The sequence below is a fragment of the Pseudomonas sp. AIG genome, from assembly GCF_977020205.1.
In genome coordinates this window covers 1-55,068 of record NZ_CDROCK010000049.1, presented here as the reverse complement: position 1 = coordinate 55,068, position 55,068 = coordinate 1, and the positions used below count along the sequence as shown (strand labels likewise).

63 protein-coding genes and 4 tRNA genes (1 of these 67 only partly in view) are annotated in these 55,068 nt (G+C 56.3%); 55 read left to right on the top strand and 12 right to left on the bottom strand.

Annotation, left to right across the window (positions count from 1 at the left end; genetic code table 11):
* From ACWR1S_RS24120 to bfr, 49 genes are all read left to right on the top strand, one after another.
* A protein-coding gene (locus tag ACWR1S_RS24120; RefSeq protein ID WP_454565244.1) for a pantothenate kinase crosses the window boundary here: on the top strand, window positions 1–719 show its 3' portion. Its footprint begins 34 nt before the window's first position; only the last 719 of its 753 coding nucleotides appear in the window; the start codon falls outside the window, past its left edge; the stop codon is at window positions 717–719.
* Window positions 720–726: 7 nt separating this feature from the next.
* Entirely contained in the window at window positions 727–1,158 is a 432-nt protein-coding gene (locus ACWR1S_RS24115) for a hypothetical protein (RefSeq protein ID WP_454565243.1), read from the top strand.
* A gap of 143 nt (window positions 1,159–1,301) precedes the next feature.
* Window positions 1,302–1,386: transfer RNA gene (locus ACWR1S_RS24110), tRNA-Tyr, on the top strand.
* Between the two features lie 25 nt (window positions 1,387–1,411).
* A tRNA-Gly gene (locus tag ACWR1S_RS24105) sits at window positions 1,412–1,485 on the top strand.
* A 26-nt stretch (window positions 1,486–1,511) separates the two neighbouring features.
* Window positions 1,512–1,587: transfer RNA gene (locus ACWR1S_RS24100), tRNA-Thr, on the top strand.
* Window positions 1,588–1,672: 85 nt separating this feature from the next.
* On the top strand, window positions 1,673–2,866 hold the full coding sequence (gene tuf, locus ACWR1S_RS24095) for an elongation factor Tu (protein WP_064361246.1): 1,194 nt from the start codon (window positions 1,673–1,675) through the stop codon (window positions 2,864–2,866).
* Window positions 2,867–2,919: 53 nt separating this feature from the next.
* Window positions 2,920–2,995: transfer RNA gene (locus tag ACWR1S_RS24090), tRNA-Trp, on the top strand.
* Between the two features lie 45 nt (window positions 2,996–3,040).
* Window positions 3,041–3,409, top strand: a complete 369-nt coding sequence (gene secE, locus ACWR1S_RS24085) for a preprotein translocase subunit SecE (protein WP_119426916.1) — start codon at window positions 3,041–3,043, stop codon at window positions 3,407–3,409.
* A 9-nt stretch (window positions 3,410–3,418) separates the two neighbouring features.
* A complete protein-coding gene (gene nusG, locus ACWR1S_RS24080) occupies window positions 3,419–3,952 on the top strand; it encodes a transcription termination/antitermination protein NusG (RefSeq protein WP_007916492.1) in 534 nt (177 codons plus the stop codon).
* 117 nt (window positions 3,953–4,069) lie between these two features.
* Window positions 4,070–4,501, top strand: coding sequence for a 50S ribosomal protein L11 (gene rplK, locus ACWR1S_RS24075; protein ID WP_003228756.1), 432 nt, complete (start codon window positions 4,070–4,072; stop codon window positions 4,499–4,501).
* Window positions 4,501–5,196, top strand: a complete 696-nt coding sequence (rplA, locus tag ACWR1S_RS24070; protein WP_003228754.1) for a 50S ribosomal protein L1 — start codon at window positions 4,501–4,503, stop codon at window positions 5,194–5,196. Before rplK ends, rplA begins: the two co-directional genes overlap by 1 nt.
* Window positions 5,197–5,395: 199 nt before the next feature.
* Window positions 5,396–5,896, top strand: a complete 501-nt coding sequence (rplJ, locus tag ACWR1S_RS24065; protein ID WP_008081912.1) for a 50S ribosomal protein L10 — start codon at window positions 5,396–5,398, stop codon at window positions 5,894–5,896.
* 74 nt (window positions 5,897–5,970) lie between these two features.
* Entirely contained in the window at window positions 5,971–6,336 is a 366-nt protein-coding gene (rplL, locus tag ACWR1S_RS24060) for a 50S ribosomal protein L7/L12 (protein WP_122592624.1), read from the top strand.
* Window positions 6,337–6,557: 221 nt separating this feature from the next.
* Window positions 6,558–10,631 carry a DNA-directed RNA polymerase subunit beta gene (gene rpoB / locus ACWR1S_RS24055; RefSeq protein WP_454565242.1) on the top strand — a complete coding sequence of 1,358 codons (4,074 nt, stop codon included), beginning with the start codon at window positions 6,558–6,560 and terminating at the stop codon, window positions 10,629–10,631.
* Window positions 10,632–10,695: 64 nt separating this feature from the next.
* Window positions 10,696–14,895 carry a DNA-directed RNA polymerase subunit beta' gene (rpoC, locus tag ACWR1S_RS24050; RefSeq protein WP_454565241.1) on the top strand — a complete coding sequence of 1,400 codons (4,200 nt, stop codon included), beginning with the start codon at window positions 10,696–10,698 and terminating at the stop codon, window positions 14,893–14,895.
* A gap of 216 nt (window positions 14,896–15,111) precedes the next feature.
* Entirely contained in the window at window positions 15,112–15,483 is a 372-nt protein-coding gene (gene rpsL, locus ACWR1S_RS24045; protein WP_003186084.1) for a 30S ribosomal protein S12, read from the top strand.
* 107 nt (window positions 15,484–15,590) lie between these two features.
* The gene (gene rpsG, locus ACWR1S_RS24040) at window positions 15,591–16,064 is read left to right on the top strand and encodes a 30S ribosomal protein S7 (protein ID WP_007916467.1); all 474 of its coding nucleotides are present in this window, start codon (window positions 15,591–15,593) and stop codon (window positions 16,062–16,064) included.
* Between the two features lie 30 nt (window positions 16,065–16,094).
* Window positions 16,095–18,200 carry an elongation factor G gene (gene fusA / locus ACWR1S_RS24035; protein WP_242206869.1) on the top strand — a complete coding sequence of 702 codons (2,106 nt, stop codon included), beginning with the start codon at window positions 16,095–16,097 and terminating at the stop codon, window positions 18,198–18,200.
* Window positions 18,201–18,231: 31 nt separating this feature from the next.
* Complete coding sequence (tuf, locus tag ACWR1S_RS24030; protein ID WP_064361246.1) at window positions 18,232–19,425, top strand: elongation factor Tu; 1,194 nt, start codon at window positions 18,232–18,234, stop codon at window positions 19,423–19,425.
* Between the two features lie 156 nt (window positions 19,426–19,581).
* Complete coding sequence (gene rpsJ, locus ACWR1S_RS24025; protein ID WP_003186070.1) at window positions 19,582–19,893, top strand: 30S ribosomal protein S10; 312 nt, start codon at window positions 19,582–19,584, stop codon at window positions 19,891–19,893.
* An 80-nt stretch (window positions 19,894–19,973) separates the two neighbouring features.
* Window positions 19,974–20,609, top strand: a complete 636-nt coding sequence (rplC, locus tag ACWR1S_RS24020) for a 50S ribosomal protein L3 (RefSeq protein ID WP_003228738.1) — start codon at window positions 19,974–19,976, stop codon at window positions 20,607–20,609.
* A 12-nt stretch (window positions 20,610–20,621) separates the two neighbouring features.
* Window positions 20,622–21,224: a 50S ribosomal protein L4 gene (gene rplD / locus ACWR1S_RS24015; RefSeq protein ID WP_007918468.1), complete on the top strand. Its 603-nt coding sequence runs from the start codon at window positions 20,622–20,624 to the stop codon at window positions 21,222–21,224.
* The gene (gene rplW / locus ACWR1S_RS24010; RefSeq protein ID WP_002555488.1) at window positions 21,221–21,520 is read left to right on the top strand and encodes a 50S ribosomal protein L23; all 300 of its coding nucleotides are present in this window, start codon (window positions 21,221–21,223) and stop codon (window positions 21,518–21,520) included. Before rplD ends, rplW begins: the two co-directional genes overlap by 4 nt.
* Window positions 21,521–21,534: 14 nt before the next feature.
* A complete protein-coding gene (gene rplB, locus ACWR1S_RS24005; protein ID WP_003228734.1) occupies window positions 21,535–22,359 on the top strand; it encodes a 50S ribosomal protein L2 in 825 nt (274 codons plus the stop codon).
* A gap of 16 nt (window positions 22,360–22,375) precedes the next feature.
* The gene (rpsS, locus tag ACWR1S_RS24000; protein WP_011336172.1) at window positions 22,376–22,651 is read left to right on the top strand and encodes a 30S ribosomal protein S19; all 276 of its coding nucleotides are present in this window, start codon (window positions 22,376–22,378) and stop codon (window positions 22,649–22,651) included.
* Between the two features lie 11 nt (window positions 22,652–22,662).
* Window positions 22,663–22,995 (top strand): 50S ribosomal protein L22, encoded by a 333-nt coding sequence (gene rplV / locus ACWR1S_RS23995; protein WP_003103908.1) that lies wholly within the window; start codon window positions 22,663–22,665, stop codon window positions 22,993–22,995.
* A gap of 13 nt (window positions 22,996–23,008) precedes the next feature.
* Entirely contained in the window at window positions 23,009–23,695 is a 687-nt protein-coding gene (gene rpsC, locus ACWR1S_RS23990) for a 30S ribosomal protein S3 (RefSeq protein WP_003176422.1), read from the top strand.
* A 12-nt stretch (window positions 23,696–23,707) separates the two neighbouring features.
* Window positions 23,708–24,121, top strand: a complete 414-nt coding sequence (rplP, locus tag ACWR1S_RS23985; protein WP_007896757.1) for a 50S ribosomal protein L16 — start codon at window positions 23,708–23,710, stop codon at window positions 24,119–24,121.
* Window positions 24,121–24,312, top strand: a complete 192-nt coding sequence (rpmC, locus tag ACWR1S_RS23980; protein WP_002555481.1) for a 50S ribosomal protein L29 — start codon at window positions 24,121–24,123, stop codon at window positions 24,310–24,312. Before rplP ends, rpmC begins: the two co-directional genes overlap by 1 nt.
* Before the next feature lie 2 nt (window positions 24,313–24,314).
* The gene (rpsQ, locus tag ACWR1S_RS23975) at window positions 24,315–24,581 is read left to right on the top strand and encodes a 30S ribosomal protein S17 (protein ID WP_003194644.1); all 267 of its coding nucleotides are present in this window, start codon (window positions 24,315–24,317) and stop codon (window positions 24,579–24,581) included.
* 23 nt (window positions 24,582–24,604) lie between these two features.
* Window positions 24,605–24,973: a 50S ribosomal protein L14 gene (rplN, locus tag ACWR1S_RS23970; protein WP_002555479.1), complete on the top strand. Its 369-nt coding sequence runs from the start codon at window positions 24,605–24,607 to the stop codon at window positions 24,971–24,973.
* A gap of 11 nt (window positions 24,974–24,984) precedes the next feature.
* Complete coding sequence (gene rplX / locus ACWR1S_RS23965) at window positions 24,985–25,299, top strand: 50S ribosomal protein L24 (RefSeq protein WP_008081905.1); 315 nt, start codon at window positions 24,985–24,987, stop codon at window positions 25,297–25,299.
* 20 nt (window positions 25,300–25,319) lie between these two features.
* Window positions 25,320–25,859 carry a 50S ribosomal protein L5 gene (gene rplE / locus ACWR1S_RS23960; RefSeq protein WP_003176415.1) on the top strand — a complete coding sequence of 180 codons (540 nt, stop codon included), beginning with the start codon at window positions 25,320–25,322 and terminating at the stop codon, window positions 25,857–25,859.
* Window positions 25,860–25,872: 13 nt separating this feature from the next.
* Window positions 25,873–26,178 carry a 30S ribosomal protein S14 gene (rpsN, locus tag ACWR1S_RS23955; protein ID WP_003228726.1) on the top strand — a complete coding sequence of 102 codons (306 nt, stop codon included), beginning with the start codon at window positions 25,873–25,875 and terminating at the stop codon, window positions 26,176–26,178.
* 209 nt (window positions 26,179–26,387) lie between these two features.
* Window positions 26,388–26,780 (top strand): 30S ribosomal protein S8, encoded by a 393-nt coding sequence (gene rpsH / locus ACWR1S_RS23950; RefSeq protein ID WP_007918458.1) that lies wholly within the window; start codon window positions 26,388–26,390, stop codon window positions 26,778–26,780.
* A 12-nt stretch (window positions 26,781–26,792) separates the two neighbouring features.
* The gene (gene rplF, locus ACWR1S_RS23945) at window positions 26,793–27,326 is read left to right on the top strand and encodes a 50S ribosomal protein L6 (protein ID WP_003176412.1); all 534 of its coding nucleotides are present in this window, start codon (window positions 26,793–26,795) and stop codon (window positions 27,324–27,326) included.
* A gap of 10 nt (window positions 27,327–27,336) precedes the next feature.
* Entirely contained in the window at window positions 27,337–27,687 is a 351-nt protein-coding gene (gene rplR / locus ACWR1S_RS23940) for a 50S ribosomal protein L18 (protein WP_003186037.1), read from the top strand.
* A gap of 3 nt (window positions 27,688–27,690) precedes the next feature.
* The gene (rpsE, locus tag ACWR1S_RS23935; protein ID WP_003186035.1) at window positions 27,691–28,191 is read left to right on the top strand and encodes a 30S ribosomal protein S5; all 501 of its coding nucleotides are present in this window, start codon (window positions 27,691–27,693) and stop codon (window positions 28,189–28,191) included.
* 2 nt (window positions 28,192–28,193) lie between these two features.
* A complete protein-coding gene (rpmD, locus tag ACWR1S_RS23930; RefSeq protein ID WP_003176408.1) occupies window positions 28,194–28,370 on the top strand; it encodes a 50S ribosomal protein L30 in 177 nt (58 codons plus the stop codon).
* Window positions 28,371–28,373: 3 nt separating this feature from the next.
* Complete coding sequence (gene rplO / locus ACWR1S_RS23925) at window positions 28,374–28,811, top strand: 50S ribosomal protein L15 (RefSeq protein WP_003228720.1); 438 nt, start codon at window positions 28,374–28,376, stop codon at window positions 28,809–28,811.
* A complete protein-coding gene (secY, locus tag ACWR1S_RS23920; protein ID WP_003228718.1) occupies window positions 28,812–30,140 on the top strand; it encodes a preprotein translocase subunit SecY in 1,329 nt (442 codons plus the stop codon).
* Window positions 30,141–30,167: 27 nt separating this feature from the next.
* Window positions 30,168–30,284: a 50S ribosomal protein L36 gene (gene rpmJ / locus ACWR1S_RS23915; protein WP_002555468.1), complete on the top strand. Its 117-nt coding sequence runs from the start codon at window positions 30,168–30,170 to the stop codon at window positions 30,282–30,284.
* A 129-nt stretch (window positions 30,285–30,413) separates the two neighbouring features.
* Window positions 30,414–30,770, top strand: coding sequence for a 30S ribosomal protein S13 (gene rpsM / locus ACWR1S_RS23910; RefSeq protein ID WP_009045849.1), 357 nt, complete (start codon window positions 30,414–30,416; stop codon window positions 30,768–30,770).
* A gap of 30 nt (window positions 30,771–30,800) precedes the next feature.
* Complete coding sequence (gene rpsK / locus ACWR1S_RS23905; RefSeq protein WP_002555466.1) at window positions 30,801–31,190, top strand: 30S ribosomal protein S11; 390 nt, start codon at window positions 30,801–30,803, stop codon at window positions 31,188–31,190.
* A gap of 18 nt (window positions 31,191–31,208) precedes the next feature.
* A complete protein-coding gene (rpsD, locus tag ACWR1S_RS23900; protein WP_003176404.1) occupies window positions 31,209–31,829 on the top strand; it encodes a 30S ribosomal protein S4 in 621 nt (206 codons plus the stop codon).
* A 22-nt stretch (window positions 31,830–31,851) separates the two neighbouring features.
* Window positions 31,852–32,853 (top strand): DNA-directed RNA polymerase subunit alpha, encoded by a 1,002-nt coding sequence (locus ACWR1S_RS23895; RefSeq protein WP_003186012.1) that lies wholly within the window; start codon window positions 31,852–31,854, stop codon window positions 32,851–32,853.
* A 42-nt stretch (window positions 32,854–32,895) separates the two neighbouring features.
* Window positions 32,896–33,282, top strand: coding sequence for a 50S ribosomal protein L17 (gene rplQ, locus ACWR1S_RS23890; RefSeq protein ID WP_003176402.1), 387 nt, complete (start codon window positions 32,896–32,898; stop codon window positions 33,280–33,282).
* Between the two features lie 240 nt (window positions 33,283–33,522).
* Window positions 33,523–34,977, top strand: a complete 1,455-nt coding sequence (locus ACWR1S_RS23885) for a catalase (protein WP_454565240.1) — start codon at window positions 33,523–33,525, stop codon at window positions 34,975–34,977.
* Between the two features lie 149 nt (window positions 34,978–35,126).
* Complete coding sequence (gene bfr / locus ACWR1S_RS23880; protein WP_053124309.1) at window positions 35,127–35,594, top strand: bacterioferritin; 468 nt, start codon at window positions 35,127–35,129, stop codon at window positions 35,592–35,594.
* Window positions 35,595–35,660: 66 nt separating this feature from the next.
* Here bfr and uvrA read toward each other — a convergent pair whose 3' ends face one another.
* The gene (gene uvrA, locus ACWR1S_RS23875; protein WP_454565239.1) at window positions 35,661–38,495 is read right to left on the bottom strand and encodes an excinuclease ABC subunit UvrA; all 2,835 of its coding nucleotides are present in this window, start codon (window positions 38,493–38,495) and stop codon (window positions 35,661–35,663) included.
* Window positions 38,496–38,686: 191 nt separating this feature from the next.
* Here uvrA and ACWR1S_RS23870 point away from each other — a divergent pair, with 191 nt between their 5' ends.
* From ACWR1S_RS23870 to ACWR1S_RS23860, 3 genes are all read left to right on the top strand, one after another.
* Complete coding sequence (locus ACWR1S_RS23870) at window positions 38,687–40,084, top strand: MFS transporter (protein WP_397484301.1); 1,398 nt, start codon at window positions 38,687–38,689, stop codon at window positions 40,082–40,084.
* 9 nt (window positions 40,085–40,093) lie between these two features.
* Entirely contained in the window at window positions 40,094–40,618 is a 525-nt protein-coding gene (locus tag ACWR1S_RS23865; RefSeq protein ID WP_008081898.1) for a single-stranded DNA-binding protein, read from the top strand.
* 246 nt (window positions 40,619–40,864) lie between these two features.
* On the top strand, window positions 40,865–42,070 hold the full coding sequence (locus tag ACWR1S_RS23860; protein WP_454565238.1) for an acyltransferase family protein: 1,206 nt from the start codon (window positions 40,865–40,867) through the stop codon (window positions 42,068–42,070).
* Between the two features lie 77 nt (window positions 42,071–42,147).
* Here the strand turns inward: ACWR1S_RS23860 and ACWR1S_RS23855 are convergent, their stop codons facing one another.
* The 7 genes from ACWR1S_RS23855 to ACWR1S_RS23825 form a co-directional block, all read right to left on the bottom strand.
* Entirely contained in the window at window positions 42,148–43,305 is a 1,158-nt protein-coding gene (locus ACWR1S_RS23855) for a glutathionylspermidine synthase family protein (protein WP_454565237.1), read from the bottom strand.
* Between the two features lie 2 nt (window positions 43,306–43,307).
* Entirely contained in the window at window positions 43,308–44,009 is a 702-nt protein-coding gene (locus ACWR1S_RS23850) for a DUF1190 domain-containing protein (RefSeq protein ID WP_454565236.1), read from the bottom strand.
* A 17-nt stretch (window positions 44,010–44,026) separates the two neighbouring features.
* Window positions 44,027–44,452, bottom strand: coding sequence for a DUF350 domain-containing protein (locus ACWR1S_RS23845; RefSeq protein WP_016983572.1), 426 nt, complete (start codon window positions 44,450–44,452; stop codon window positions 44,027–44,029).
* Window positions 44,453–44,467: 15 nt separating this feature from the next.
* Window positions 44,468–45,118, bottom strand: coding sequence for a DUF2491 family protein (locus ACWR1S_RS23840; protein ID WP_242206875.1), 651 nt, complete (start codon window positions 45,116–45,118; stop codon window positions 44,468–44,470).
* Between the two features lie 212 nt (window positions 45,119–45,330).
* Window positions 45,331–46,029: a PspA/IM30 family protein gene (locus ACWR1S_RS23835; protein ID WP_016983574.1), complete on the bottom strand. Its 699-nt coding sequence runs from the start codon at window positions 46,027–46,029 to the stop codon at window positions 45,331–45,333.
* A gap of 17 nt (window positions 46,030–46,046) precedes the next feature.
* Window positions 46,047–46,628, bottom strand: coding sequence for a YjfI family protein (locus tag ACWR1S_RS23830; RefSeq protein ID WP_253756885.1), 582 nt, complete (start codon window positions 46,626–46,628; stop codon window positions 46,047–46,049).
* Between the two features lie 232 nt (window positions 46,629–46,860).
* Entirely contained in the window at window positions 46,861–47,415 is a 555-nt protein-coding gene (locus tag ACWR1S_RS23825) for a cysteine hydrolase family protein (RefSeq protein ID WP_454565235.1), read from the bottom strand.
* Window positions 47,416–47,516: 101 nt separating this feature from the next.
* Here ACWR1S_RS23825 and ACWR1S_RS23820 point away from each other — a divergent pair, with 101 nt between their 5' ends.
* The 3 genes from ACWR1S_RS23820 to ACWR1S_RS23810 all read left to right on the top strand — a co-directional run bounded on the left by ACWR1S_RS23820 (window position 47,517) and on the right by ACWR1S_RS23810 (window position 50,656).
* The gene (locus tag ACWR1S_RS23820; protein ID WP_454565234.1) at window positions 47,517–48,518 is read left to right on the top strand and encodes a GlxA family transcriptional regulator; all 1,002 of its coding nucleotides are present in this window, start codon (window positions 47,517–47,519) and stop codon (window positions 48,516–48,518) included.
* Window positions 48,519–48,798: 280 nt separating this feature from the next.
* A complete protein-coding gene (locus tag ACWR1S_RS23815; protein ID WP_454565233.1) occupies window positions 48,799–49,908 on the top strand; it encodes a DUF3182 family protein in 1,110 nt (369 codons plus the stop codon).
* Window positions 49,898–50,656 carry an alpha/beta hydrolase family protein gene (locus ACWR1S_RS23810; protein WP_454565232.1) on the top strand — a complete coding sequence of 253 codons (759 nt, stop codon included), beginning with the start codon at window positions 49,898–49,900 and terminating at the stop codon, window positions 50,654–50,656. Before ACWR1S_RS23815 ends, ACWR1S_RS23810 begins: the two co-directional genes overlap by 11 nt.
* A gap of 114 nt (window positions 50,657–50,770) precedes the next feature.
* Here ACWR1S_RS23810 and ACWR1S_RS23805 read toward each other — a convergent pair whose 3' ends face one another.
* Genes ACWR1S_RS23805 through ACWR1S_RS23790 form a run of 4 tightly spaced genes read right to left on the bottom strand, consistent with a single transcriptional unit; the run spans window position 50,771 to window position 54,745 of the window.
* Window positions 50,771–51,757 carry a lysylphosphatidylglycerol synthase domain-containing protein gene (locus ACWR1S_RS23805; protein WP_454565231.1) on the bottom strand — a complete coding sequence of 329 codons (987 nt, stop codon included), beginning with the start codon at window positions 51,755–51,757 and terminating at the stop codon, window positions 50,771–50,773.
* Entirely contained in the window at window positions 51,754–53,028 is a 1,275-nt protein-coding gene (gene clsB, locus ACWR1S_RS23800) for a cardiolipin synthase ClsB (protein ID WP_454565230.1), read from the bottom strand. The genes ACWR1S_RS23805 and clsB overlap by 4 nt, the downstream gene beginning before the upstream one ends.
* Window positions 53,025–53,822 (bottom strand): endonuclease/exonuclease/phosphatase family protein, encoded by a 798-nt coding sequence (locus tag ACWR1S_RS23795; protein WP_454565229.1) that lies wholly within the window; start codon window positions 53,820–53,822, stop codon window positions 53,025–53,027. The genes clsB and ACWR1S_RS23795 overlap by 4 nt, the downstream gene beginning before the upstream one ends.
* A complete protein-coding gene (locus ACWR1S_RS23790) occupies window positions 53,819–54,745 on the bottom strand; it encodes a DUF72 domain-containing protein (RefSeq protein WP_454565228.1) in 927 nt (308 codons plus the stop codon). Before ACWR1S_RS23790 ends, ACWR1S_RS23795 begins: the two co-directional genes overlap by 4 nt.
* Window positions 54,746–55,068: the final 323 nt, after the last annotated feature.

Sequence of the window (55,068 nt, the reverse complement as noted above, 5' to 3'; positions counted from 1 at the left end):
TTAAGTGGCGAGTACTGGCGGCTGCGCCCGGGACTCTCTTTTCTGAAGGGGTTGTCGACTCTGATCTGGCGTTGCTTGAAAGTTTGAGATCCCTTGGTGGGCTTGTGCTGCGCAAGTGTCGCATGGTCAGTGTCAGGACTGCGGAGGAGACTGATGCATTAATCGATGCGATCAAGCGAGAGTTTGGTATATCGGTGGTGTGTGCGGAGTCCGCTCGTGAAATGTCTGGTGTCAAAAATGGTTATGAAGACTACGAGCGTCTAGGGCTCGATAGATGGTTGGCCATGCTTGGCGGTTTTCATCTTGCATCGGGCAGCGCTTGCCTGGTACTTGATTTCGGTACGGCGGTAACGGCTGATTTTATTGCTGCTGATGGTGAGCATCTGGGTGGTTTTATTTGTCCTGGAATACCATTGATGCGCAATCAGTTGCGTACACATACCCGTAAGATTCGTTATGGGGATCTGGCGGCTGAGCGCGCACTTTCCAGCAATGCGCCTGGGCGTACCACCGTTGAGGCGGTGGAGCGGGGGTGTTCGTTAATGTTGCGGGGTTTTGTGCTGACGCAGCTGGAAATGGCGAGTTCCTACTGGGGGGGAGATTTCGCAGTCTTTTTAACTGGCGGTGATGCTGTATTGGTCGCAGATGTCGCGCCCGAGGCCAGAGTTGTTCCTGACCTGGTATTTGTGGGGTTGGCTATGGCATGTCCTTTTTCCTGAGGTTTGTATGCGTTGGTTGTTCCTCCTGCTTCTTGTTCTGAATGTTTTCTATTATGTCTGGCATCAGCAAGAGGCGCCCTTGCGGGCCAAGGATGTAACGCCTCTCAGTTTGTATCGAGGTTCGCAGCAAGACATCCGCTTGCTTAGCGAAACGTCAGGTGATGTTCGGGAAGGGCGAGGGACTCGACGGCAAGAGTGCCTGTTCCTTGGTGGTTTTTCCCGGCAGGAGTCGCTTTCAGCTCTTCAGCAACGGTTGACCGAAATGGGGGTCGCTGTGCAATCTTCGTCGAAGGATGCTTCCGGAGCCGGTTATTGGTTGTCTGTCGCGCCTCAGGCTCAGCGTTTGCTGGGGGATACTCAGCTGCAAAACCTTTCCAACGAATTCAATGAGTTAAAACATAAAATAATGCTGTGTGAGGGGGTTGCACCTGCTGAATAGTTTGCATAGAATGGCGCCCGCTCCACAGCGAAGACCTAAACAGGGATTCAAAATGAAGCGATGTCAACGCAGCTAACCTCAGGTTTTTAAATGAGAAAATGCTTGACAGGGGTTTGGCATAGTATAAAATGCCGGCCTGATTAGGAGGGGTTCCCGAGCGGCCAAAGGGATCAGACTGTAAATCTGACGTCTACGACTTCGAAGGTTCGAATCCTTCTCCCTCCACCAGATTTAAGCGTGAGCTGCAGGCTCCGCGGGTATAGTTTAGTGGTAGAACCTCAGCCTTCCAAGCTGATGATGCGGGTTCGATTCCCGCTACCCGCTCCAAGTTTGCAGGTTGTGCAAAGTGTTTTGCTCTTGTAGCTCAGTTGGTAGAGCACACCCTTGGTAAGGGTGAGGTCAGCGGTTCAAATCCGCTCAAGAGCTCCATATAACAAGGCAGATATGAAAATATCTGCCTTTGTTTTAATGGTTGATATTGTTTGTCTAATTTCTTCTGTTGAGGGTGATATCGATGGCTAAGGAAAAATTTGATCGTTCCCTGCCCCACGTCAACGTTGGGACCATTGGTCACGTTGACCACGGTAAAACCACTCTGACTGCTGCTCTGACTCGCGTTTGCTCGGAAGTTTTCGGTTCCGCAATCGTTGACTTCGACAAGATCGACAGCGCACCAGAAGAAAAAGCTCGCGGTATCACCATCAACACCGCACACGTTGAGTACAACTCGAAGATCCGTCACTACGCTCACGTTGACTGCCCAGGTCACGCTGACTATGTGAAGAACATGATCACCGGTGCTGCTCAAATGGACGGCGCTATTCTGGTTTGCTCGGCCGCTGATGGTCCGATGCCACAAACCCGTGAGCACATCCTGCTGTCCCGTCAGGTAGGCGTTCCGTACATCGTGGTTTTCCTGAACAAGGCTGACCTGGTAGACGACGCTGAGCTGCTGGAACTGGTCGAGATGGAAGTTCGCGACCTGCTGTCCACCTACGACTTCCCGGGCGATGACACTCCAATCATCATCGGTTCGGCTCGTATGGCGCTGGAAGGCAAAGACGACAACGAGATGGGTACCACTGCCGTCAAGAAGCTGGTTGAAACTCTGGATGCCTACATCCCAGAACCAGTTCGTATGATCGACAAGCCGTTCCTGATGCCAATCGAAGACGTATTCTCGATCTCTGGTCGCGGTACTGTTGTGACTGGTCGTATCGAGCGCGGTATCGTTCGCGTTCAAGATCCGCTGGAAATCGTTGGTCTGCGTGACACCACCGTCACCACCTGCACCGGTGTTGAAATGTTCCGCAAGCTGCTCGACGAAGGTCGTGCTGGCGAGAACTGCGGCGTTCTGCTGCGTGGTACCAAGCGTGACGACGTTGAGCGTGGCCAGGTTCTGGTTAAGCCGGGTTCGGTTAAGCCGCACACCAAGTTCACCGCAGAAGTTTACGTTCTGAGCAAGGAAGAAGGCGGCCGTCACACTCCGTTCTTCAAAGGCTACCGTCCACAGTTCTACTTCCGTACTACTGACGTGACTGGTAACTGCGAGCTGCCAGAAGGCGTTGAAATGGTAATGCCAGGTGACAACATTCAGATGACTGTTACCCTGATCAAAACCATCGCGATGGAAGACGGTCTGCGTTTCGCTATCCGTGAAGGCGGTCGTACCGTCGGCGCTGGTGTCGTAGCTAAAATCATCGAGTAAGTGGTTGTAATGTATTTTTCGGGCCGGCATAATGGTCGGCCTGATTTTGTTTTAGGTCAGTAGCTCAATTGGCAGAGCGACGGTCTCCAAAACCGTAGGTTGGGGGTTCGATTCCCTCCTGACCTGCCAGATTCACTCGGTGTATCTGGCTTTCTTTTCACAGGATCTTCATAGATGACTCCTAAAGCTGAAGCTCAAGGCTCTCGCTTCGATCTGCTCAAGTGGCTTGTAGTTGTCGCTTTGGTGGTTGTTGGCGTTGTTGGCAATCAGTATTACTCTGCTTCGCCGATCCTGTACCGTGTACTCGCTTTGCTTGTCGTTGCTGCTGTAGCTGCCTTTGTAGGCCTGCAGACAGCCAAGGGCAAGTCTTTCTTTGTACTGGTTAAGGAAGCTCGCACCGAGATTCGTAAAGTCGTGTGGCCAACTCGCCAAGAAACCACGCAGACCACCCTGATTGTGGTGGCTGTTGTTCTGGTTATGGCGTTGCTGTTGTGGGGTCTTGATTCCCTGCTCGGCTGGCTTGTTTCCTTGATTGTCGGCTAAGGGTGTCCCGTGGCTAAGCGTTGGTATGTTGTGCATGCTTACTCGGGTTACGAGAAGCATGTGATGCGCTCGCTGGTCGAGCGCGTAAAGCTGGCTGGCATGGAAGATGGCTTCGGCGAGATTCTGGTTCCCACTGAAGAAGTGGTTGAAATGCGTAATGGCCAGAAGCGCAAAAGCGAGCGTAAGTTTTTTCCAGGCTATGTGCTGGTTCAAATGGATATGAACGAGGGTACTTGGCACTTGGTCAAGGATACTCCTCGGGTGATGGGTTTCATTGGCGGTACTGCCGATAAGCCTGCGCCAATCACCGATAAAGAGGCGGAAGCAATTCTGCGTCGTGTTGCTGATGGTAGCGACAAGCCGAAACCGAAGACTCTCTTCGAGCCAGGTGAAACGGTGCGAGTCAATGACGGTCCATTTGCTGATTTTAATGGCGTTGTTGAAGAAGTTAACTACGAAAAGAGCCGGATCCAAGTGGCTGTGCTTATTTTCGGTCGCTCTACCCCGGTAGAGTTGGAGTTCAGTCAGGTCGAAAAGGTCTAACTGAACAAGCATCCCAACCCCGCAGCCCTAGGCTGTGGGGTTTTGTCGTCACTGGGATAAACGCGCAAGTATCCGGGGAGCCTTTCGAGGCGTTCGAACCCGTAATTGGAGTGCCTCATGGCCAAGAAGATTACCGCTTACATCAAGCTGCAAGTGAAGGCCGCTCAGGCTAACCCAAGTCCACCAGTTGGTCCTGCTCTGGGTCAGCACGGCGTGAACATCATGGAATTCTGCAAGGCCTTCAACGCCCGTACTCAGGGTCTTGAAGCAGGTCTGCCGACTCCAGTGATCATCACTGTCTACAGCGACCGTAGCTTCACTTTCGAAACCAAATCCACCCCTGCTTCGGTTCTGCTGAAGAAGGCGGCCGGTCTGACCAGCGGTTCCGCTCGTCCGAACACCGTTAAGGTTGGCACTGTTACCCGTGCTCAGCTGGAAGAAATCGCGAAAACCAAAAACGCGGATCTGACTGCAGCTGATATGGATGCAGCCGTGCGTACTATCGCCGGTTCTGCTCGTAGCATGGGCCTTAACGTGGAGGGTGTGTAATGGCTAAGCTGACCAAGCGTCAAAAGGCTATCGCCGGCAAAATCGAAGCAGGCAAGGCCTACAACATTGTAGACGCTGCTGCTCTGCTGGCTGAGCTGTCGACTGTCAAGTTCAGCGAGTCGTTCGACGTTGCTGTAAATCTGGGCGTAGACCCGCGTAAATCCGACCAGGTTGTTCGTAGCGCTACTGTGCTGCCACACGGCACTGGCAAGACTGTTCGCGTTGCTGTGTTCACCCAGGGTCCAGCTGCTGAGGCCGCTCTGGCTGCCGGCGCTGACCGTGTAGGTATGGACGACCTGGCTGCCGAAATGAAAGGCGGCGACCTGAACTATGACGTAGTGATCGCATCCCCGGATGCCATGCGCGTTGTAGGTCAATTGGGTCAGATCCTCGGTCCACGTGGTCTGATGCCTAACCCTAAGGTTGGTACTGTAACTCCAGACGTAGCTACCGCGGTTAAAAACGCCAAAGCTGGTCAGGTTCGTTATCGCACCGACAAAAACGGCATCATTCACACTTCCGTTGGCAAGATCGGCTTCGACGCCGTCAAGCTGAAGGAAAACGTTGAAGCCCTGATCGCTGATCTGAAGCGTATCAAGCCAGCTTCTTCGAAAGGTATCTACGTCAAGCGCGTTACCCTGAGCACCACTATGGGCCCAGGTCTGGTTATCGACCAGAGCTCGCTGGACGCGTAAGACAAAAGTTGGCGCGATGGTTCGCGCCAATTGAAAGATTGGGGTCCCTGCCTGGCGGGGGCTATCCAAGACCGTAGGCGACGCAAGTCTTAAACCATAAGCCTACGCAGATGGTGCTCCCGGTTCCTTACCGAATCAGACACCAAAAACGACATTCGGTTTCGATCGAATGAAACGGTAACAAGCAGGAGTTAAACCCGTGGCAATTAATCTCGAAGACAAGAAGGCCATCGTCGCTGAAGTCAACGAGGCTGCCAAAGTCGCTCTGTCCGCTGTCGTGGTTGATGCACGTGGCGTAACAGTAGGCGCAATGACCGGACTCCGTAAAGAGGCTCGTGAAGCTGGCGTTTACGTACGTGTTGTACGTAACACCCTGCTCAAGCGCGCTGTTGCTGACACTCAATACAGTGTCCTCAACGACGTGTTCACCGGCCCGACCCTGATTGCATTCTCGAACGAACATCCGGGCGCTGCTGCTCGTATTTTCAAAGAGTTTGCCAAGGGTCAGGACAAGTTCGAGATCAAGGCAGCTGCGTTCGAGGGCAAGTTCCTCGCAGCTAATCAGATCGACGTACTGGCAACTCTGCCGACCCGTGACGAAGCAATTTCTCAGCTGATGAGCGTGATTCAAGGCGCTACCAGCAAATTGGCTCGTACTCTGGCGGCAATTCGCGACCAGAAAGAAGCTGCTGCAGCCTAAGGCTCGTCAACTTCTCGCGTTTTTTGTTTATTTCGATGGTCGCGTAGGCCGTCCCCCAATTCAGGAATTGAGTCATGTCTCTGACTAACGAACAAATCATCGAAGCAATCGGCCAGAAATCCGTAGTGGAAATCGTTGAGCTGATCAAAGCGATGGAAGAAACCTTTGGCGTTACCGCTGCTGCCGCTTCGGCTGGCCCAGCTGTAGCTGCTGCTGCTGTTGAAGAGCAAACCGAGTTCAACGTTATCTTGAAAGGCGCTGGCGAGAAGAAAGTCAACGTGATCAAGGCTGTACGTGAACTGACCGGTCTGGGTCTGAAAGAAGCGAAAGAGAAGGTTGATACCGCTCCTCAGGTTATCGCTGAAGGCGTTTCGAAAGAAGCTGCTGAAGATGCCAAGAAGAAGCTGGAAGAAGCAGGCGCAGAAGTCGAAGTTAAGTAACTTTCGACTTTGCTCCTCCAGCCCGAGCGTCAAGCGACAGGCTGATGGCTGGTGGCTCTTGCCACCGGCCTTTTTCCGTTATTGGCAGCCGACTGGGTCGGTGCTGATAAAGGCGCTGTAACCACCCGATGCGGTGGCGCAAACCATGGGGTTTGCACGATTTTCTGGCTGCTCCCGTCGGGAGGGGCCAAACAAGCAGGTGACCAAGCTGGGGAACGCTGATGGCTTACTCATATACTGAGAAAAAACGTATCCGCAAGGACTTTAGCAAGTTGCCGGACGTCATGGATGTGCCGTACCTCCTGGCCATCCAGCTGGATTCGTATCGTGAATTCTTGCAAGCGGGAGCGACTAAAGATCAGTTCCGCGACGTGGGCCTGCATGCGGCCTTCAAATCCGTTTTCCCGATCATCAGCTACTCCGGCAATGCTGCGCTGGAGTACGTCGGTTATCGCCTGGGCGAACCGGCATTTGATGTCAAAGAATGCGTATTGCGCGGTGTAACTTTCGCCGTACCTTTGCGGGTAAAAGTGCGCCTGATCATTTTCGACAAAGAATCGTCGAACAAAGCGATCAAGGACATCAAAGAGCAAGAAGTCTACATGGGTGAAATCCCCCTGATGACTGAGAACGGTACCTTCGTAATCAACGGTACCGAGCGTGTAATCGTTTCCCAGCTGCACCGTTCCCCGGGCGTGTTCTTCGACCACGACCGCGGCAAGACGCATAGCTCCGGCAAACTGCTTTACTCCGCGCGCATCATTCTTTACCGCGGTTCGTGGCTGGACTTTGAGTTCGACCCGAAAGACTGCGTGTTTGTGCGTATCGACCGTCGTCGCAAGCTGCCGGCATCGGTACTGCTGCGCGCGCTCGGTTACACCACTGAAGAAGTGCTGGACGCGTTCTACACCACCAACGTTTTCAAACTGAGCGGCGAAACCCTCAGCCTGGAACTGATTGCTTCGCGTCTGCGTGGTGAGATTGCGGTTCTGGACATTCAGGACGAGAAGGGCAAGGTCATCGTTGAAGCGGGCCGCCGTATTACTGCGCGCCACATCAATCAGATCGAAAAAGCCGGTATCAAGACGCTGGAAGTGCCTCTGGACTACGTCCTGGGTCGCACCACCGCCAAGGTCATCGTGCACCCGGCTACCGGCGAAATCCTGGCAGAGTGCAACACCGAGCTGAACACTGAAGTTCTGGCAAAAATTGCCAAGGCCGGCGTTGTTCGCATCGAGACTCTGTACACCAACGATATCGACTGCGGTCCGTTCGTCTCCGACACACTGAAGATCGACTCCACCAGCAACCAATTGGAAGCGCTGGTCGAGATCTATCGCATGATGCGTCCAGGCGAGCCGCCAACCAAAGACGCTGCCGAAACCCTGTTCAACAACCTGTTCTTCAGCCCTGAGCGCTATGACCTGTCTGCGGTCGGCCGGATGAAGTTCAACCGTCGTATCGGTCGTACCGAGATCGAAGGTTCGGGCGTGCTGTGCAAGGAAGACATCGTCGCGGTACTGAAGACTCTGGTCGACATCCGTAACGGTAAAGGCATCGTCGATGACATCGACCACTTGGGTAACCGTCGTGTTCGCTGCGTAGGCGAAATGGCCGAGAACCAGTTCCGCGTTGGCCTGGTACGTGTTGAGCGTGCGGTCAAAGAGCGTCTGTCGATGGCTGAAAGCGAAGGCCTGATGCCGCAAGACCTGATCAACGCCAAGCCAGTGGCTGCGGCGGTGAAAGAGTTCTTCGGCTCCAGCCAGCTCTCGCAGTTCATGGACCAGAACAACCCGCTGTCCGAGATCACTCACAAGCGTCGTGTTTCTGCACTCGGCCCTGGCGGTCTGACTCGTGAGCGCGCAGGTTTTGAAGTTCGTGACGTACACCCGACTCACTACGGTCGTGTATGCCCGATTGAAACGCCGGAAGGTCCGAACATCGGTCTGATCAACTCCCTGGCTGCGTACGCTCGCACCAACCAGTACGGCTTCCTGGAAAGCCCGTACCGCGTGGTGAAAGAGGGTGTGGTTACCGACGAGATCGTGTTCCTGTCCGCTATTGAAGAAGCCGATCACGTGATCGCGCAGGCTTCGGCGACCATGAACGACCAGAAAGTCCTGATCGACGAACTGGTAGCCGTACGTCACCTGAACGAATTCACCGTCAAGGCGCCTGAAGAAGTCACCTTGATGGACGTTTCGCCGAAGCAGGTAGTTTCGGTCGCAGCGTCGCTGATTCCGTTCCTCGAGCACGACGACGCCAACCGTGCGTTGATGGGTTCGAACATGCAGCGTCAAGCTGTACCAACCCTGCGCGCTGACAAGCCGCTGGTAGGTACCGGCATGGAGCGTAACGTAGCCCGTGACTCCGGCGTTTGCGTCGTGGCTCGTCGTGGCGGCGTGATCGACTCTGTTGACGCCAGCCGTATCGTGGTTCGTGTTGCTGATGACGAAGTTGAAACCGGCGAAGCTGGTGTCGACATCTACAACCTGACCAAATACACCCGCTCGAACCAGAACACCTGCATCAACCAGCGTCCGCTGGTGAGCAAGGGTGATCGCGTTCAGCGTAGCGACATCATGGCCGACGGCCCGTCCACCGACATGGGTGAACTGGCGCTGGGTCAGAACATGCGCATCGCGTTCATGGCATGGAACGGCTTCAACTTCGAAGACTCCATCTGCCTGTCCGAGCGTGTGGTTCAGGAAGACCGTTTCACCACGATCCACATCCAGGAACTGACCTGTGTGGCCCGTGACACCAAGCTTGGGCCTGAAGAGATCACTGCAGACATCCCGAACGTGGGTGAAGCTGCACTGAACAAACTGGATGAAGCCGGTATCGTTTACGTAGGTGCTGAAGTTGGCGCAGGCGACATCCTGGTCGGTAAGGTCACTCCGAAAGGCGAGACTCAACTGACTCCGGAAGAAAAACTGCTGCGTGCAATCTTCGGCGAAAAAGCCAGCGACGTTAAAGACACTTCCCTGCGTGTACCTACCGGTACCAAAGGTACTGTCATCGACGTACAGGTCTTCACCCGTGACGGCGTTGAGCGTGATGCTCGTGCACTGTCGATCGAGAAGACTCAGCTCGACGAGATCCGCAAGGATCTGAACGAAGAGTTCCGTATCGTTGAAGGCGCAACTTTCGAACGTCTGCGTTCCGCTCTGGTAGGCCACAAGGCTGAAGGCGGCGCGGGTCTGAAGAAAGGTCAGGACATCACCGACGAAGTTCTCGACGGTCTTGAGCATGGTCAGTGGTTCAAACTGCGCATGGCTGAAGATGCGCTTAACGAGCAGCTCGAGAAGGCTCAGGCCTACATCGTTGATCGTCGCCGTCTGCTGGACGACAAGTTCGAAGACAAGAAGCGCAAACTGCAGCAGGGCGATGACCTGGCTCCAGGCGTGCTGAAAATCGTCAAGGTTTACCTGGCAATCCGTCGTCGCATCCAGCCGGGCGACAAGATGGCCGGTCGTCACGGTAACAAAGGTGTGGTCTCCGTGATCATGCCGGTTGAAGACATGCCGCACGATGCCAATGGCACCCCGGTCGACGTCGTCCTCAACCCACTGGGCGTACCTTCGCGTATGAACGTTGGTCAGATCCTTGAAACCCACCTGGGCCTCGCGGCCAAAGGTCTGGGCGAGAAGATCAACCGGATGATCGAAGAGCAGCGTAAAGTCGCTGAACTGCGTACCTTCCTGGACGAGATCTACAACCAGATCGGCGGTCGTAACGAAGATCTGGACAGCTTCTCCGATCAGGAAATCCTGGATCTGGCGAAGAACCTGCGTGGCGGTGTTCCAATGGCCACTCCAGTGTTCGACGGCGCCAAGGAAAGCGAAATCAAGGCCATGCTGAAACTGGCAGACCTGCCGGAAAGCGGCCAGATGCAGCTGACTGACGGCCGTACCGGCAACAAGTTCGAGCGTCCAGTTACCGTTGGCTACATGTACATGCTGAAGCTGAACCACTTGGTAGACGACAAGATGCACGCGCGTTCTACCGGTTCGTACAGCCTGGTTACCCAGCAGCCGCTGGGTGGTAAGGCGCAGTTCGGTGGTCAGCGTTTCGGGGAGATGGAGGTCTGGGCACTGGAAGCATACGGTGCTGCTTACACTCTGCAAGAAATGCTCACAGTGAAGTCGGACGATGTGAACGGCCGTACCAAGATGTACAAAAACATCGTGGATGGCGATCACCGTATGGAGCCGGGCATGCCCGAGTCCTTCAACGTGTTGATCAAGGAAATTCGTTCCCTCGGCATCGATATCGATCTGGAAACCGAATAACACGTGACGCGAATCGAGAGCGGGGCAGGATTGCCCGCTCTCTGCTCCGCCAGGAGGAAAGGCCTTGAAAGACCTACTGAATTTGCTGAAAAACCAGGGTCAAGTCGAAGAGTTCGACGCCATCCGTATCGGATTGGCCTCGCCTGAGATGATCCGCTCATGGTCGTTCGGTGAAGTTAAAAAGCCGGAAACCATCAACTACCGTACGTTCAAACCTGAGCGTGACGGCCTGTTCTGCGCCAAGATCTTTGGCCCGGTAAAGGATTACGAGTGCCTGTGCGGTAAGTACAAGCGCTTGAAGCACCGTGGTGTGATCTGCGAGAAGTGCGGCGTTGAAGTTGCACTGGCCAAGGTTCGTCGTGAGCGCATGGCGCACATCGAACTGGCTTCGCCGGTTGCCCACATCTGGTTCCTGAAATCGCTGCCGTCCCGTATCGGCTTGCTGATGGACATGACCCTGCGTGATATCGAACGTGTTCTCTACTTCGAGAGCTATGTCGTTATCGATCCAGGCATGACCACCCTTGAAAAAGGTCAGCTGCTGAACGACGAGCAGTACTTCGAAGCGCTGGAAGAGTTCGGTGATGACTTCGACGCCCGTATGGGTGCTGAAGCTGTCCGTGAACTGCTGCACGCTATCGACCTGGAACACGAGATTGGCCGTCTGCGTGAAGAAATTCCGCAAACCAACTCCGAAACCAAGATCAAGAAGCTGTCCAAGCGTCTGAAGTTGATGGAAGCCTTCCAGGGTTCCGGCAACCTGCCAGAGTGGATGGTGCTGACCGTTCTGCCGGTTCTGCCGCCAGATCTGCGTCCACTGGTTCCACTGGATGGTGGTCGTTTCGCGACTTCCGACCTCAACGATCTGTATCGTCGAGTGATCAACCGTAACAACCGTTTGAAGCGCCTGCTGGATCTGTCCGCTCCGGACATCATCGTGCGCAACGAAAAGCGTATGTTGCAGGAAGCGGTCGATGCTCTGCTCGACAACGGTCGTCGTGGTCGCGCTATCACAGGTTCCAACAAGCGTCCTCTGAAATCCCTGGCTGACATGATCAAGGGTAAGCAAGGTCGTTTCCGTCAGAACTTGCTCGGTAAGCGTGTTGACTACTCCGGTCGTTCGGTAATTACCGTAGGCCCGACCCTGCGTCTGCACCAGTGCGGTCTGCCGAAGAAGATGGCTCTCGAGCTGTTCAAACCGTTCATTTTCGGCAAGCTCGAAATGCGTGGTCTCGCGACCACCATCAAAGCGGCCAAGAAAATGGTCGAGCGCGAACTGCCAGAAGTTTGGGACGTTCTCGCTGAAGTGATTCGCGAACACCCGGTTCTTCTCAACCGTGCACCGACCCTTCACCGTCTGGGTATCCAGGCGTTTGAACCGGTACTGATCGAAGGTAAGGCTATCCAGCTGCACCCTCTGGTCTGCGCCGCGTACAACGCCGACTTCGACGGCGACCAAATGGCCGTGCACGTACCGCTGACACTGGAAGCCCAGTTGGAAGCGCGTGCGTTGATGATGTCGACCAACAACATTCTGTCGCCTGCCAACGGTGAGCCAATCATCGTTCCGTCGCAGGACGTTGTATTGGGTCTCTACTACATGACTCGTGAAGCGATCAACGCCAAAGGCGAAGGTCGTGTGTTCGCGGATCTGCAGGAAGTTGACCGTGTGTTCCGTGCCGGCGAAGCCGCACTGCACGCCAAGGTTAAAGTACGTATCAACGAAACCGTCAACGACCGTGACGGCAACAGCGTAAGCGGCACCCGTATCGTCGACACCACTGTCGGCCGTGCGCTGCTGTTCCAGGTTGTGCCAAAAGGTCTGTCGTACGACGTCGTCAACCTGCCGATGAAGAAGAAGGCAATCTCCAAACTGATCAACCAGTGCTACCGCGTGGTTGGTTTGAAAGAGACTGTGATCTTCGCTGACCAGTTGATGTACACCGGTTTCGCTTACTCGACCATCTCCGGCGTTTCCATCGGTGTTAACGACTTCGTTATCCCGGATGAAAAAGCCCGCATCATCGGTGCTGCCACCGACGAAGTGAAAGAGATCGAGAGCCAGTACGCCTCCGGCCTGGTAACCCAGGGCGAGAAGTACAACAAAGTGATCGACCTTTGGTCGAAAGCGAACGACGAAGTTTCCAAGGCAATGATGGCCAACCTCTCGAAAGAGAAGGTGATCGACCGTCACGGCGTTGAAGTCGATCAAGAGTCTTTCAACTCGATGTACATGATGGCCGACTCGGGTGCACGGGGTTCCGCAGCACAGATTCGTCAGCTGGCCGGTATGCGTGGTCTGATGGCCAAGCCGGACGGTTCCATCATCGAAACGCCGATTACTGCGAACTTCCGTGAAGGTTTGAGCGTACTTCAGTACTTCATCTCAACTCACGGTGCTCGTAAAGGTCTGGCGGATACCGCGTTGAAAACTGCGAACTCCGGTTACCTGACTCGTCGTCTGGTAGACGTGGCGCAGGATCTGGTTGTAACCGAGATCGATTGCGGCACCGAACACGGTCTGCTGATGACTCCGCACATTGAAGGCGGTGACGTTGTAGAGCCGTTGGGTGAGCGCGTATTGGGTCGTGTTATTGCCCGTGACGTATTCAAGCCAGGCACCGAGGACGTTATCGTTCCGGCCGGTACTCTGGTAGACGAGAAGTGGGTCGAGTTCATCGAGCTGAACAGCATCGATGAAGTGATCGTGCGTTCGCCGATCAGCTGCGAAACCCGCTATGGCATTTGCGCCAAGTGCTACGGCCGTGATCTGGCTCGTGGTCACCAGGTGAACATCGGTGAAGCGGTCGGCGTTATCGCTGCCCAGTCCATCGGTGAGCCGGGTACCCAGCTGACGATGCGTACGTTCCACATCGGTGGTGCGGTAAGCCGTACTTCCGCTGCGGACAGCGTTCAGGTGAAGAATGGCGGTACCGTTCGTCTGCACAATTTGAAGCACGTGGAGCGAGTGGACGGCCACCTGGTTGCTGTGTCCCGTTCCGGTGAGCTGGCAATCGCTGATGACTTCGGTCGTGAGCGCGAGCGTTACAAGCTGCCGTACGGTGCTGTGATTTCGGTTAAAGAAGGTGACAAGGTCGACGCTGGCGCAATCGTGGCCAAGTGGGATCCGCACACTCACCCAATCGTTACCGAAATGAAAGGTACCGTGACCTACGTGGGCATGGAAGAAGGCATCACGATCAAGCGTCAGACTGACGAATTGACCGGTATGACCAACATTGAAGTACTCGACGCGAAAGATCGTCCAGCTGCGGGCAAAGAGATTCGTCCAGCAGTGAAGATGGTTGACGACAACGGCAAGGATCTGTTGCTGCCAGGCACTGACGTTATCGCTCAGTACTTCCTGCCAGCCAACGCCCTGGTCGGTGTAGCGGATGGTGCGAAGATCGCGATCGGTGATGTTATCGCGCGTATCCCGCAAGAAACTTCGAAGACCCGTGACATCACCGGTGGTCTGCCGCGTGTTGCCGACTTGTTCGAAGCTCGTCGTCCGAAAGAAGCGTCGATTCTGGCTGAAGTCAGCGGCACCATCGCGTTCGGTAAAGAGACCAAAGGCAAGCGCCGTCTGGTTATTACCCCGAACGACGGTAGCGATCCGTACGAAGAGCTGATTCCGAAGTGGCGTCACCTGAACGTGTTCGAAGGCGAACAGGTAAACCGCGGCGAAGTTATCTCCGACGGTCCAAGCGATCCGCACGACATCCTGCGTCTGCTGGGTGTGAGCGCGCTGGCCAAGTACATCGTGAACGAGATCCAGGACGTTTACCGTCTGCAAGGCGTGAAGATCAACGACAAGCACATCGAGACCATCCTGCGTCAGATGCTGCGTAAAGTTGAAATCGCTGAATCCGGCGATTCCAGTTTCATCAAGGGCGACCAGATGGAACTGACTCACGTACTGGTAGAAAACGAGCGTCTGGGCGGCGAAGACAAGTTCGTCTCCAAGTACACTCGCGTTCTGCTGGGTATCACCAAGGCGTCGTTGTCCACCGAATCGTTCATCTCGGCGGCTTCCTTCCAGGAAACCACCCGCGTACTGACCGAAGCGGCAGTCACCGGCAAGCGCGATTACCTGCGCGGCCTGAAAGAAAACGTGGTCGTGGGTCGTCTGATCCCGGCAGGTACCGGCCTGGCATATCACAGCGAGCGCAAGCGTCGTCGTGAAGCAGACAAGCCATTGCGCGTAAGCGCCAGTGAAGTGGAAGCTGCACTGACCGAAGCGCTGAACTCAAGCGGTAACTGAGTTCTGCGATAAATGAGCGTAAGGCCCTGATCGCTCCGTTCATCGAATCGAGACATTTTGTCGAGGTTCGAGGGGCGGGGAGGTCGGGGCCTTGCCTTGACTGGGGACAAGATCCTCTTTAGACTCTTGATCCCCTAAATTTGGCGGGAATTCGTTCCTGCCATTTTGCTTTTCTTGCAAGACAATAGCGTCGCAAGACAACAGTGGAGCTAGTAGATGGCAACTATCAACCAGCTGGTACGTCAGCCGCGTAAGCGTATCGTCGAGAAATCCGACGTACCTGCGCTGCAGAACTGCCCGCAACGTCGTGGCGTGTGCACCCGTGTGTACACCACCACGCCGAAAAAACCTAACTCGGCACTGCGTAAAGTATGCCGTGTGCGCCTGACCAACGGTTTCGAGGTTTCCTCGTACATCGGTGGTGAAGGTCACAACCTGCAAGAGCACAGCGTGGTACTGATCCGCGGCGGTCGTGTAAAAGACTTGCCAGGTGTTCGTTACCACACCGTTCGCGGCTCCTTGGATACTTCCGGCGTTAAAGGTCGTAACCAGGGTCGTTCGAAGTACGGTACCAAGCGTCCGAAGTAATCGGCCGTTTTGCAGATTTTCATTTTATTGAGTCGATAAGAGTAAGGTCGGGCACGCATCCATTGGATCTGTCCCGAGCTAACCTGAAGACCGCTTGAGGGCTTATCATGCCAAGACGTCGCGTAGCAGCAAAGCGTGAGATTCTGGACGATCCGAAATACGGAAGCCAGATCCTCGCCAAATTCATGAACCACGTTATGGAAAGCGGCAAGAAAGCCGTTGCCGAACGTATCGTTTATGGTGCCCTGGAAACCGTTGCGACCCGTAAGGCTGGCACCGATCCCCTGGAACTCTTCGAAAAAGCACTCGACGCCATCGCTCCGCTGGTCGAAGTGAAGTCGCGCCGCGTTGGTGGTGCTACTTACCAGGTTCCGGTCGAGGTTCGTCCTTCCCGTCGTAACGCTCTGGCAATGCGCTGGTTGGTAGACTTCGCCCGTAAGCGTGGCGAGAAGTCTATGGCTCTGCGTTTGGCTGGCGAACTGCTGGATGCTGCTGAAGGTAAAGGTGCTGCTGTTAAGAAGCGTGAAGACGTGCACCGTATGGCTGAAGCTAACAAAGCTTTCTCGCACTACCGCTTCTAATTTTAGCTTCACTAATTTTGCGAGGGCTTTATGGCTCGTACTACTCCGATTAGCCGCTACCGTAACATCGGTATCGTCGCTCACGTGGATGCTGGTAAAACCACCACCACCGAGCGCGTCCTTTTTTACACCGGCAAAAGTCACAAAATGGGCGAGGTGCATGATGGCGCCGCGACCACAGACTGGATGGTGCAGGAGCAGGAGCGTGGTATTACCATTACTTCTGCTGCCATCACCGCCTTCTGGAAAGGTTCCGAGAAGCAGTACAAAGACGAGCACCGCTTCAACGTAATCGATACCCCGGGCCACGTTGACTTCACTATTGAAGTTGAACGTTCCCTGCGCGTACTCGACGGCGCTGTCGTTGTGTTCTGCGGTACTTCGGGTGTTGAGCCTCAGTCGGAAACCGTATGGCGTCAAGCCAACAAATACGGTGTTCCACGTCTTGTTTACGTAAACAAGATGGACCGTGCTGGTGCCAACTTCCTGCGCGTGATCGGTCAGATCAAGCAGCGTCTGGGTCACACTCCGGTGCCGATCCAGTTGGCCATCGGTTCTGAAGACAACTTCCAGGGTCAGATTGATCTGATCAACATGCAAGCTGTCTACTGGAACGACTCTGACAAAGGTATGGTCCCTGTTCGCAAGGACATTCCTGCTGAGCTCCAAGAGCTGGCTGAAGAGTGGCGCAACAACATGGTTGAAGCTGCTGCTGAAGCCAACGAAGAGCTGATGAACAAGTACCTGGAAGGCGAAGAGCTGACGATCGCAGAGATCAAAGCCGCTTTGCGTCAGCGTACTATCGCCGGCGAGATCGTTCTGGCTGTTTGCGGTTCTTCGTTCAAGAACAAGGGTGTTCCCCTGGTTCTCGACGCCGTTATCGACTTCCTGCCTGCACCAACCGACATTCCTGCGATCAAGGGTACTGACCCGGATAACGAGGAAATCGAGCTGGAGCGTCATGCAGACGATGCGGAGCCTTTCTCGGCTCTGGCGTTCAAGATCGCTACCGACCCGTTCGTGGGTACTTTGACCTTCGTCCGCGTTTACTCGGGCGTGTTGAACTCCGGCGACGGCGTGATCAACTCGGTTAAAGGCAAGAAAGAGCGCGTGGGTCGTATGGTGCAAATGCACGCAAACGCCCGTGAAGAGATCAAGGAAGTGCGCGCTGGCGACATCGCGGCCCTGATCGGCATGAAGGACGTCACCACTGGTGAAACCCTCTGCAACGCTGACAAGCCAATCATCCTGGTTCGTATGGACTTCCCGGAGCCGGTTATTTCGGTTGCCGTAGAGCCTAAGACCAAGGATGACCAGGAAAAAATGGGTATCGCTCTGGGCAAACTTGCTCAGGAAGACCCGTCTTTCCGCGTTAAAACTGATGAAGAGACTGGTCAAACGATCATCTCCGGCATGGGCGAGCTGCACCTGGACATCCTGGTAGACCGGATGCGCCGTGAGTTCAACGTCGAAGCCAACATCGGCAAGCCTCAGGTTTCGTATCGTGAGCGCATCACGAAGAACTGTGAAATCGAAGGCAAGTTCGTTCGTCAGTCCGGTGGTCGCGGCCAATTCGGTCACTGCTGGATTCGTTTTGCTCCTGCTGACGAAGGTCAGGAAGGTCTGCAATTCGTGAACGAAGTTGTAGGTGGTGTGGTTCCTAAGGAATACATCCCGGCTATCCAGAAGGGTATCGAAGAGCAGATGAAGAACGGCGTTGTTGCCGGCTATCCGCTGATCGGCCTGAAGGCTACCGTGTTCGATGGTTCTTACCACGACGTCGACTCCAACGAGATGGCGTTTAAAGTGGCTGCCTCCATGGCGACCAAGCAACTGGCCCAGAAGGGCGGTGGTGAGTTGCTTGAGCCGATCATGGCTGTAGAGGTTGTTACGCCTGAAGACTATATGGGTGATGTGATGGGCGACCTTAACCGTCGTCGCGGCATGATCCAGGGTATGGAAGACACAGTGTCCGGCAAGGTTATCCGTGCCGAGGTTCCACTGGGTGAGATGTTCGGTTATGCGACCGACGTTCGTTCCATGTCCCAGGGTCGCGCAAGCTACTCTATGGAATTCAAAAAATACGATACGGCTCCGTCGCACATCGTCGAATCCGTAACCAAAAAACAAGGCTGATTCAGCCCCTTTAGGCTAGGAGTTAATTGTCGTGGCTAAAGAAAAATTTGATCGTTCCCTACCGCACGTCAACGTTGGCACCATTGGTCACGTTGACCACGGTAAAACCACTCTGACTGCTGCTCTGACTCGCGTTTGCTCGGAAGTTTTCGGTTCCGCAATCGTTGACTTCGACAAGATCGACAGCGCACCAGAAGAAAAAGCTCGCGGTATCACCATCAACACCGCACACGTTGAGTACAACTCGAAGATCCGTCACTACGCTCACGTTGACTGCCCAGGTCACGCTGACTATGTGAAGAACATGATCACCGGTGCTGCTCAAATGGACGGCGCTATTCTGGTTTGCTCGGCCGCTGATGGTCCGATGCCACAAACCCGTGAGCACATCCTGCTGTCCCGTCAGGTAGGCGTTCCGTACATCGTGGTTTTCCTGAACAAGGCTGACCTGGTAGACGACGCTGAGCTGCTGGAACTGGTCGAGATGGAAGTTCGCGACCTGCTGTCCACCTACGACTTCCCGGGCGATGACACTCCAATCATCATCGGTTCGGCTCGTATGGCGCTGGAAGGCAAAGACGACAACGAGATGGGTACCACTGCCGTCAAGAAGCTGGTTGAAACTCTGGATGCCTACATCCCAGAACCAGTTCGTATGATCGACAAGCCGTTCCTGATGCCAATCGAAGACGTATTCTCGATCTCTGGTCGCGGTACTGTTGTGACTGGTCGTATCGAGCGCGGTATCGTTCGCGTTCAAGATCCGCTGGAAATCGTTGGTCTGCGTGACACCACCGTCACCACCTGCACCGGTGTTGAAATGTTCCGCAAGCTGCTCGACGAAGGTCGTGCTGGCGAGAACTGCGGCGTTCTGCTGCGTGGTACCAAGCGTGACGACGTTGAGCGTGGCCAGGTTCTGGTTAAGCCGGGTTCGGTTAAGCCGCACACCAAGTTCACCGCAGAAGTTTACGTTCTGAGCAAGGAAGAAGGCGGCCGTCACACTCCGTTCTTCAAAGGCTACCGTCCACAGTTCTACTTCCGTACTACTGACGTGACTGGTAACTGCGAGCTGCCAGAAGGCGTTGAAATGGTAATGCCAGGTGACAACATTCAGATGACTGTTACCCTGATCAAAACCATCGCGATGGAAGACGGTCTGCGTTTCGCTATCCGTGAAGGCGGTCGTACCGTCGGCGCTGGCGTCGTAGCCAAAATCATCGAGTAACTCTTTTATAGAGTCTGTTTGATGAATTGAAAAAGCCCCCGCTCAGCGGGGGCTTTTTTATTGGGTTGACACCTATCTGGGGCGTCTATAGAATTGCGCCTCCTTTTAACGGGCGTATTGCGCTCGGTGGGAATAGCAGCCGGAGTCTGAAATCCAATGCAAAATCAGCAAATCCGTATCAGGTTGAAGGCTTTTGACCATCGCCTGATCGACCAATCAACCCAGGAAATCGTGGAAACCGCGAAACGTACTGGTGCTCAAGTGCGTGGTCCAATTCCACTGCCTACCCGTAAAGAGCGGTTCACCGTTCTGGTTTCTCCGCACGTCAACAAAGACGCGCGCGACCAGTACGAAATCCGCACTCATAAGCGCGTTCTGGACATCGTCCAGCCAACGGATAAAACCGTTGATGCTCTTATGAAGCTTGATCTTGCGGCCGGTGTGGAAGTGCAGATCAGCCTCGGCTAAGACTCGGTCTTAGTCGTGTAACGCTCTGAAATGGGCGGCCATAGCGGGTGAAAGCCCCGTACACTCATGAGGTTTACAACATGACTATTGGTGTAGTCGGTCGTAAATGCGGTATGACCCGTATTTTCACCGAAGAAGGTGTCTCCATTCCGGTCACGGTCATTGAGATCGAACCGAATCGCGTCACCCAGTTCAAAACTGAAGAGACCGATGGCTATCGTGCAGTGCAAGTCACTGTCGGCGAGCGTCGTGCTTCGCGTGTAACAGCAGCTCAGGCTGGTCACTTCGCTAAGGCGAACGTTGCCGCTGGTCGCACCACCATGGAATTCCGTCTTGAAGAAGGCGAGTACCAGGCTGGCGATCTGATCAACGCTGAAATCTTCGCCGCTGGTCAACTGGTTGATGTAACCGGTCAGTCCAAGGGTAAAGGCTTCCAGGGTACGATCAAGCGTTGGAATTTCCGCGGGCAAGATAACACCCACGGTAACTCCGTATCCCACCGCGTCCCAGGCTCTATCGGCCAGTGCCAGACTCCTGGTCGTGTATTCAAGGGCAAAAAAATGTCCGGTCATATGGGCGCTGAGCGCGTGACCGTGCAGTCCCTGGAAGTAGTGCGCGTGGACGCTGAACGCAATCTGTTGTTGGTCAAGGGTGCTGTTCCTGGCGCTACTGGCGGCAACCTGGTTGTACGTCCAGCAGCCAAGGCTCGCGGTTAAGGGGAAGCTGACATGCAATTAAATGTAAATGACGCTCAAGCGATCGAAGTTTCCGAACTGACATTTGGCGGCGAATTCAACGAGACGCTGGTTCACCAAGCAGTCGTGGCCTACATGGCCGGCGGCCGTCAAGGTACCAAGCAGCAAAAGACCCGTTCCGACGTTCGTGGTGGCGGCAAGCGCCCATGGCGTCAGAAAGGTACTGGCCGTGCTCGTGCCGGTACTATCCGTAGCCCAATCTGGCGTGGCGGCGGTACCACTTTTGCAGCACGTCCACAGGATCACTCCCAGAAGCTGAACAAGAAGATGTATCGCGCAGCAATGCGTTCCATCCTTGCTGAGCTGGTGCGTACTGATCGTCTGGTCGTGGTTCAGGATTTCGCTGTTGAAACTCCGAAAACCAAAGATCTGCTGGGCAAGCTGAACAACATGAGCCTGACCGATGTTCTGATCGTGTCGGACGCTGTTGATCAGAACCTGTACCTGGCTGCTCGTAACCTGCCGCACGTCGATGTACGTGACGTTCAAGGTTCCGATCCAGTTAGTCTGATCGCATACGACAAGGTGTTGATCACCGTGTCGGCCGTGAAGAAATTCGAGGAGCTGCTGGGATGAACCAGGAACGCGTATTTAAAGTTCTGCTTGGCCCGCACGTTTCCGAGAAGGCTACGGTTCTGGCTGACAAGAAAGGCCAGTTCGTTTTCAAGGTTGCAACTGACGCAACCAAGCTGGAAATCAAGAAGGCCGTCGAAAGCCTGTTCAGCGTGAAAGTTGAGCGTGTTACTACCCTGAACGTTCTGGGTAAGAGCAAGCGCACAGCTCGCGGTCTGGGCAAGCGCAATGACTGGAAGAAGGCAGTTATCTCCCTTCAGCCAGGCCAAGATCTCGATTTCAGCAGCAGTGCTGAGTAAGGAAGGGGTGCATCATGGCAATCGTTAAATGCAAACCGACTTCCCCTGGCCGCCGTTTTGTGGTCAAGGTGGTCAACCAGGAGCTGCATAAAGGCGCTCCTCACGCACCGCTGCTCGAGAAAAAATCGAAGACTGGTGGTCGTAACAACAATGGCCGTATTACCACGCGTCACATCGGTGGTGGTCATAAGCAGCATTATCGTATGGTCGATTTCCGTCGCAACGACAAAGATGGCATCGTCGCCACTGTCGAGCGTATCGAATACGATCCAAACCGTACTGCTCACATCGCACTGCTCTGCTACGCAGACGGCGAGCGTCGCTACATCATCGCCCCTAAGGGCGTGAGTGCTGGCGACCAGCTGATCGCAGGCGCTCTGGCTCCAATCAAGCCAGGCAACGCTCTGCAACTGCGCAACATTCCAGTCGGTTCTACCGTACACGGCATCGAACTGAAGCCAGGTAAAGGTGCACAGATCGCTCGTTCCGCTGGTGCTTCGGCTCAGCTGATCGCTCGTGAAGGTGTCTACGTGACCCTGCGTCTGCGTTCCGGTGAAATGCGTAAAGTCCTGGCTGAATGCCGTGCGACCCTGGGCGAAGTCTCGAACTCCGAGCACAGCCTGCGTTCGCTGGGTAAAGCTGGTGCCAAGCGCTGGCGTGGCGTTCGCCCAACCGTTCGTGGTGTTGCCATGAACCCGGTTGACCACCCACATGGTGGTGGTGAAGGTCGTACCTCTGGTGGTCGTCATCCGGTATCGCCATGGGGCTTCCCGACTAAGGGCGCGAAGACTCGTGGTAATAAGCGTACCGACAAAATGATCGTCCGTCGTCGCAAGTAAATAGAGGGATACGACAGTGCCACGTTCTCTGAAAAAAGGTCCTTTTATTGATCTTCACCTACTGAAGAAGATCGAAGTGGCGGCGGAAAAGAACGATCGCAAACCAATTAAGACTTGGTCGCGTCGTTCGATGATCCTGCCACAAATGGTCGGTCTGACCATCGCAGTACACAACGGTCGTCAGCACGTCCCAGTTCTCGTTAACGAAGACATGGTCGGCCACAAACTGGGCGAGTTCGCCGGTACCCGCAACTATCGCGGGCACGTGGCTGACAAGAAAGCCAAGCGTTAAGGGGTAAGGAAATGGAAGTAGCCGCTAAGTTGTCGGGCGCTCGAATCTCCGCCCAGAAAGCCCGCTTGGTCGCCGACCAGATCCGCGGGAAGAAGGTGGGCGAAGCGCTCAACTTGTTGGCTTTCAGCAGTAAGAAAGCCGCCGAGATCATGAAGAAAGTGCTGGAGTCGGCCGTAGCCAACGCCGAGCATAACGAAGGCGCAGACGTTGATGACCTTAAAGTCAGCACCGTTTTCGTCAACGAAGGGCGTTCGCTGAAGCGCATCATGCCACGTGCCAAAGGCCGTGCTGATCGCATCGTCAAGCGGTCTTGCCATATCACTGTCAAGGTTGCTGACAAGTAACGGAGTCGAAGAGATGGGTCAGAAAGTACATCCCATTGGCATTCGCCTGGGAATCGTCAAGGAGCACACCTCCGTCTGGTACGCAGACGGTCGGACTTATGCGGACTACTTGTTCGCAGATCTGAAAGTGCGTGAGTATCTCCAAGACAAACTAAAAAGCGCGTCCGTAAGCCGTATCGATATCCATCGTCCGGCCCAAACTGCACGTATCACCATCCACACCGCTCGTCCAGGTATTGTTATCGGGAAGAAAGGTGAAGATGTTGAGAAACTGCGTCAGGACCTGACCAAGCAAATGGGTGTGCCTGTGCACATCAATATCGAAGAGATCCGCAAGCCGGAGCTCGACGGTATGCTGGTTGCGCAGAGCGTAGCTCAGCAGCTGGAGCGTCGTGTAATGTTCCGTCGCGCTATGAAGCGCGCCGTTCAGAACGCCATGCGCATTGGTGCCAAGGGCATCAAAATCCAAGTGAGCGGTCGTCTCGGCGGTGCTGAAATCGCACGTACTGAATGGTATCGCGAAGGTCGTGTGCCATTGCACACCCTGCGTGCCGACATCGACTATGCCAACTACGAAGCTCACACCACTTACGGTGTGATCGGTGTAAAGGTTTGGATCTTCAAAGGCGAAGTAATTGGTGGTCGCCAAGAAGAGCTCAAACCACAAGCACCAGCGCCTCGTAAAAAAGCTGCTAAGTAAGGGGTACGCCAAATGTTGCAACCTAAGCGTACGAAGTTCCGCAAGCAGATGACAGGCCACAACCGTGGTCTGGCTCAGCGCGGTAGCAAAGTCAGCTTCGGCGAGTTCGCGCTGAAGTCTGTAGCTCGTGGTCGTCTCACCGCTCGTCAGATCGAGTCAGCGCGTCGTGCTCTGACCCGTCACGTTAAACGTGGCGGCAAGATCTGGATCCGTGTATTCCCGGACAAGCCTATTTCCAAGAAGCCACTCGAAGTTCGGATGGGTAAAGGTAAGGGTAGTGTGGAGTACTGGGTTGCCCAGATTCAGCCAGGCAAAGTCCTGTATGAAATCGAGGGTGTTTCTGAAGAGCTGGCGCGTGAGGCTTTTGCCCTGGCTGCTGCAAAGCTGCCGCTCGCCACCGCCTTTGTTAAACGGACGGTGATGTGATGAAAGCGAATGAACTTCGTGAAAAATCCGCACAGCAGCTGAACGAGCAACTGCTCGGCTTGCTGCGCGACCAGTTCAATCTGCGTATGCAGAAAGCAACTGGCCAGTTGGGGCAGTCTCATCTGCTCTCGCAAGTTAAGCGTGACATCGCTCGCGTGAAGACTGTGCTCAACCAGCAGGCAGGTAAGTAATCATGGCTGAAGCCGAAAAAACTGTCCGTACGCTGACTGGCCGTGTTGTCAGCGACAAGATGGACAAAACCATCACCGTATTGATCGAGCGTCGCGTAAAGCACCCGATCTACGGTAAATACGTTAAGCGTTCGACTAAGCTGCACGCGCACGACGAAACCAACCAGTGCCACATCGGCGACAAAGTCACTATTCGTGAAACTCGTCCTATGGCCAAGACCAAGTCTTGGGCGCTGGTTGATGTTCTCGAACGCGCTGTGGAAGTCTAAGGACTAGGGGTCGGAGAAATTATATGATTCAGACTCAATCCATGCTCGATGTGGCCGATAACAGCGGCGCTCGCCGCGTTATGTGCATCAAGGTGCTGGGTGGCTCCCATCGTCGTTACGCTGGTATCGGTGACATCATCAAAGTTACCGTGAAGGAAGCAATTCCTCGCGGTAAAGTGAAAAAAGGCCAAGTGATGACTGCTGTTGTAGTCCGCACTCGTCACGGCGTACGTCGTGCTGATGGCTCCATTATCCGCTTTGATGGCAACGCTGCTGTTCTTCTGAACAACAAGCAAGAGCCGATCGGCACCCGTATCTTTGGGCCAGTGACCCGTGAACTTCGTACTGAGAAGTTCATGAAGATCGTCTCGCTCGCCCCAGAAGTGCTGTAAGGAGATCCGACATGCAAAAGATTCGTCGTGACGACGAGATCATCGTGATCGCCGGCAAAGACAAAGGTAAGCGCGGTAAGGTGCTTAAGGTTCTTGCTAATAACCGTCTGGTTATTAGCGGTCTGAACCTGGTTAAGCGTCATACCAAGCCTAACCCGATGTCGGGCGTGCAAGGCGGTATCGTCGAAAAAGAAGCTCCACTGGACGCTTCTAACGTCGCCATTTTCAACGGCGAAACCAACAAGGCTGACCGCGTTGGTTTCAAAGTAGAAGACGGCAAGAAAATTCGTGTCTTCAAGTCGACCCAAAAAGCGGTTGATGCTTGAACACTGCTAGGTAGAAGACCATGGCACGACTAAAAGAGATTTACTGGAAGGAAATCGCACCGAAGCTTAAGGAAGAACTTAAGCTTTCGAACGTGATGGAAGTTCCACGCGTTACAAAAATTACCCTGAACATGGGTTTGGGCGAAGCTGTTGGTGACAAAAAAGTCATCGAGCATGCTGTTGCTGACCTGGAAAAGATCACCGGCCAAAAAGTCGTTGTGACCTACGCTCGTAAATCCATCGCTGGCTTTAAAGTCCGTGAAGGATGGCCGATCGGCGTTAAGGTGACTCTGCGCCGTGAGCGTATGTATGAGTTCCTGGATCGTCTGCTGTCGATCTCCCTGCCTCGGGTCCGCGACTTCCGCGGCCTGAATGCCAAGTCCTTCGATGGTCGTGGTAACTACAGCATGGGCGTGAAAGAGCAGATCATTTTCCCGGAAATCGACTACGACAAGATCGATGCTCTCCGCGGTCTGGACATTACCCTGACCACCACTGCCAAGAACGATGATGAAGGCCGCGCTCTGCTGCGTGCTTTCAAATTCCCGTTCCGCAACTGATTGGAGTAGGAAAATGGCCAAGAAGAGCATGAAAAACCGTGAGCTGAAGCGTCAGCTCACCGTTGCCAAGTACGCCACCAAGCGTGCAGCGCTGAAAGCTATCATCGTTGATCTGAACGCAAGTCCAGAAGCGCGTTGGGAAGCTACCGTAGCTCTGCAGAAGCAACCACGTGACGCAAGCGCTTCGCGCATGCGTAACCGTTGCCGCCTGACTGGTCGTCCGCACGGCGTTTACCGCAAGTTCGGCCTTGGCCGTAACAAGCTGCGTGAAGCTGCAATGCGTGGTGACGTACCAGGTCTGGTTAAAGCCAGCTGGTAATTGCTGTCAAAGTCTCGATGTTCGGGTTCGCAAGAACCTGACCATCGGTGGCCTTGAATCTGAATCAAGCCCCTTTTGGGGCTTGATTCATTTCTGGGGTGTGTCTAGAATGACCGGCTCGCCTGAGCCCGTGTTTTTCATGCCCGGAAGTTCTCGGCGACAAGTAGTAGCCGCAAGGCTAATTTTTCTGTATTAGGAGCGTCTAGCCCATGAGTATGCAGGACCCGTTAGCGGACATGCTAACTCGAATCCGTAATGCCCAGATGGCTGAAAAGTCTGTCGTAAGCATGCCGTCTTCCACGCTGAAGGTGGCTGTAGCAAAAGTCCTGAAGGACGAAGGTTACATCGCGGATTTTCAGATCACCACCGACGCTAAGCCGTCGTTGTCCATCGAGCTGAAGTACTTCGAAGGCCGTCCGGTTATCGAAGAAGTGAAGCGCGTTAGTCGTCCAGGCCTGCGTCAGTACAAGTCCGTTGAAGATCTGCCGAAAGTTCGTGGCGGTCTTGGCGTGTCTATCGTCTCCACCAACAAAGGTGTGATGACGGATCGTGCTGCGCGCGCTGCCGGTGTCGGCGGCGAAGTTCTTTGCACTGTGTTCTAAGGGGGGATAAGCATGTCTCGCGTCGCTAAGAACCCCGTTAAGCTGCCAGCCGGTGTCGAAGTAAAATTCGCAGGCCAACAGCTTTCGGTGAAGGGTGCCAAGGGTACTCTTGAACTGAACATCCATTCGTCCGTTGAGATCGTTGAAGAAGCTGGTGAGCTGCGTTTCGCTGCTCGCAATGGCGATCAACAAACTCGCGCAATGGCCGGTACCACGCGTGCGTTGGTAAACAACATGGTCCAAGGCGTAAGCCAAGGCTTCGAGCGCAAGCTCCAGCTGGTCGGTGTTGGTTACAAGGCGCAAGCAAAAGGCACGGTTTTGAACCTGGCCCTTGGCTTCTCGCACCCAGTGGATTACGAACTGCCGGAAGGCATCACCGCTGAGACTCCTAGCCAGACCGATATCCTGATCAAGGGCATCGATAAGCAGCTGGTAGGTCAAGTGGCCGCTGAGATCCGCGACTTCCGTCCACCAGAGCCGTACAAAGGCAAAGGTGTGCGCTACGCGGACGAAGTCGTCCGTCGTAAAGAAGCCAAGAAGAAGTAGGGCATAGCAAATGACCGACAAAAAAGTTACTCGACTGCGTCGCGCTCGCAAAGCACGCCTGAAAATGCACGAACTCGAAGTCGTGCGTCTCTGCGTGTTCCGCTCGTCGCAGCACATCTACGCCCAGGTCATCTCGGCCGACGGCAACAAGGTCCTGGCAAGCGCCTCGACTTTGGATAAAGAACTGCGTGATGGTGCCACTGGCAACATCGACGCGGCCACAAAGGTTGGCCAGCTGGTCGCTACGCGTGCTAAGGCCGCTGGCGTCTCGCAAGTGGCTTTCGACCGCTCTGGCTTCAAGTACCACGGTCGCGTGAAAGCGCTGGCTGATGCTGCTCGTGAAGCTGGGCTGGAGTTCTAAGTTATGTCAAATAACGACCAAAAGCGCGACGAAGGCTACATCGAGAAGCTGGTTCAAGTTAACCGTGTAGCCAAAACCGTTAAAGGCGGCCGTATCTTCACTTTCACCGCGTTGACCGTGGTTGGTGATGGTAAAGGGCGTGTTGGCTTCGGCCGTGGCAAGTCGCGTGAAGTGCCTGCTGCGATCCAGAAGGCAATGGAAGCTGCTCGCCGCAACATGATCCAAGTTGATCTGAACGGCACCACGCTGCAGTACGCAATGAAGTCCGCTCACGGCGCTTCGAAGGTGTACATGCAGCCTGCTTCTGAAGGTACCGGTATCATCGCAGGCGGCGCTATGCGTGCTGTTCTCGAAGTTGCTGGTGTTCAGAACGTTCTGGCCAAGTGCTACGGCTCGACTAACCCGGTAAACGTGGTTCACGCCACTTTCAAAGGTTTGAAAGCTATGCAGTCTCCTGAATCCATTGCCGCCAAGCGTGGCAAAAGCGTCAAGGAGATCTTCTGATCATGGCTACCGTTAAAGTAACGCTGATCAAAAGCATGACCGGCCGCATCCCTAACCACAAACTGTGCGTTAAGGGTCTGGGTCTGCGTCGCATCGGTCACACTGTAGAAGTCCAGGATACTCCCGAGAATCGCGGGATGATCAACAAGGCTTACTACATGCTGCGTGTCGAGGGTTAATCGATGAAACTCAATGATCTGAGTCCAGCGCCGGGTTCCCGTCGCGAAAAGCATCGTCCGGGCCGTGGTATCGGTAGCGGTTTGGGTAAGACTGGTGGCCGTGGCCACAAAGGTCAAACCTCCCGCTCCGGTGGCACCATTGCTCCAGGCTTTGAAGGCGGTCAACAGCCGCTGCATCGTCGCCTGCCGAAGTTCGGTTTCGTTTCCCTGAAAGCCATGGACCGCGCAGAAGTGCGTCTGTCCGAGCTGGCTAAAGTGGAAGGCGACATCGTCACCGTGCAGTCCCTGAAAGATGCCAACGTGATCAACGTCAACGTACAGCGTGTGAAAATCATGCTGTCCGGTGAAGTGACTCGCGCTGTCACTATCGGCAAGGGAATCGGCGCCACCAAAGGTGCGCGTGCGGCTATCGAAGCAGCTGGCGGCAAGTTCGAGGAATAAATGGCTAAGCAAGGTGCTCTCTCTGCGCTCGGCAAAGGCGGTATGTCTGAACTCTGGGCTCGTCTGCGTTTTCTGTTCCTGGCGATTATCGTCTACCGAATAGGCGCACACATCCCGGTTCCAGGTATCAACCCGGACCGACTCGCAGACCTGTTTCGACAGAATGAGGGGACCATTCTTAGCTTGTTCAACATGTTCTCCGGCGGCGCGCTGGAACGGATGAGCATCTTTGCACTGGGGATCATGCCGTACATTTCGGCATCGATCATCATGCAACTGATGACCGCCGTTAGCCCGCAGCTGGAACAGTTGAAGAAGGAAGGTGAAGCTGGCCGTCGCAAGATTAGCCAGTACACCCGCTACGGCACCGTCGTCCTCGCTCTCGTTCAGGCTATTGGCATGTCCATTGGTCTGGCGGGGCAGGGCGTTGCGTTCACTGGTGACTTTGGCTTCCATTTCGTCGCGGTATCCACGTTTGTGGCTGGTGCGATGTTCATGATGTGGCTGGGTGAGCAGATTACTGAGCGTGGTGTAGGCAACGGTATCTCGATGTTGATTTTTTCGGGTATCGTCGCCGGTCTTCCGAGAGCAATCGGGCAGTCTTTCGAGTCTGCGCGTCAGGGTGATATCAACATCTTCGCCTTGGTTGCCATCGGTTTGCTGGCAGTAGCGATTATCGGTTTTGTGGTGTTCATTGAGCGTGGTCAGCGTCGTATCGCTGTTCACTACGCCAAGCGTCAGCAGGGCCGCAAGGTTTTTGCTGCGCAGACTAGCCACCTGCCGTTGAAGGTGAACATGGCCGGCGTTATTCCGGCTATTTTCGCGAGCAGCATTTTGCTGTTCCCTGCTTCGTTGGGTGCCTGGTTCGGTCAGTCTGAAGGTATGGGCTGGTTGCAGGACATCTCGCAGTCGATCGCTCCTGGTCAGCCGTTGAATATTCTGCTGTTTAGTGCAGGGATTATTTTCTTCTGCTTCTTCTATACGGCGTTGATGTTCAATCCGAAAGACGTAGCGGAAAACCTGAAGAAGTCCGGTGCCTTTATTCCGGGCATCCGTCCAGGTGAGCAGTCTGCGCGCTACATTGATGGCGTTCTGACTCGCTTGACCATGTTCGGTGCTCTTTACATGACGGCCGTGTGCCTGTTGCCCCAGTTCCTGGTGGTTGCAGCAAACGTTCCGTTCTACCTTGGCGGGACCTCGTTGCTGATCGTGGTCGTGGTTGTGATGGACTTCATGTCCCAAGTACAATCGCACCTCGTTTCGCACCAGTACGAATCCCTGATGAAGAAAGCCAACCTGAAGGGTTACGGCAGCGGCATGTTGCGCTGAGTACCCATAAGGTTCGAGGAGTTGGTGATGAAAGTTCGTGCATCGGTGAAAAAGCTGTGCCGTAACTGCAAGATTATTCGCCGCGAAGGTGTTGTTCGAGTAATTTGCAGCGCGGAACCGCGTCACAAACAGCGCCAAGGCTGAGTGTGATCTGCTTGAAGCCCGGCAGCTAGTGCGCTGCCGGGTTGATTATTTGTTATTACAGCGATATTATCTCGCGCCCTATTTCTTGGCTTCCGGGGCGTAGGTAGCTGTCAATTGGAGTCCCACTGAATGGCCCGTATTGCAGGCGTTAACATTCCAGATAACAAGCACACTGTTATCTCGCTGACCTACATCTATGGTGTTGGTCGCACTACTGCGCAGAAAATTTGCGCAGAGACTGGGGTAAACCCAGCCGCAAAGATCAAAGATCTGAGCGACGAGCAGATTGAGCAGTTGCGTGGCGAAGTGGCGAAGTTCACCACTGAAGGTGACCTGCGTCGCGAAATCAACATGAAAATCAAGCGTTTGATGGACCTCGGTTGCTACCGTGGTCTGCGTCATCGTCGTGGTCTTCCAGTACGCGGTCAGCGTACCAAGACTAACGCGCGTACCCGTAAAGGTCCGCGTAAGCCGATCCGCAAGTAATCGCCCACGCGAATCGACAGGAAATTAATCATGGCAAAACCTGCTGCTCGTCCTCGTAAAAAAGTTAAAAAGACAGTGGTTGATGGCATCGCCCACATCCATGCTTCTTTTAACAACACCATCGTGACCATCACCGACCGTCAAGGTAACGCGCTTTCTTGGGCTACCTCCGGTGGTTCGGGTTTCCGCGGTTCCCGCAAGTCCACCCCGTTTGCTGCTCAAGTAGCTGCTGAACGTGCTGGTCAAGCTGCGCTGGAATATGGCCTGAAAAACCTCGACGTTAACGTCAAAGGTCCAGGTCCAGGTCGTGAGTCTGCTGTCCGTGCATTGAACGGCTGTGGCTATAAGATCGCCAGCATCACCGACGTGACGCCAATCCCGCACAACGGGTGCCGTCCGCCGAAGAAGCGCCGCGTGTAATCCAGGAGATTGTAAAGAATGGCTCGTTACATTGGTCCAAAATGCAAACTCGCTCGTCGCGAAGGCACCGATCTCTTCCTGAAGAGCGGCGTGCGCGCGATCGAATCGAAGTGCAACATTGAAGCAGCACCTGGTATCCACGGCCAACGCCGCGGTCGCCAGTCCGATTACGGCACCCAACTGCGTGAAAAGCAGAAGGTCCGTCGTATCTACGGCGTTCTCGAGCGTCAATTCAGCGGCTACTACAAAGAAGCTGCTGGCAAGAAAGGTGCAACCGGTGAAAACCTGCTGCAACTGCTCGAATGCCGTCTGGACAACGTTGTATACCGTATGGGCTTTGGTTCGACTCGTGCCGAATCCCGTCAGCTGGTATCGCACAAGTCGATCAGCGTTAACGGTCAGACCGTAAACGTTCCGTCGTATCAGGTTCGTGCTGGTGACGTGGTTGCAGTTCGCGAGAAAGCAAAAAACCAACTTCGCATTGTCCAAGCTCTCGATCTGTGTGCCCAACGTGGCCGCGTAGAATGGGTAGAAGTAGACACTGAGAAGAAGTCGGGCGTTTTCAAGAACGTTCCTGCTCGCAGTGATCTGTCCGCCGACATCAACGAAAGCCTGATTGTCGAGCTCTACTCCAAGTAAGGGCTAGAAAATAGGTGCATCCATGCAGATTTCGGTAAATGAGTTCCTGACACCCCGCCACATTGATGTGCAGGTTGTCAGTCCAACCCGCGCCAAGATCACTCTCGAGCCTCTCGAGCGTGGTTTTGGCCACACCCTGGGCAACGCGCTGCGACGCATCCTGTTGTCCTCAATGCCCGGCTGCGCAGTAGTCGAGGCCGAGATTGACGGTGTGCTCCACGAGTACAGCGCCATCGAAGGTGTACAGGAAGACGTAATTGAAATCCTGTTGAACCTTAAAGGTCTGGCCATCAAGCTGCACGGTCGTGACGAAGTTACGCTGACCTTGTCGAAGAAGGGTTCGGGGGTGGTTACCGCTGCCGATATTCAGCTGGATCATGATGTCGAGATCGTTAATCCCGATCACGTAATCGCTAACCTGGCGTCTAACGGCGCCCTGAACATGAAGCTCACCGTAGCTCGTGGTCGTGGTTATGAACCAGCAGACTCGCGTCAGAGCGATGAAGACGAAAGCCGCAGCATCGGTCGCTTGCAGCTTGACTCTTCGTTCAGCCCGGTTCGCCGTATCGCATACGTGGTGGAAAACGCCCGTGTCGAGCAGCGTACCAACCTGGACAAGCTGGTTATTGATCTGGAAACCAACGGTACTCTGGACCCTGAAGAGGCTATCCGCCGCGCTGCAACCATCCTGCAACAGCAGTTGGCTGCGTTCGTCGACCTCAAAGGTGACAGTGAGCCAGTGGTTGTCGAGCAGGAAGACGAGATCGATCCGATCCTGCTTCGCCCGGTTGACGATCTGGAACTGACTGTACGTTCGGCTAACTGCCTTAAGGCGGAAAACATCTACTACATCGGTGACCTGATTCAGCGTACCGAAGTAGAGCTGTTGAAGACTCCGAACCTGGGCAAGAAATCCTTGACTGAAATCAAGGACGTTCTGGCCTCCCGCGGTCTGTCCCTCGGCATGCGCCTCGACAACTGGCCGCCTGCAAGTCTTAAGAAGGACGACAAGGCGACTGCCTGATCGTCGTAATCACCGAACGTAGTGTTTGGTAAGGAATGAACCATGCGTCATCGTAAAAGTGGTCGTCACCTGAGCCGCACCAGCTCGCACCGCAAGGCCATGTTCCAAAACATGGCGGTGTCGCTGTTCGAGCACGAGCTGATCAAAACTACACTGCCGAAAGCCAAAGAACTGCGTCGCGTTGCTGAGCCGCTGATCACTCTGGCCAAGACAGACAGCCTGGCTAACCGCCGTCTGGCTTTCGACCGTACTCGTTCGAAAGCTATCGTTGGTAAGCTCTTCAACGACCTGGGCAAGCGTTACGCTACCCGTGAGGGTGGCTACCTGCGCATCCTCAAGTGCGGTTTCCGCGCTGGCGACAACGCGCCTATGGCGTACGTCGAGTTGGTTGATCGTGCTACTGCTGGCGAAGCTGTATCCGCCGAGTAAGACGTCAGTCTGAAACAAAGAACCGGGCCTAGCGCCCGGTTTTTTGTGTCCGCCAGAAAATGCGCTGTTCATACAAGCTTCCGACACCTTTCTGTTGTCACTATGTGCTGGGAAACATAATTAGTAATTATCTATCGATATCTGCAAGTTAATGAATTTGTAGATGTCACATCGATGATCAATACTTCCCATCAAGCCGATTAGCCGGCAGTTTCAAGACTGACAGAGGAAGAAGACCGTATGAGCCAGATCAAAACGCTTACGACCGCCAGTGGCGCGCCTGTCGCTGATACCCAGAATTCTCGCTCCGCCGGCCCTCGTGGCCCGTTGTTGCTCGACGATTTCCACTTGCTCGAGAAGCTTGCGCACTTCAACCGTGAAAACATCCCTGAGCGCCGCGTACATGCCAAAGGCTCGGGTGCTTATGGCACGTTCACGGTGACTCGTGACATTACCGAGTACACCAGCGCCAAGCTGTTTGAATCTGTTGGCAAACAAACGCCGACGTTCCTGCGTTTCTCGACGGTCGGCGGCGAACGCGGTTCCGCCGACACTGAGCGCGATCCACGCGGTTTCGCGTTGAAGTTCTACACCGAAGAAGGCAACTGGGACATCGTTGGCAACAACACGCCAGTGTTCTTCATTCGCGATCCACTTAAATTCCCTGACTTTATCCACACGCAAAAACGTCTGCCGCAAAGCAACCTGAAAAGCGCGCAGATGATGTGGGACTTCTGGTCGCATTCGCCTGAAGCACTGCACCAGGTCACCATTCTGTTCTCTGACCGCGGCATCCCGGACGGTTACCGTCACATGCACGGCTTCGGCAGCCACACCTACAGCCTGATCAGCGCTAAAGGTGAGCGTCACTGGGTGAAATGGCACTACAAGACCCAGCAAGGCATCAAGAATTTGGCACCGGCCGATGCCGCGCGGTTGGCTGGCACCGATCCGGATTATGCCCAGCGCGATTTGTTCGAAGCCATTGAGCGCGGAGACTTCCCGAAATGGCGCGTCTGCATCCAGATCATGACCGAAGCCCAGGCTGCAGCGCATTACGAGAACCCGTTCGACGTGACCAAGACCTGGTCGCAGAAGGAGTTCCCGCTGATTGAAGTCGGTGAGCTGGAATTGAACCGCAACCCGCAGAACTACTTCGCTGAAGTCGAGCAAGCGGCGTTCGGCCCAAGCAACATGGTGCCGGGTGTCGGTCTGTCGCCGGATCGCATGCTGCAAGGTCGTGTATTCGCTTACGCCGATGCCCACCGTTATCGCGTCGGCACCAATCACCAGCAACTGCCGGTGAACGCTCCACGCGGCCCGGTCAACACTTACCAGCGTGACGGCTCGATGGCGTTCGGCAGCAATGGTGGTGCAGCCCCTAACTACGAGCCGAACAGCTACCTCGAATCGCCGAAACAAGCTCCGCATTACGCTGAGCCGGCGTTGGCCTTGAGCGGTGCTGCCGATCGTTACGATCATCGCGAGGATACCGATTACTACAGTCACGCCGGTGCGCTGTTCCGGTTGATGAGCGACGAGCAGAAGGCTCTGCTGGTGAGCAACATCGCTGGTGCGATGGGTGGGGTTTCGACTGATGTCGTCGACCGTCAGCTGCAGCATTTCTACAAAGCCGATCAGGCGTATGGAGAAGCAATCGCAAAGCTGCTCAACGTACAGCTTAACGAAGTCTAAACGAGAAGCAGAACCGCCCTCATTTTGGCGGTTTTTGCGTTATTTAGGCTGCTTTTCTCAGAATATCTTCGCTTTTATTGCGCTAAGCGGGTGACCTTCCGGTCATGTTGGTTCAAACTACAGCCTTTCAAGTAGGGAGATGTAGGGCGATGCAAGGCCACCCAGACGTAATCGATTACCTCAACACGTTGCTGACCGGCGAACTGGCCGCGCGTGATCAATATTTCGTTCATTCGCGGATGTATGAGGACTGGGGGTTCACCAAGCTCTACGAACGAATCAACCACGAAATGGAAGAAGAAGCCGGTCACGCTGATGCGTTGATGCGCCGGATTCTGATGCTCGAAGGCACGCCGCGCATGCGTCCGGATGACCTGGATGTCGGCAGCACTGTGCCGGAGATGCTCGAAGCTGATCTGCGCCTTGAGTACAAAGTTCGCGCCGCGCTGTGCAAAGGCATCGAACTCTGCGAGCAGCACAAAGATTATGTCAGCCGCGAGATCCTGCGCGTGCAACTGAACGACACCGAAGAAGATCACACCTACTGGCTGGAAAAGCAGTTGGGCTTGATCAAGTTGATCGGTCTCGAGAACTACCTGCAATCGCATACTTCCTGATTGCTGTAGAGACAAAAAAAGCCCCTGTCACTGTTGAGGTGACAGGGGCTTTTTCATGCCTGACGTTTAGGCCCGATCGCGGATCAACAACGGCTTGAGGTAATGGCCTGTGTGAGATTGCTTCATCTCGGCCACATCCTCAGGGGTGCCAGTGGCAATGATCTGCCCACCTTTTGAACCGCCCTCCGGCCCGAGATCGACCAGCCAGTCGGCCGTCTTGATCACGTCGAGGTTGTGTTCGATCACCACCACGGTGTTGCCGTGGTCGCGCAGACGATGCAGCACGTCGAGCAATTGCTGAATATCCGCGAAGTGCAAACCGGTGGTCGGCTCATCGAGGATGTACAGGGTTTTGCCGGTGTCACGTTTGGACAGCTCGCGAGACAGCTTGACCCGCTGCGCCTCACCACCGGACAAGGTGGTCGCTGATTGACCGAGCTTGATGTACGACAGGCCGACATCCATCAGGGTCTGCAGTTTGCGCGCCAGCGCCGGCACCGCATCGAAGAACTCCCTGGCTTCCTCAATGGTCATCTCGAGGGTTTCGTGGATGCTCTTGCCCTTGTATTTGATCTCAAGGGTTTCGCGGTTGTAGCGCTTGCTCTTGCATACGTCGCACGGCACGTAGATGTCCGGCAGGAAGTGCATTTCCACCTTGATCAGGCCATCGCCCTGGCAGGCTTCGCAGCGACCGCCCTTGACGTTGAACGAGAAACGCCCCGGGCCATAACCACGGGAGCGAGATTCGGGCACACCGGCGAACAGTTCACGGATCGGTGTAAACAGCCCGGTGTACGTCGCCGGGTTGGAGCGCGGGGTACGGCCGATCGGGCTCTGGTCGATATCGACGACTTTGTCGAGATGCTCAAGGCCTTTGATGCTGTCGTGCGCTGCCGCTTCCAGGGTGGTCGCACCATTGAGCGCCGTGGCGCTCAGCGGGAACAGTGTGTTGTTGATCAGTGTCGATTTGCCCGAACCGGACACGCCGGTCACGCAAGTCAGCAGCCCGATCGGGATATCCAGATCGACATTGCGCAGGTTATTGCCGCGCGCGCCTTTGAGCGAAAGATTCAACTTCTTGTTGCGCGGAGTGCGTTTGGCCGGTACTTCAATCTTCACCCGGCCCGACAGGTATTTACCGGTCAGGGAATCCGGGTGCGCCATGACCTCGGCCGGCGTACCTTCGGCAACGATCTGGCCGCCGTGCACGCCTGCGCCCGGGCCGATATCCACCACGTAGTCAGCCAGGCGAATCAAGTCCTCGTCGTGTTCGACCACGATTACCGTGTTGCCGATATCGCGCAGGTGCTTGAGCGTGCCAAGCAGCCGATCGTTATCACGCTGGTGCAAGCCAATGGACGGTTCGTCGAGGATGTACAAAACGCCCACCAGGCCAGCGCCTATCTGGCTGGCCAGACGAATCCGCTGCGCCTCGCCACCGGACAGCGTGTCAGCGCTGCGATCCAGCGACAGATAGTCGAGACCGACGTTGACGAGGAACTGCAGACGCTCGCGAATTTCCTTGAGGATCTTGTCAGCAATCTCGCCACGGCGGCCGGTCATCTTCAACTGGCCGAAGTATTCGCACGCATCGCCGATCGGCAGGTTGGTAACGGCAGGCAGAGTCTTCTCGCCGACCCACACATGTCGTGCCTCGCGACGCAGACGTGTGCCACGGCAGTCCGGGCAGGACTGAGTGCTGAGGAACTTGGCCAGCTCTTCGCGAACGCTCGCCGACTCGGTCTCGCGATAGCGACGCTCAAGGTTGGGCACGATGCCTTCGAACGGGTGCGAGCGTTTGACGATGTCGCCACGATCGTTCAGGTATTTGAAATCGACGTTCTGCGAGCCGCTGCCGTGCAGGATGGATTTCTGCTGATCGGCCGGCAGTTCGTTGAACGGCACTTCCAGACTGAAACCATAGTGCGAAGCCAGTGAACCGAGCATCTGGAAGTAATAGACGTTGCGCCGGTCCCAGCCGCGAATGGCACCTTCGGCCAGCGTCAGCTCACCGTTGACCAGTCGCTTGATGTCGAAGAACTGCTTCACCCCCAGGCCATCGCAAGTCGGGCAGGCGCCGGCCGGGTTGTTGAAGGAGAACAGCTTCGGTTCCAGTTCGCTGATTGCGTGACCGCAGATCGGGCAGGCGAAGCGTGCTGAGAAGATCATCTCCTCGCCCGGCTCATCGTCCATCGGCGCAACCAGGGCAATGCCGTCCGCCAGTTTCAGCGCAGTCTCGAAAGACTCGGCCAGACGTTGCTGCAGATCGGCGCGCACCTTGAAACGGTCGACGATCACGTCAATCGAATGCTTCTTCTGTTTATCCAGTTTCGGCAGTTCGTCGAGCTCACAGATGCGGCCATTGACCCGGGCGCGAACGAAGCCTTGGGCACGCAGCTCTTCGAAGACCGAAAGATGTTCACCTTTACGCTCGCGGATCACCGGGGCGAGCAACATCAGCTTGCTGCCTTCCGGTTGCGCCAGGACCAGATCGACCATCTGGCTGACGGTCTGCGCCTCCAGTGGAATATCGTGATCCGGGCAGCGCGGCGTGCCGACGCGAGCATAGAGCAGACGCAGGTAGTCGTAGATTTCGGTGATGGTGCCGACCGTGGAGCGCGGGTTGTGCGAGGTCGACTTCTGTTCGATGGAGATCGCCGGCGACAGGCCTTCGATGGTGTCGACGTCGGGTTTTTCCATCATCGACAGGAACTGGCGTGCGTAGGCTGACAGCGATTCGACATAGCGGCGCTGACCTTCGGCGTACAGCGTGTCGAAAGCCAGGGACGACTTGCCGGATCCGGACAAGCCGGTGATGACGATCAGCTTGTCCCGTGGCAGGGTCAGGTCGATGTTCTTCAGGTTGTGGGTACGGGCCCCACGTATCAGGATCTTGTCCAAAGTGGCCTCGCTCGGCGGGCGTCGAAAACGTAGGAGTATACGGGCAAATACTGGATGGATGCACACTATCAAACGAAGGGATTTTTACCCTGGATGAAGAGAGTTTCATCTATACGCGTCAAAGCGTCGCGATCTACCCCGTCTTCCGATGGGACTGGTAGAATCGCCGCCGGTTCACACGAGGTTTTTCCATGCACGATCCCCACAGCGAACGCATGAGTGGCAGCGAGACCCGCGCGGCGAGCGGTCTGGCCCTGGTGTTCGCCTTCCGTATGCTGGGCATGTTTATGGTGTTGCCGGTACTGGCGACCTACGGCATGGATCTGGCAGGCGCGACCCCGGCGCTGATCGGGTTGGCAATCGGCGCTTACGGCTTGACCCAAGCGATTTTCCAGATTCCGTTCGGAATCATTTCCGACCGCATTGGCCGTCGTCCGGTGATTTACCTCGGACTGATCGTCTTCGCCCTTGGCAGCGTGCTGGCCTCTCAGGCGGACTCGATCTGGGGTGTTATCGCCGGGCGGATCCTGCAAGGTGCCGGGGCCATTTCCGCAGCGGTCATGGCGCTACTTTCCGACCTCACCCGCGAACAGCATCGCACCAAAGCGATGGCCATGATCGGGATGACGATCGGTCTGTCGTTTGCCGTGGCCATGGTCGTCGGGCCGCTGCTGACCCGTGCTTTCGGTCTTTCTGGATTGTTTCTCGCCACCGGCGGCATGGCATTGGTGGGGATCGTGATCGTGATGTTCATGGTGCCCAAGTCCACTGGACCGCTGACTCACCGCGAGTCCGGCGTGGCGCGTCAGGCCTTGATGCCGACGCTCAAGCATCCAGACCTGCTGCGCCTCGATCTGGGCATCTTTGTGTTACATGCCATGTTGATGTCGAGCTTCGTCGCGTTGCCCCTGGCTCTGGTGGAAAAAGCCGGCTTGCCCAAGGAACAGCACTGGTGGGTCTATCTCACTGCGTTGCTGATTTCGTTCTTCGCCATGATCCCGTTCATCATCTATGGCGAGAAGAAACGCAAAATGAAACGAGTTTTGCTCGGCGCGGTCCTGACGCTGATGCTGACTGAGCTATTCTTCTGGCAGTTCGGCGATAGCTTGCGGGCTCTGGTGATCGGTACGGTGGTGTTCTTTACCGCGTTCAATCTGCTGGAGGCTTCATTACCGTCGCTGATCAGCAAGGTTTCACCGGCAGGCGGGAAGGGCACGGCCATGGGCGTGTATTCCACCAGCCAGTTCCTCGGTTCGGCACTCGGCGGCATACTCGGCGGCTGGTTGTTTCAGCATGGCGGTCTGTCGGTTGTGTTCCTTGGATGTGCCGGGCTGGCTGCACTTTGGTTGGCCTTTGCTGTTACCATGCGTGAACCTCCCTACGTGACGAGCCTGCGCTTGCCGTTGTCGCCCGAGGCGATCCGCGAAGCGGGTCTGGTCGAGCGCCTCAAGGCCCTCGTAGGGGTAACCGATGCAGTGATAGTTGCTGACGAAGCGGCTGTTTACATCAAACTGGACAAAGAATTAGTGGATCGCGACACCCTCGAACGCCTGGTGAACAACCCGGCCGGGGCTGCTTGCGAAGCCTAGGAGAACGTTATGGCCCGTGGGGTTAACAAAGTCATATTGGTCGGCACTTGCGGCCAGGATCCCGAAGTTCGCTACCTGCCTAACGGTAACGCCGTGACCAACCTGAGTCTGGCCACCAGCGAACAATGGACCGACAAGCAAACCGGTCAGAAGGTCGAGAAGACCGAGTGGCACCGTGTTTCGATGTTCGGCAAGGTTGCCGAAATCGCCGGCGAATACCTGCGCAAGGGTTCGCAGGTTTACATCGAAGGCAAGCTGCAGACCCGCGAGTGGGAAAAAGACGGTATCAAGCGTTACACCACTGAAATCGTGGTCGACATGCAAGGCACCATGCAACTGCTCGGCGGCCGTCCTCAACAGGGCGACCAACAAGGCGGTGGCAACAACTACCAGCAGTCGGCCCCGGCTCCACGCCAGCAGGCGCCGCGTCCGCAGCAGTCGGCTCCGCAGCAGCGTTCGGCCCCGGCTCCACAGCAGGCCGCACCGCAACCGGCTCCGGATTTCGACAGCTTCGATGACGACATCCCGTTCTGATTTGTCCCTGAACCATCACCTGGTTTAGGCTCGAAACCCCCGCATTGCGGGGGTTTCGTCGTTTTGGCGAAACATAAAGCGAATCTTCGCGCTGCAGCGCGTGCCGGTAAAGTTTGCCGAAGACTCTTGAACGCCATCGCAAGCCATTCCATGATCGGCGCCGGCGGCTGGAGAACCGGCCGATCTTCTCAGTAACAGATTGCGCGACGATCAGCGCCTGTTCACTCACAAAAACAAGAGAAACCGATGAGCAGTAGTAAAAACAAGGAAATTGAGTTTCTGCGAGGAGTGGCCATTCTCATGACCATCTTTGCCCATCTCCCTCAGTTGCTGCCGTTCTTCGGTCTGTACCTGTTGAAGGTGTTCAATGTGTATGCACCATGGACCGGCGTTGATCTGTTTTTCTGTATTTCCGGTTTCGTCGTCAGCAAGGCGTATCTCGATTACTTCGATAAAAACCGCGAGCAGAACCGCTTTGGCCTTGCGGCAACCTCCTTCTGGATCCGGCGTGCCTACCGTCTGTTGCCGACAGCCTGGCTGTGGGTGTTGATACCGCTGGCGTTCTCGATCTTTTTCAACCAGTCGAATGCGTTCCAGTCCTGGTACGAGAACTTGCGCAGTTTCACCGCCGTGGCGACATTCTCCGGCAACCTGGCGAATCAGTACGGTGTGCTGTTGGGGCCGAACTCGGTGTATTGGAGCCTGGCGCTGGAAGAGCAGTTCTACTTCATCTTTCCGTTGTTCCTGCTGCTGGTGACGTCGCCCCGCTGGCGCGTGATGATTCTGATCGTGCTGATCGCGGCGCAATTTCCGTTCAATCGCGATACCTTCGCCGCCCCTCCCGCGCCGATGCTTTTCTCGTTCCGCCTGGACGCGATGATGTGGGGAATTCTGCTTTGCCTGTTCACCCGCACCTCGTTGTACAAGGATATTGAGCCTGTCGGGCTTGGCGGCAGCAGGTTCAAGCGGCTGGCCATCACGTTGTTCCTTCTGTACATGATGGGTGCGATCGCCGGTCAGATGATCATGGCGCCGATTGCCGTTGGTCTGATCGCGATCACGGCGTTGATCATTGTCTGGCTCGCCAGCTATCAGAAGGGCTACATCTACTGCCCGGCGCTGCTCAATGGTCTTTTCCAGTGGCTCGGTTCGCGCTCTTACGCGTTATACGTCGTGCACATCTTTGCCTACCATCTGAGCACCGAGATCTGGACGCGCATTGCCGCCAGCAGAGACGTGGAGCTGGGCGCTGCCTTCACGGTGGAGCTGCTGCTGACCTCGCTGGTGATCATGGTCGTGTGCAGTGAACTCAATTTCCGCTTCGTCGAAACGCCATTGCGGCGCCGTGGGGCAGAGATCGCCCGGCGCAGAATGGCTGGCGTCGGCGTGGCTGAAACGGCACGGGAAAAGCCAGCCGTGGAAACGCCGGCCCGCTCGGTGGACATTGCCTAACCTGAGGCAAAAACGAAAAAACCGCAGCGCGCAAACGCTGCGGTTTTTTATTGCCGGGCAGGCATCTGTCGAGCAAGTCAGTCGAGGATCAGGTGCGGCAGGAAGCGGCTCGAATCCTTGGTGATCAGACTGTTGTCTTCCCGCACCCCAATCCCTGCAGCCTGATCGCCGATCACCCAAGAGCCAATGAGCGTGTAGCTGTCGCCAAACTTTGGCAGCGGCGCAAATTCCTGCAGGATAAACGGCGCATCAGTGTAGGGGCCGTCCTCTTTGACGGTCAGGCCGTCAGCCGTTTGCAGCTCAATGTTGGCGCCTTCCCGGGAAAAGTACGGCTTGCGTACCCAACCCTTGGGCACTGCGCTGGCCGGATTCGGGTCGAGATGGGCCGCCAGCAGATTCGGATGGCCCTTGTGCAACTCCCACAACAACGGCAACGCGCCCTTGTTCGACAGAATCGCCTTCCACGCCGGTTCGAAAAACTGCGTATCGCACTCGGCAATCGCCGCGCCGAAAGGCTCGTGGAAGATGAATTCCCAGGCATGCAGCTTGAACAGGTGCGGGATCCAGCGATCTTCCAGGTCGACGAAACGCCCTTCAGCCGTCAAACCGATGTCTTCAATATCGATGTGCCGTGATTCGATGCCGACCTTCTCGGCGATCAACCGCAGGTAATCCGTGGTGCCCTTGTCTTCAACCGAATCTTTCATCGAGGCGAAGTAGAACGGCCGCTTCAGCTGTAACTCGGCGAAGGCCTTATGCAGCTGGGTGTCGATGCTGTTGAACTGGTCGGCACGACGCGGCAGCGTGCCACGCTCGATGCACTGCTCCAGCCAGCCCCACTGGAACGCCGCCGCTTCATAAAGACTGGTTGGTGTGTCGTAGTTGAGCTCCAACAGTTTTGCCGGGCCGTTGCCGCTGTAGGAAAAGTCCATGCGCCCGTACAGATGCGGATGACCTTCGCGCCAGGACGTGCGGATCATGTCGTAGTACGGCGCCGGGATGCTCAAGCGATCCAGCAGCTCTTCACTGTTGACCACGCGGTCGACCAGGTCCATGCACATCTCGTGCAGTTCGGTGGTCGGGTCCTCAAGATCGTTTTCGATTTGCGCGAGCGTGAACTGGTAGTAGGCGCTTTCGTCCCAGTACGGTTCATCGTCGATGGTGTGGAACATGAAGCCGAGGCTTTCTGCGGTCTGTTTCCAGTCCGGCCGCTCGGCGCAGAGGATCTTCTTCATCGTCAGCTGCTCGAACGACCGGAACTGCTGCCCCAACCACCCCAGCCGCTACGTGCGCTCGACTGGCTGCCGAAACCGCCGCGTGAAGTCGAGGAGGCAACGTTGACCGATTTGCTTTTGCTGCTCTCGTAATCGGGTTGGCTGCGCGTCGTGGTTTCGGTTCTGCGGTACTGCGTCGAGGTGTTGTACGGCTGGCGCGTTTCGCGATCGCGGTAAACCGTGCGTTCGGCGTTGTTGCTCATGGCGTTGCCGATCAGCCAACCGGTCAGCCAGCCATTTCCGCCACCGCCGCCGCCACCACTGCTGGAGACGTGCGAGGTGCTTTGCACATTCTGCGCCGTTGCATTACCAGCGGGCATTTGGGCATTGGCGATGGCGTCGAGGTTTTGCGCCGGCTCTCCTTCCTGCGGCACTTTGAAGCCGCCAAGTTTCGGCACGAAGCGGCCGGCGGAATTCTTCTGACACCAATCGGCGGCAAAGTCCGCATCGCACTTGGCCTTGTCGTCGTACACCGGGGCGATGCGCCGGTGTTCGGTCAGGGCGGCGACGTAGGCGTTGGAGCAGACATCGACAGCCACTTCGGCGTCGACGCACTGTTCCACGTTCTGGAAATTGCGCGGTTGATCCGCGGCTGTCACTTGGCCGGAAATGGCCATGGCCACCGAGGCAGCGAGGGACAACTGAACGTATTTACTGCGTTTCATCTAAGGCTTCCTGCCGATCAGTTGGACGGTGTCATGCACGCGGCGTTGAGCATGCCGACGCTGATCGCGACCGCCGCAACGTAGATGCCAGAGGCGATTTCACCGTTGGCAATGCGCTGGGACGTGCCTTTGAGCACCAGGCCCGTGGCGAGAAACGCCAGCAGTTGCACGACGGCGGCAATCACTGCCCACAGTACGAAGTCGAGGACGTTCACCGAAAACGCAATCACGTTACTGGCCGGAATCGCGAAGCCGATGATCGCGCCGGCCAAGGCGATGGCGGCGGCTACGTTGCCGGAGCGAATCAGCTCGAATTCCTTGTGCGGCGTGATGCGCGTGTAGACGAATTGAAACAGCATGAACAGCAGCACGGCGCCGATGAGGTAGACGACGAAACCGACCAGCGCGGTTTTGTTCAGGGAAACGGCCAGCACTTCCAGCATGAAAAACTTCCTTTTTTAAATGGTGCTCAGATCTGTCGTGTACAGCGAGATGCCGAGCGAGGTGCTCAGGCTGACGGTGCCTTCTTCGTCCTGTTCGACGGAGAACAGCAGCAATTCGCGGCGATCGGTCAGGCCGGTCTCGCGTGCATAAAGCATGGAGTGATGTTCGATGGTGTAGCTCTCGTCCGGATTGACCACCTGTTCGGTCATCGGCACCAGTTCGGTCTGGCCTTGCTCAGTGCCCCACTCGCGGGTGTATTCGACACCTTCGTGGGTGTAGGTCGGCAGACCGATCGAGCTATTGGGGCCGGCCAGGCGCTGCAGTTCGGCGTCACTGTTGACGGTCACGTAACTGAGGTAGTTGAACAGGGTGACCGATTCTATCTGATCGTCACCGGTGACGTGGATCTGCAGCCAGAAATCCTCGTCATTCATGTAATAGCGGTGCAGTTTGTTCGACTGGCCGAGGTCGACCCAACCGTGGCTCCAGATCGCCTGGTCAAAGGGCACGCGCACCGTGGTCGAACCGTCGAGCAACAGCGCCAGCGTCGTATCGAACCTGACAGCCTTGCCCTGAGCCATGCCGAGTGGGCCACTGGCAACGGTCGGTGTTGGCGCAGCGGTCTGCCAGTTGCTGGTGCCCAGCAAGTCTTTAAACCATCCCATGGGTACGTTCCTTGAAGCGGGTGGAAGTGTTCGTCGGCGAAAAAAACGTCGCTAGTGTACCGGGCGAACCGGTGAACGAGCAGAAGGATTTTTACGCCACAAACCATGTGGGAGCGAGCTTGCTCGCGAAGAGGGCGTACCAGTCAACATTGATGTCGACTGATACGACGCTTTCGCGAGCAGGCTCGCTCCCACAGTTTTTTTGCCCAGCGTTACTGCGAGGACTTTTGCTTCAGACGCTCAAGAATCGCGTTGGCGCTGCCTTCGTTCGGCGTAATGCCGGCGTCGCGCAGTTTGCGTTCCAGGTCGTTGCCGGTCGAGGCGTCAGCCAGCTCGTCCGCAGCGCTGAGTTCAGCCGCGCGTTGCTGCTGCTTGGCTTGCAGGCGGTTCAACGTACCGACGGCGGTTTCCAGTTTGCCATTGGCGCCGCCGCTGGCGATGGAAGCGCTGACCTGGGCTTTCTGCACGCTTTCACGGGCCTTGGCCATGTCCACTTGCTGGCGCAGGCTCTTGATCCGCGACTCGGCTTTGCTGATGTCTTTGCGCATGTTTTCGGCGTAGGTGCCGAATTCGTCGCTCTGCTTTTTCTCAACATCCAGCTCGTTGGTCAGGGTCGAAATCGCTTCGGCCACTTCCAGCGCCAGGTCTTCACGGCCGGCATTCAGCGCCGAGACGGCTTTGGCTTCAAGATCCTTGATCTTGGCGTCGTACTCGCTCACGCGGTCGGCGGCCAGTTTGTGCTTGGCCATGATGGTGACCAGTTCGCGACGGGCGTTCGACAGCGCGCTGTCGGCATCGCGAATTTCCTGGTCGAGGATGCGCAGGGCCTGTTGGTCAGCGATCGCTTCGCCGACTTCATTGGCGCCGCCGCGCAGTGCGGTGAACAACTTGCTCCAGATGGACTGAGTCATTGGATATTCCCTGTTGATTACTTGAAGAAGTGTTCGAAGGCTTCGCTTGCGCGCTGCACGTTGTCGACCAGGGTTTTCACCTCGGTTACCACGTTGGTCAGGCTCGAGTCGGCGCTGAGGGCGCCAAACATGTTGTAAACGGTCTGCCCGTTCGGCATCGACTCGATACCGATCGACGACAGAGGGAACATTTCCCGGCTGCGCAGCACGGCATCGTTGAAGGCGCGCACGTCGCTGATCGAATCGATGTCCACCAGCACGGTGTCGACGATGATCTGCTGGCCGGCCAGGGCGATGTGAATCGGCAGACCGCCGAATTCGTTCATTTCCAGCTTGATGCTGGGTTCGGAGCTCTGGATCAGCGACAGCGTAATCTCTTGCGAAGCCACCTCGTCCAGGGCCTTGAGGGCGTTGAAGAGGCTATCGATGGTCCAGTTGTTGCCTGCGCTCATGTAATTCTCCGACATGAAAGAGCCAGCCAGAATCGGTTGGCGTAGCTGTTGCTCCATTTGCTTGAGCAAGCTTCGGTTTTCGGGAAGCACCCAAGTTTCGTGTTTCACATAACCGGCAGCGGCCAGGCCCGCGCGCATTTGCTTCATATAGAAGCTCGACGGTTTTTTCGCCGACGGTTTCGCGCGCTCTCCCTTCGGGCTCTCTGATTTCGCTGTGGGGGAACGGGTTTTCATGGCAATGGCTCGGTTATGAACATCTCACGCGTGAGCCACACTACAACCAATTCAAAATGCCATCAATGGCTCACGCGTGAGATTTTTATGACAGACGAAAAAAGGCCCGCAACAGGGCGGGCCGGTTATTTTTGCAAAATATGACTCAGCGATTGGCGGCGAGGAATTCGTCGGTGGAGACCACACTGGCGTAGGCGAATCCCAGCGCCGACATGAAGGCGGCGTGGACGTGGGCCGCCGGCACCGTAAGACCATTGAAGTCAAGATCGCGGCTGGCGCAGGCATCATGAATCACCGTGACGGTATAGCCCAAATCCGCCGCCGCACGGGTAATGCCATCAACACACATGTGGCTCATGCTGCCGACGACTACCACTTCCTTGATGCCTTGTTCATCAAGGATCGCTTGCAGTTCGGTTTCGCGGAACGAGTTGACGAAATGCTTGAGCACTACCGGTTCATCGGCGCGATTCAACACCTTCGGATGCAGCTTGGCACCGTCCGATCCCGGGGCGAAAAACGGCGCATCCGCTGAGGTGAACTCATGACGAATGTGCACCACCGAATCGCCGGCCTCGCGGAACGCAGCGATCAGCCGGGCGGCGTTGTCGGCGGCGGCGTCGGCACCTGCCAGCGGCCACTTGCCTTGGGGGAAGTAGTCGTTCTGGATATCGACTACGATGAGCGCTTGCTTGGCCATGGGTGTGTCCTCGATGTATTGGCTGGAAGTGGCTTCAGTATTGGCGCTGACCAGCGATTCGGGGATTGGCCGCACCGACAATAGACAGGGGAAAACTGACAATGGGCGCAGAAAGGGCCGCTTTTGCTGAACTGGGCGTGTTGATTTACCCCGGTGCGCAAATGGCGGCGGTGCATGGTCTGACGGATCTGTTCGCGGTGGCCAACCGGATTGCCGCCGAGCATCAGGCTGCGCAATTGCCGGTGCTGCGCGTGAGTCATTGGCAGGTCGAAGGTGATCAGCCGCCGACGCGCACTTACGCCAGTCATGCGGGTGACGACAGCGCTTTGCTGGCGGTGCTGATTCCGCCATCGATCGGCGGGTTTTCGGCGGCGCAAATGCCGGTCAGTCTGGCGCAATGGTTGCGCGATCAGCATGCGCACGGGGCGACGCTGGGCGGGGTTTGCGTAGGCTCGCTGATGTTGGCTGAAAGCGGTCTGCTCGACGGCCGTAGCGCCACTACCCATTGGACTTCGGCCAAGGCCTTTGCCGAGCGTTATCCGACGATCAAACTCAAGGCGGATACCCCGATTGTCGACGACGGCGACTTGATCACCACGGCCGGATTGATGGCTTGGTCGGAACTGGGATTACGCCTGGTCGACAGGTTGCTCGGGCCGAGCATTGCCACCGGCACCGCGCGATTTCTGGTGATAGAGCACAGTGACAGCGCCAGTGAGTGCGGCAGCAACTTTGCGCCGATTCTCGGTCATGGCGATGCGGCGATTCTCAAGGTGCAGCACTGGCTGCAAAGCACCGGTGCGGCGGATGTTTCGCTGACGGCGATGGCGGAGCGGGCCGGGTTGGAGGAACGCACCTTTCTGCGGCGGTTCCGCGCGGCGAGCGGGTTGAAACCGACCGAGTACTGCCAACATCTGCGGGTGGGCAAGGCGCGGGAAATGCTCGAATTCAGCAATGGCACGATAGATCACATTGCGTGGACGGTAGGCTATCAGGATCCGGGCGCATTTCGCGCGATCTTCAAGAGGATCACCGGGCTGGCGCCGAGTGATTATCGGGCGCGGTTTGGTGTGTCCCCGATCCCGAAAGCAACGAACATCTAATGTAGGAGTGAGCCTGCTCGCGATAGCAATCTGTCAGAAAACCGTGAGGTGACTGAACCACCGCTATCGCGAGCAGGCTCACTCCTACAAGAGACCGCACAAGGTTCGGGATCGTGCAATTTGACGGGGTTTTGCGCGCTGTCGTGCAGATTGAAACAGGCGTGGTGCCAGCACGTTTCTGGCAAGTTTCTGATTTTCAGAGTTTTTTTGTGGGGCGGCCGTTGGCCTGATCTCTGCACCTCTCACCGCTACAGTCATCGAACCGATGGAAGGGGGACGCATGACCCCGACACCTCGCAAGAAAATCGTCGTCGCCCATTCGGTGCGCGCCGACGCGCCGCAACATGAAGTACAGACCAACAAGGCGCTGGCACGATGGCTGGCGCAGATTCTCGGATGCAAATTCGGCGGCAGTTACGATCCGGACAAACATCGCGGCCGTGATCTGTATCTGCTACCGACGCAAACCATTGTCGGCACTGCCTGCGCTCATCAACTCGGTATCACAGGCCCTGACGATTTGTGGGGTGGCTTTGTCGAGCACGATTTCATCTGCACCAAAGCCATCAGCCACGGTTTGCGCAGTCATCTGGCCTACGCGCCGCCAGGCTGGTCGCCATTATTTTCCGAGCAAACGCGCGATGTGGTGCTCGACGGTCTCAGCGTGTTTGCGTTGGAAGATGCACGACCCGCTGCCGAACACTTGCTGTACGGCGGTCCGATACGCCTGAAGCCGGTTCACGCTTGCGCCGGTCGTGGCCAGGAAGTGATCAAAAGCCTCGACGCCTTCGACGAAATCCTTGCCCGCCCTGACATTGAAAAGCAGTTCAGCGAGGGGGTTGTGCTGGAACAGGACCTGAGCGATGTCATCACCCACAGCGTCGGCCAGTCGTTCATCGGCGATAAAGTACTGAGTTACTGCGGTGATCAATACTTGACCAAGGATGCTCACGGCGAAGAGGTTTATGGCGGCTCGAATCTGCTGGTGGTGCAGGGGGGGTATGACGAACTGCTGACGCTGGACCTTCCCGACGATGTGCGTCTGGCCATTGAGCAGGCGCAGGTTTTTGACAGTGCGGCGAACGAAGCCTATCCGCGTTTTTACGCTTCGCGACGCAATTACGACATCGCCCAGGGCCTGGACAGCAACGGTAAATCCCGCAGCGGTGTACTCGAACAATCGTGGCGTATGGGCGGCGCCAGCAGCGCTGAGGTCGCGGCACTGCAAAGTTTCGTCAACGATCCGGGTATGCGCGCGATTCGTGTGTCTTCGGTGGAAACCTACATCGATCAGCCGCTGCCGGCGGACGCCATCGAGGTCTATCGCGGCCCGGCTGAGAACAGCGAATTTCTCCTCAAATACGTAACGGTCAAATCCTATGACGGCTAGAAGCGAAAGCATTCAAATCGACATTGATGATGAACAGATGAGCGGGACATTTCTCAGTCCCAAATCGAAAGTCCCGGGGGTGTTGTTTGTGCACGGTTGGGGCGGCAGTCAGGAACGGGACCTTGAACGCGCCAAAGGCATCGCCGGTCTCGGCTGTGTGTGCCTGACCTTCGACTTGCGCGGACACACCGGCGGTACCGGCATCCCGCTGACTCGCGTCACCCGCGAAGACAACCTGCGTGATTTGCTTGCGGCGTATGACCGCTTGCTCGCGCATCCGGCGCTCGACACCTCGGCGATCGCCGTGGTCGGCACCAGTTATGGCGGTTATCTGGCTTCGATCCTGACTTCGCTGCGCCCGGTGCGCTGGCTGGCGTTGCGCGTGCCGGCACTGTATCGCGATGAGCAATGGCACACGCCCAAACGGGATCTCGATAAAGCGGATTTGCGTGATTACCGCAGCACGCTGGTGCGCGCAGACACCAATCGAGCGCTGCATGCCTGTTCGCAATTCACTGGCGATGTGTTGCTGGTGGAATCGGAAACCGATGACTACGTGCCCCACGCGGCGATCATGAGTTACCGCGCGGCGTGCCAGCAGACCCATTCACTGACGCACAGGATTATCGACGGCGCCGATCATGCGCTGAGCGAGCCGGTGTCGCAGCAGGCGTATACCTCGATTCTGGTGGACTGGATTACCGAGATGGTCGTCGGTGAGCGGTTGAGCATCATTCAATCGGCTTGATCTTTCAGTGTTCTTTCGGACGCCTTCGCGAGCAAGCTCGCTCCCACAGGGGATCGCGTTTCAAATGTGGGAGCGAGCTTGCTCGCGAAGAGGCCATCCACTTCATCCAAAAAATCAGGAAGGTTTCTTCTCGATCCGCAGCGCCTTCGCCTTGGCTTCAACCACCAGATACATCACCACCGTAATCAACAACGGCAACAGAAAATAAATCGCCCGATACGCCAGCAACCCCGCCACCAGACTGCCGCGCGAAGCCTCGTGTTGCAGCAGTGCCACGAACACCGCCTCCAACACCCCAAGCCCGGCCGGAATGTGCGTAATGACCCCGGCAATCGCACTGATCAACAATACGCCCAGCACCAACGGATAATCGAGTTTGCTCGGCAGCAAAGTGAAAATCACCGCCGCCATCAGCGACCAGTTCAACGCGCCCAGCAGCAGTTGCAGGACCGCCATGCGCAACGACGGCAGATTGATTTCCACCCCGCGAATCGACCATTCGCGGCGCTTGGAAAACTGGCACGCCGCGAGATAGCCGGCGCTGATCAGTAATAACAAAACACCAATGCCTTGCAGCGCATCGCTGCTGACTTTCCAGCCCGGCGGCATGCTCACCAGTCCGCTGCTGAACACCGCACCGGCGATGGTCATGTAGCCGAACCAGTTGGTCGCCAGGCTCAAACCGAGAATCTTCGCGATGTTGCTTTTGCTCACCCCAAGGCGCGAATACAGCCGATAACGCATGGCGATGCCGCCCACCCACGCGCTGAGATTCAGGTTGAACGCATAGCTGATGATGCCCACCGGCAGAATCTGTTTCCAGGTCAGGTCCTGACGAATGTAGGTGCGGCCGATCAGGTCGAAACTGGCGTATACCAGAAAGCTCAGCAGGGTCAGACTGGCGGCGATGATCAGTGTCCGCACCTTGAAGTCGGCGAGGGTTTGCAGCACTTCAGCCCATTCGATGCGCGTGGCGAACATTGTCAGCAACACGATCAGGGCAAGGAAAAACAGCAGGGTCAGCGGGCGTTTCCAGCGACTCCATTTCGACTGAGTCGCTGGTGCCGAATGACTGCCCGGATGCGCTTCGGAATGATTCATGAGTGATCACCTCGAAATGGCTTGAGCCGCGGTTTATGCGCTGGCAACCATCCGGCCATCGCCGGGAAATGCCGCAGAAAGTGGAACACCAGAAACCCCACGGTCATGTGCCAGATGCGTCCACGCGGGGACTTGCTGGCATCCATGGCTTTGCAATGGTTTTGACTGAGGTCTTCGAGGCGTTCGAACAGATGCTGATTAAAGGCACGGTCGCGGATCAGCACGTTGGCTTCCAGGTTCAGCGACAGACTCAGCGGGTCGAGATTGCTTGAGCCGACCGTGCTCCACTCTTCGTCGACCAGCGCGACTTTGCCGTGCAGCGGGCGCTGGCAATATTCGTGAATCTGCACACCGGCCTTGAGCAGGTAGTCGTAAGTCATGCGTGCCGCCAGTTTGGCCACCAGCATGTCCGGTTGACCTTGTAGAATCAGGCGCACCTCGACCCCGCGCCGCGCCGCGTTGCGGATCTCACGCAGCAAGCGGTAACCGGGAAAAAAGTAGGCGTTGGCGATCACGACCCGGCGTTTGGCACGGCGCAGTACCTGCAAATACACATCTTCAATATCGCAGTGGTGCTGGTCGTTATCACGGAACACCAGACGCACCTGACCGTCGTGGTCATCGAAAGCCATCTCCGCGCGACGCTGGCGCCGACGTTGCCACCAGAACCGCGCACGGCCCGGCCGACCACTTTGCAGCAGGGCGAAATGATGGATGTCGGCGACTGCCGGCCCCTGCACTTGCACCGAATAATCCTGCTTGGCTTCAGGGCCGAAATCAGCCAGATGATCGCCGGAAAAATTGATCCCGCCGATGAACGCGACCATGCCGTCGACCACGACGATTTTGCGGTGCAAGCGGCGGAACCAGTTGGTACGAATGCCGAGGCGTTTCGGCGCCGGGTCGAAGATTTGCAGATGCACGCCGGCTTCGCTCAGTGCGGTGAGATAGCCGGTGGTCAACTCGCCGCAACCAAAGCCGTCGAGGCTGACGGTGGTGCGCACACCGCGCCGGGCAGCGTCGATCAGAATCTCCTGTAACTCGGCACCGACCTTGTCCTCGAAAACGATAAAGGTCTCGAGGAGGATTTCACTCTTCGCCGCCCGCATCGCTTCGAACACGCGGGGGAAATACTCCTCACCATTTTCCAGCAACTCGACGCGATTATTGCCCTGCCAGCGGTACTCGACATCAACGTGGCCGGGCTCGCGTATCGGCGGGTTGATGGCGATCGGTTCCACGGCGGATTTCTCCAGCGGCGCGCTGCTCATAGTTCGATCTCCACCGATAACGGGACATGGTCGGAAAGGTGCGACCAGGGTCGGTTCGCCAGGACTTTCGGCTGGCTGGCCTTGAGGTTGCGCACGTAAATACGATCAAGCCGCAGCGTCGGCAGGCGCGCCGGAAAACTGCGCGCCGGTTTGCCCTGCTGCTCGGCAAATACTTCGCGCAGGCCACAGGGTTTGAGTTGGGCATCGGCGCGCTGGCGCCAATCGTTGAAATCGCCGGCGACGATCACCGGCGCATCGTCGGGCAATTGCGCCAAGCGTTGCATGAGCAGATCCAGCTGAGCGTTACGATGACTTTCGCGCAGGCCCAGATGCACGCAGATCGCATGCACTTCGGTACCGTCACCGGGCAGACGCAGCACGCAATGCAGAAGGCCGCGGTTCTCGTGGCCGTTGATCGACACGTCGAGGTTGTCGTGACGGATGATCTGGAATTTCGACAGCAACGCGTTGCCGTGATCGCCTTCCGGGTACACGGCGTTGCGCCCGTAGGCGAATTGCGGCCAGAGGCTGTCGGCGAGGAATTCGTATTGCGGCATCGTCGGCCAATTGCTGTAGTGCTTGGGATGGTGCTCGTGGGTGCCGTGGACTTCCTGCAGAAACACCACGTCGGCGGCAACGCTGCGCACCGCTTCGCGCAGTTCCGGCAGGATGAAGCGTCGATTGAGCGCGGTGAAACCCTTGTGGGTATTGACCGTCAGCACGGTGAACGTGCGCACTGACGGCGCGACCACGCAGCCTTCATCGGTGAAACCGACCGGTTCTGGAATGCTCATGGCAACACTCCTTCGCCAGCGGGTTCGCCGGGGGTGGTGGCGAGGTCTTTATCCAATTCGAAACGATGCAGCAGATCACGGGCGTCGTACGGCGCGCGGACTTTGATGTCGTTGTCGAAATAGCAGAACACTTCGCGGGATTTGCGTGCGCGTGGCTTCAAGCGTGGCGCGATCAGATGGGCATCTTTTGGTTGCTCGCCGTGGTGCCAGGCGTCGATGCGTTCGGCCCAGCGCTTGAGCGCTGGCGCGGTGTAGCCGCTGGCATAGAGTTCTTCGGCGCCGTGCAGGCGCAGGTAGACAAAGTCGCTGGTGAGGTCTTCGCGGTACGGCCATTTATCGGCGGTGTCGGCGATCACCAGTGCGGTGTTGTAGCGCTTCAATAGCCGCACAAAGTCGGGATCAAGGAAGCTGTCGTTGCGGATTTCCACAGCGTGGCGCAGCGGTTTTTTACGCCAGGCTTTCAGGCTCGCGTGGCCGTGCAGGTGGGCATCGTGCTTGTGGGCGAGGGTGGCGGCGGCTTCGGTGTCGTGGGGCAGTAGCGCGAGGAAATGTTCGAAGCGCTCAGGCTCGAATTTGAAGTTGGGCGGAAATTGCCAAAGGATCGGACCCAGTTTTTCCTTGAGCTCCAGAACCCCCGAGGCGAAGAAGTTCGCCAGCGGTTTTTCGATCTCGCGCAAGCGGCGGATATGGGTGATAAAACGCGGGGCTTTGACGCTGAAAACGAAGTCATCGGGGGTTTCGGCGTACCACTGCGCATAGCGTTCTGGCCGTTGCAGGGCGTAGAACGATCCATTGATTTCGATGCTGTTGACCGCCCGCGAGGCGAACTGCAATTCGCGCTTCTGCGCCAGTCCCTTGGGGTAGAAGTCCCCGCGCCACGGTTCGTAGCGCCAGCCGGAAATACCGATATGAATCGTTGCCATGCCGCCCTCCCGTCGAAAGTCCTCGTGTTGCCGCTGTCTTTTGATGACTGCGGGCGGTTCGGGAAAGTTTCGATGGCGTTACGGACGGTCACGTCCAAGGCAAAGATCAAAAGCCCGCCCCCTCACCCCAACCCTCTCCCCCAAGGGGGCGAGGGGGAAGGGAGCAGATCTTCAGGGTTTTCAGGATTTGAGTTCGACTCCGGACTTGCAAGTCGGTGCACTTCTCGCAGGCAACTCGGTCAGCTCCCTCTCACGCTGGGAGACGGCGAGGGGGAGGGGAGCTGATCTTCAGGGTTTTCAGGATTTGAGTTCGACTCAGGACT

Coding starts and splice junctions, on each gene's coding strand:
- ACWR1S_RS24115 (WP_454565243.1), top strand. CDS start 727: ATGCGTTGGTTGTTCCTCCTGCTTCTTGTTCTGAATGTTTTCTATTAT.
- tuf (WP_064361246.1), top strand. CDS start 1,673: ATGGCTAAGGAAAAATTTGATCGTTCCCTGCCCCACGTCAACGTTGGG.
- secE (WP_119426916.1), top strand. CDS start 3,041: ATGACTCCTAAAGCTGAAGCTCAAGGCTCTCGCTTCGATCTGCTCAAG.
- rplK (WP_003228756.1), top strand. CDS start 4,070: ATGGCCAAGAAGATTACCGCTTACATCAAGCTGCAAGTGAAGGCCGCT.
- rplA (WP_003228754.1), top strand. CDS start 4,501: ATGGCTAAGCTGACCAAGCGTCAAAAGGCTATCGCCGGCAAAATCGAA.
- rplL (WP_122592624.1), top strand. CDS start 5,971: ATGTCTCTGACTAACGAACAAATCATCGAAGCAATCGGCCAGAAATCC.
- rpoB (WP_454565242.1), top strand. CDS start 6,558: ATGGCTTACTCATATACTGAGAAAAAACGTATCCGCAAGGACTTTAGC.
- rpsL (WP_003186084.1), top strand. CDS start 15,112: ATGGCAACTATCAACCAGCTGGTACGTCAGCCGCGTAAGCGTATCGTC.
- rpsG (WP_007916467.1), top strand. CDS start 15,591: ATGCCAAGACGTCGCGTAGCAGCAAAGCGTGAGATTCTGGACGATCCG.
- fusA (WP_242206869.1), top strand. CDS start 16,095: ATGGCTCGTACTACTCCGATTAGCCGCTACCGTAACATCGGTATCGTC.
- rpsJ (WP_003186070.1), top strand. CDS start 19,582: ATGCAAAATCAGCAAATCCGTATCAGGTTGAAGGCTTTTGACCATCGC.
- rplC (WP_003228738.1), top strand. CDS start 19,974: ATGACTATTGGTGTAGTCGGTCGTAAATGCGGTATGACCCGTATTTTC.
- rplD (WP_007918468.1), top strand. CDS start 20,622: ATGCAATTAAATGTAAATGACGCTCAAGCGATCGAAGTTTCCGAACTG.
- rplW (WP_002555488.1), top strand. CDS start 21,221: ATGAACCAGGAACGCGTATTTAAAGTTCTGCTTGGCCCGCACGTTTCC.
- rplB (WP_003228734.1), top strand. CDS start 21,535: ATGGCAATCGTTAAATGCAAACCGACTTCCCCTGGCCGCCGTTTTGTG.
- rplV (WP_003103908.1), top strand. CDS start 22,663: ATGGAAGTAGCCGCTAAGTTGTCGGGCGCTCGAATCTCCGCCCAGAAA.
- rpsC (WP_003176422.1), top strand. CDS start 23,009: ATGGGTCAGAAAGTACATCCCATTGGCATTCGCCTGGGAATCGTCAAG.
- rplP (WP_007896757.1), top strand. CDS start 23,708: ATGTTGCAACCTAAGCGTACGAAGTTCCGCAAGCAGATGACAGGCCAC.
- rpmC (WP_002555481.1), top strand. CDS start 24,121: ATGAAAGCGAATGAACTTCGTGAAAAATCCGCACAGCAGCTGAACGAG.
- rpsQ (WP_003194644.1), top strand. CDS start 24,315: ATGGCTGAAGCCGAAAAAACTGTCCGTACGCTGACTGGCCGTGTTGTC.
- rplN (WP_002555479.1), top strand. CDS start 24,605: ATGATTCAGACTCAATCCATGCTCGATGTGGCCGATAACAGCGGCGCT.
- rplX (WP_008081905.1), top strand. CDS start 24,985: ATGCAAAAGATTCGTCGTGACGACGAGATCATCGTGATCGCCGGCAAA.
- rplE (WP_003176415.1), top strand. CDS start 25,320: ATGGCACGACTAAAAGAGATTTACTGGAAGGAAATCGCACCGAAGCTT.
- rpsN (WP_003228726.1), top strand. CDS start 25,873: ATGGCCAAGAAGAGCATGAAAAACCGTGAGCTGAAGCGTCAGCTCACC.
- rpsH (WP_007918458.1), top strand. CDS start 26,388: ATGAGTATGCAGGACCCGTTAGCGGACATGCTAACTCGAATCCGTAAT.
- rplF (WP_003176412.1), top strand. CDS start 26,793: ATGTCTCGCGTCGCTAAGAACCCCGTTAAGCTGCCAGCCGGTGTCGAA.
- rplR (WP_003186037.1), top strand. CDS start 27,337: ATGACCGACAAAAAAGTTACTCGACTGCGTCGCGCTCGCAAAGCACGC.
- rpsE (WP_003186035.1), top strand. CDS start 27,691: ATGTCAAATAACGACCAAAAGCGCGACGAAGGCTACATCGAGAAGCTG.
- rpmD (WP_003176408.1), top strand. CDS start 28,194: ATGGCTACCGTTAAAGTAACGCTGATCAAAAGCATGACCGGCCGCATC.
- rplO (WP_003228720.1), top strand. CDS start 28,374: ATGAAACTCAATGATCTGAGTCCAGCGCCGGGTTCCCGTCGCGAAAAG.
- secY (WP_003228718.1), top strand. CDS start 28,812: ATGGCTAAGCAAGGTGCTCTCTCTGCGCTCGGCAAAGGCGGTATGTCT.
- rpmJ (WP_002555468.1), top strand. CDS start 30,168: ATGAAAGTTCGTGCATCGGTGAAAAAGCTGTGCCGTAACTGCAAGATT.
- rpsM (WP_009045849.1), top strand. CDS start 30,414: ATGGCCCGTATTGCAGGCGTTAACATTCCAGATAACAAGCACACTGTT.
- rpsK (WP_002555466.1), top strand. CDS start 30,801: ATGGCAAAACCTGCTGCTCGTCCTCGTAAAAAAGTTAAAAAGACAGTG.
- rpsD (WP_003176404.1), top strand. CDS start 31,209: ATGGCTCGTTACATTGGTCCAAAATGCAAACTCGCTCGTCGCGAAGGC.
- ACWR1S_RS23895 (WP_003186012.1), top strand. CDS start 31,852: ATGCAGATTTCGGTAAATGAGTTCCTGACACCCCGCCACATTGATGTG.
- rplQ (WP_003176402.1), top strand. CDS start 32,896: ATGCGTCATCGTAAAAGTGGTCGTCACCTGAGCCGCACCAGCTCGCAC.
- ACWR1S_RS23885 (WP_454565240.1), top strand. CDS start 33,523: ATGAGCCAGATCAAAACGCTTACGACCGCCAGTGGCGCGCCTGTCGCT.
- bfr (WP_053124309.1), top strand. CDS start 35,127: ATGCAAGGCCACCCAGACGTAATCGATTACCTCAACACGTTGCTGACC.
- ACWR1S_RS23870 (WP_397484301.1), top strand. CDS start 38,687: ATGCACGATCCCCACAGCGAACGCATGAGTGGCAGCGAGACCCGCGCG.
- ACWR1S_RS23865 (WP_008081898.1), top strand. CDS start 40,094: ATGGCCCGTGGGGTTAACAAAGTCATATTGGTCGGCACTTGCGGCCAG.
- ACWR1S_RS23860 (WP_454565238.1), top strand. CDS start 40,865: ATGAGCAGTAGTAAAAACAAGGAAATTGAGTTTCTGCGAGGAGTGGCC.
- ACWR1S_RS23855 (WP_454565237.1), bottom strand. CDS start 43,305: ATGAAGAAGATCCTCTGCGCCGAGCGGCCGGACTGGAAACAGACCGCA.
- ACWR1S_RS23850 (WP_454565236.1), bottom strand. CDS start 44,009: ATGAAACGCAGTAAATACGTTCAGTTGTCCCTCGCTGCCTCGGTGGCC.
- ACWR1S_RS23845 (WP_016983572.1), bottom strand. CDS start 44,452: ATGCTGGAAGTGCTGGCCGTTTCCCTGAACAAAACCGCGCTGGTCGGT.
- ACWR1S_RS23840 (WP_242206875.1), bottom strand. CDS start 45,118: ATGGGATGGTTTAAAGACTTGCTGGGCACCAGCAACTGGCAGACCGCT.
- ACWR1S_RS23835 (WP_016983574.1), bottom strand. CDS start 46,029: ATGACTCAGTCCATCTGGAGCAAGTTGTTCACCGCACTGCGCGGCGGC.
- ACWR1S_RS23830 (WP_253756885.1), bottom strand. CDS start 46,628: ATGAAGCAAATGCGCGCGGGCCTGGCCGCTGCCGGTTATGTGAAACAC.
- ACWR1S_RS23825 (WP_454565235.1), bottom strand. CDS start 47,415: ATGGCCAAGCAAGCGCTCATCGTAGTCGATATCCAGAACGACTACTTC.
- ACWR1S_RS23820 (WP_454565234.1), top strand. CDS start 47,517: ATGGGCGCAGAAAGGGCCGCTTTTGCTGAACTGGGCGTGTTGATTTAC.
- ACWR1S_RS23815 (WP_454565233.1), top strand. CDS start 48,799: ATGACCCCGACACCTCGCAAGAAAATCGTCGTCGCCCATTCGGTGCGC.
- ACWR1S_RS23810 (WP_454565232.1), top strand. CDS start 49,898: ATGACGGCTAGAAGCGAAAGCATTCAAATCGACATTGATGATGAACAG.
- ACWR1S_RS23805 (WP_454565231.1), bottom strand. CDS start 51,757: ATGAATCATTCCGAAGCGCATCCGGGCAGTCATTCGGCACCAGCGACT.
- clsB (WP_454565230.1), bottom strand. CDS start 53,028: ATGAGCAGCGCGCCGCTGGAGAAATCCGCCGTGGAACCGATCGCCATC.
- ACWR1S_RS23795 (WP_454565229.1), bottom strand. CDS start 53,822: ATGAGCATTCCAGAACCGGTCGGTTTCACCGATGAAGGCTGCGTGGTC.
- ACWR1S_RS23790 (WP_454565228.1), bottom strand. CDS start 54,745: ATGGCAACGATTCATATCGGTATTTCCGGCTGGCGCTACGAACCGTGG.